The sequence below is a fragment of the Azospirillum rugosum genome (assembly GCF_017876155.1).
GTDB classification, from domain to species: domain Bacteria; phylum Pseudomonadota; class Alphaproteobacteria; order Azospirillales; family Azospirillaceae; genus Azospirillum; species Azospirillum rugosum.
In genome coordinates this window covers 1-55,442 of record NZ_JAGINP010000005.1, presented here as the reverse complement: position 1 = coordinate 55,442, position 55,442 = coordinate 1, and the positions used below count along the sequence as shown (strand labels likewise).

Annotated in this window: 56 protein-coding genes, 1 tRNA gene, 1 other RNA gene and 1 pseudogene (1 of these 59 running past the window's edge); 35 read left to right on the top strand and 24 right to left on the bottom strand. The window is 69.6% G+C overall.

Annotated features, from left to right (window positions below):
• Window positions 1-1,172: the 3' portion of an aminomethyl-transferring glycine dehydrogenase subunit GcvPA gene (gene gcvPA / locus J2851_RS08390; protein ID WP_209765673.1), read on the top strand. Its footprint begins 172 nt before the window's first position; only the last 1,172 of its 1,344 coding nucleotides appear in the window; the start codon falls outside the window, past its left edge; it ends in the stop codon at window positions 1,170-1,172.
• A 2-nt stretch (window positions 1,173-1,174) separates the two neighbouring features.
• Window positions 1,175-2,737, top strand: coding sequence for an aminomethyl-transferring glycine dehydrogenase subunit GcvPB (gene gcvPB, locus J2851_RS08385; RefSeq protein WP_370881311.1), 1,563 nt, complete (start codon window positions 1,175-1,177; stop codon window positions 2,735-2,737).
• 82 nt (window positions 2,738-2,819) lie between these two features.
• Here gcvPB and J2851_RS08380 read toward each other — a convergent pair whose 3' ends face one another.
• The 5 genes from J2851_RS08380 to efp all read right to left on the bottom strand — a co-directional run bounded on the left by J2851_RS08380 (window position 2,820) and on the right by efp (window position 8,118).
• Window positions 2,820-4,223, bottom strand: a complete 1,404-nt coding sequence (locus J2851_RS08380; protein WP_209765669.1) for a peptidoglycan -binding protein — start codon at window positions 4,221-4,223, stop codon at window positions 2,820-2,822.
• A 142-nt stretch (window positions 4,224-4,365) separates the two neighbouring features.
• Window positions 4,366-5,568 (bottom strand): DNA repair protein RecN, encoded by a 1,203-nt coding sequence (locus tag J2851_RS08375; RefSeq protein WP_209765667.1) that lies wholly within the window; start codon window positions 5,566-5,568, stop codon window positions 4,366-4,368.
• Window positions 5,569-5,604: 36 nt separating this feature from the next.
• Complete coding sequence (locus tag J2851_RS08370; protein ID WP_246500513.1) at window positions 5,605-6,369, bottom strand: OmpA family protein; 765 nt, start codon at window positions 6,367-6,369, stop codon at window positions 5,605-5,607.
• A 234-nt stretch (window positions 6,370-6,603) separates the two neighbouring features.
• Window positions 6,604-7,461, bottom strand: coding sequence for an inositol monophosphatase family protein (locus J2851_RS08365; protein ID WP_209765665.1), 858 nt, complete (start codon window positions 7,459-7,461; stop codon window positions 6,604-6,606).
• Window positions 7,462-7,551: 90 nt separating this feature from the next.
• Entirely contained in the window at window positions 7,552-8,118 is a 567-nt protein-coding gene (gene efp, locus J2851_RS08360; protein WP_209765663.1) for an elongation factor P, read from the bottom strand.
• 210 nt (window positions 8,119-8,328) lie between these two features.
• On the opposite strand from efp, the gene epmA reads away from it, so the two are divergent.
• Window positions 8,329-9,378, top strand: coding sequence for an EF-P lysine aminoacylase EpmA (gene epmA, locus J2851_RS08355; RefSeq protein WP_209765661.1), 1,050 nt, complete (start codon window positions 8,329-8,331; stop codon window positions 9,376-9,378).
• 102 nt (window positions 9,379-9,480) lie between these two features.
• Here the strand turns inward: epmA and J2851_RS08350 are convergent, their stop codons facing one another.
• Window positions 9,481-10,827 (bottom strand): OmpP1/FadL family transporter, encoded by a 1,347-nt coding sequence (locus J2851_RS08350; protein ID WP_246500512.1) that lies wholly within the window; start codon window positions 10,825-10,827, stop codon window positions 9,481-9,483.
• A gap of 257 nt (window positions 10,828-11,084) precedes the next feature.
• On the opposite strand from J2851_RS08350, the gene J2851_RS08345 reads away from it, so the two are divergent.
• Window positions 11,085-12,089, top strand: coding sequence for a hypothetical protein (locus J2851_RS08345; RefSeq protein WP_209765660.1), 1,005 nt, complete (start codon window positions 11,085-11,087; stop codon window positions 12,087-12,089).
• Between the two features lie 10 nt (window positions 12,090-12,099).
• Here J2851_RS08345 and J2851_RS08340 read toward each other — a convergent pair whose 3' ends face one another.
• The 5 genes from J2851_RS08340 to J2851_RS08320 all read right to left on the bottom strand — a co-directional run bounded on the left by J2851_RS08340 (window position 12,100) and on the right by J2851_RS08320 (window position 15,609).
• Window positions 12,100-12,921 (bottom strand): TSUP family transporter, encoded by an 822-nt coding sequence (locus tag J2851_RS08340; RefSeq protein WP_209765658.1) that lies wholly within the window; start codon window positions 12,919-12,921, stop codon window positions 12,100-12,102.
• Window positions 12,922-12,931: 10 nt separating this feature from the next.
• A complete protein-coding gene (gene thiE / locus J2851_RS08335; RefSeq protein ID WP_209765656.1) occupies window positions 12,932-13,582 on the bottom strand; it encodes a thiamine phosphate synthase in 651 nt (216 codons plus the stop codon).
• A 3-nt stretch (window positions 13,583-13,585) separates the two neighbouring features.
• Window positions 13,586-14,515 (bottom strand): class I fructose-bisphosphate aldolase, encoded by a 930-nt coding sequence (locus tag J2851_RS08330; RefSeq protein ID WP_209765654.1) that lies wholly within the window; start codon window positions 14,513-14,515, stop codon window positions 13,586-13,588.
• Window positions 14,516-14,855: 340 nt separating this feature from the next.
• Window positions 14,856-15,083 carry a hypothetical protein gene (locus tag J2851_RS08325; protein ID WP_209765652.1) on the bottom strand — a complete coding sequence of 76 codons (228 nt, stop codon included), beginning with the start codon at window positions 15,081-15,083 and terminating at the stop codon, window positions 14,856-14,858.
• 115 nt (window positions 15,084-15,198) lie between these two features.
• Window positions 15,199-15,609, bottom strand: coding sequence for a hypothetical protein (locus J2851_RS08320; protein ID WP_209765650.1), 411 nt, complete (start codon window positions 15,607-15,609; stop codon window positions 15,199-15,201).
• 157 nt (window positions 15,610-15,766) lie between these two features.
• On the opposite strand from J2851_RS08320, the gene J2851_RS08315 reads away from it, so the two are divergent.
• Window positions 15,767-16,126, top strand: a complete 360-nt coding sequence (locus J2851_RS08315) for a type II toxin-antitoxin system HicB family antitoxin (RefSeq protein WP_209765648.1) — start codon at window positions 15,767-15,769, stop codon at window positions 16,124-16,126.
• Here the strand turns inward: J2851_RS08315 and J2851_RS08310 are convergent.
• The 3 genes from J2851_RS08310 to tkt all read right to left on the bottom strand — a co-directional run bounded on the left by J2851_RS08310 (window position 16,119) and on the right by tkt (window position 20,381).
• Window positions 16,119-17,129 (bottom strand): glycosyltransferase, encoded by a 1,011-nt coding sequence (locus tag J2851_RS08310; protein ID WP_209765646.1) that lies wholly within the window; start codon window positions 17,127-17,129, stop codon window positions 16,119-16,121. The two genes, J2851_RS08315 and J2851_RS08310, sit on opposite strands and share 8 nt — an antisense overlap.
• A gap of 117 nt (window positions 17,130-17,246) precedes the next feature.
• Window positions 17,247-18,254, bottom strand: coding sequence for a type I glyceraldehyde-3-phosphate dehydrogenase (gene gap / locus J2851_RS08305; RefSeq protein WP_209765644.1), 1,008 nt, complete (start codon window positions 18,252-18,254; stop codon window positions 17,247-17,249).
• A 111-nt stretch (window positions 18,255-18,365) separates the two neighbouring features.
• Window positions 18,366-20,381 carry a transketolase gene (gene tkt / locus J2851_RS08300; protein WP_209765642.1) on the bottom strand — a complete coding sequence of 672 codons (2,016 nt, stop codon included), beginning with the start codon at window positions 20,379-20,381 and terminating at the stop codon, window positions 18,366-18,368.
• A 297-nt stretch (window positions 20,382-20,678) separates the two neighbouring features.
• Between tkt and J2851_RS08295 the strand changes: the two genes are divergently transcribed.
• The 21 genes and pseudogenes from J2851_RS08295 (at window position 20,679) to ftsH (ending at window position 36,887) form a co-directional block, all read left to right on the top strand.
• A complete protein-coding gene (locus J2851_RS08295; protein WP_209765640.1) occupies window positions 20,679-20,903 on the top strand; it encodes a hypothetical protein in 225 nt (74 codons plus the stop codon).
• Window positions 20,904-20,907: 4 nt separating this feature from the next.
• Window positions 20,908-21,222, top strand: coding sequence for a cell division protein ZapA (locus J2851_RS08290; protein WP_209765638.1), 315 nt, complete (start codon window positions 20,908-20,910; stop codon window positions 21,220-21,222).
• A gap of 13 nt (window positions 21,223-21,235) precedes the next feature.
• Window positions 21,236-21,395: non-coding RNA, 6S RNA (gene ssrS / locus J2851_RS08285), on the top strand.
• 34 nt (window positions 21,396-21,429) lie between these two features.
• Window positions 21,430-22,005: a 5-formyltetrahydrofolate cyclo-ligase gene (locus tag J2851_RS08280; RefSeq protein ID WP_209765636.1), complete on the top strand. Its 576-nt coding sequence runs from the start codon at window positions 21,430-21,432 to the stop codon at window positions 22,003-22,005.
• Between the two features lie 48 nt (window positions 22,006-22,053).
• Window positions 22,054-22,875: a TIGR00282 family metallophosphoesterase gene (locus J2851_RS08275; protein WP_209765634.1), complete on the top strand. Its 822-nt coding sequence runs from the start codon at window positions 22,054-22,056 to the stop codon at window positions 22,873-22,875.
• A 230-nt stretch (window positions 22,876-23,105) separates the two neighbouring features.
• The gene (locus J2851_RS08270; protein WP_209765632.1) at window positions 23,106-23,858 is read left to right on the top strand and encodes a YebC/PmpR family DNA-binding transcriptional regulator; all 753 of its coding nucleotides are present in this window, start codon (window positions 23,106-23,108) and stop codon (window positions 23,856-23,858) included.
• A 31-nt stretch (window positions 23,859-23,889) separates the two neighbouring features.
• Window positions 23,890-24,429, top strand: a pseudogene (gene ruvC, locus J2851_RS08265) (crossover junction endodeoxyribonuclease RuvC); the annotation flags it as partial.
• 327 nt (window positions 24,430-24,756) lie between these two features.
• The gene (locus J2851_RS36520; protein ID WP_209766034.1) at window positions 24,757-25,176 is read left to right on the top strand and encodes an endonuclease domain-containing protein; all 420 of its coding nucleotides are present in this window, start codon (window positions 24,757-24,759) and stop codon (window positions 25,174-25,176) included.
• Window positions 25,173-25,805, top strand: a complete 633-nt coding sequence (gene ruvA / locus J2851_RS08255; protein ID WP_209765630.1) for a Holliday junction branch migration protein RuvA — start codon at window positions 25,173-25,175, stop codon at window positions 25,803-25,805. The genes J2851_RS36520 and ruvA overlap by 4 nt, the downstream gene beginning before the upstream one ends.
• Entirely contained in the window at window positions 25,802-26,908 is a 1,107-nt protein-coding gene (gene ruvB / locus J2851_RS08250) for a Holliday junction branch migration DNA helicase RuvB (protein WP_209765628.1), read from the top strand. Before ruvA ends, ruvB begins: the two co-directional genes overlap by 4 nt.
• Window positions 26,901-27,374, top strand: coding sequence for a tol-pal system-associated acyl-CoA thioesterase (ybgC, locus tag J2851_RS08245; RefSeq protein WP_209765626.1), 474 nt, complete (start codon window positions 26,901-26,903; stop codon window positions 27,372-27,374). The genes ruvB and ybgC overlap by 8 nt, the downstream gene beginning before the upstream one ends.
• Before the next feature lie 5 nt (window positions 27,375-27,379).
• Entirely contained in the window at window positions 27,380-28,102 is a 723-nt protein-coding gene (gene tolQ, locus J2851_RS08240) for a protein TolQ (RefSeq protein WP_209765624.1), read from the top strand.
• 1 nt (window position 28,103) lies between these two features.
• The gene (tolR, locus tag J2851_RS08235) at window positions 28,104-28,583 is read left to right on the top strand and encodes a protein TolR (protein WP_209765622.1); all 480 of its coding nucleotides are present in this window, start codon (window positions 28,104-28,106) and stop codon (window positions 28,581-28,583) included.
• Window positions 28,584-28,599: 16 nt separating this feature from the next.
• The gene (locus tag J2851_RS08230; protein ID WP_209765620.1) at window positions 28,600-29,676 is read left to right on the top strand and encodes a TonB C-terminal domain-containing protein; all 1,077 of its coding nucleotides are present in this window, start codon (window positions 28,600-28,602) and stop codon (window positions 29,674-29,676) included.
• A gap of 2 nt (window positions 29,677-29,678) precedes the next feature.
• Entirely contained in the window at window positions 29,679-31,031 is a 1,353-nt protein-coding gene (gene tolB, locus J2851_RS08225) for a Tol-Pal system beta propeller repeat protein TolB (protein WP_209765618.1), read from the top strand.
• A gap of 148 nt (window positions 31,032-31,179) precedes the next feature.
• Window positions 31,180-31,656, top strand: a complete 477-nt coding sequence (pal, locus tag J2851_RS08220) for a peptidoglycan-associated lipoprotein Pal (RefSeq protein WP_209765616.1) — start codon at window positions 31,180-31,182, stop codon at window positions 31,654-31,656.
• Window positions 31,657-31,810: 154 nt separating this feature from the next.
• Window positions 31,811-32,086, top strand: a complete 276-nt coding sequence (locus J2851_RS08215) for a type II toxin-antitoxin system CcdA family antitoxin (RefSeq protein WP_209765614.1) — start codon at window positions 31,811-31,813, stop codon at window positions 32,084-32,086.
• A gap of 52 nt (window positions 32,087-32,138) precedes the next feature.
• The gene (locus tag J2851_RS08210) at window positions 32,139-32,387 is read left to right on the top strand and encodes a CcdB family protein (protein ID WP_307421019.1); all 249 of its coding nucleotides are present in this window, start codon (window positions 32,139-32,141) and stop codon (window positions 32,385-32,387) included.
• A 188-nt stretch (window positions 32,388-32,575) separates the two neighbouring features.
• Window positions 32,576-33,499, top strand: a complete 924-nt coding sequence (gene ybgF / locus J2851_RS08205) for a tol-pal system protein YbgF (protein ID WP_209765610.1) — start codon at window positions 32,576-32,578, stop codon at window positions 33,497-33,499.
• 21 nt (window positions 33,500-33,520) lie between these two features.
• The gene (gene tilS / locus J2851_RS08200; RefSeq protein WP_246500510.1) at window positions 33,521-34,867 is read left to right on the top strand and encodes a tRNA lysidine(34) synthetase TilS; all 1,347 of its coding nucleotides are present in this window, start codon (window positions 33,521-33,523) and stop codon (window positions 34,865-34,867) included.
• Between the two features lie 82 nt (window positions 34,868-34,949).
• Window positions 34,950-36,887 (top strand): ATP-dependent zinc metalloprotease FtsH, encoded by a 1,938-nt coding sequence (gene ftsH, locus J2851_RS08195; protein WP_307421008.1) that lies wholly within the window; start codon window positions 34,950-34,952, stop codon window positions 36,885-36,887.
• 112 nt (window positions 36,888-36,999) lie between these two features.
• Here ftsH and J2851_RS08190 read toward each other — a convergent pair whose 3' ends face one another.
• The 7 genes from J2851_RS08190 to J2851_RS08160 all read right to left on the bottom strand — a co-directional run bounded on the left by J2851_RS08190 (window position 37,000) and on the right by J2851_RS08160 (window position 45,653).
• Complete coding sequence (locus J2851_RS08190; protein ID WP_209765606.1) at window positions 37,000-39,114, bottom strand: response regulator; 2,115 nt, start codon at window positions 39,112-39,114, stop codon at window positions 37,000-37,002.
• Between the two features lie 172 nt (window positions 39,115-39,286).
• Window positions 39,287-39,361: transfer RNA gene (locus J2851_RS08185), tRNA-Thr, on the bottom strand.
• Between the two features lie 116 nt (window positions 39,362-39,477).
• Entirely contained in the window at window positions 39,478-41,442 is a 1,965-nt protein-coding gene (locus tag J2851_RS08180; protein ID WP_209765605.1) for a polysaccharide biosynthesis protein, read from the bottom strand.
• A gap of 63 nt (window positions 41,443-41,505) precedes the next feature.
• The gene (locus J2851_RS08175; protein WP_209765603.1) at window positions 41,506-42,474 is read right to left on the bottom strand and encodes a UDP-glucose 4-epimerase family protein; all 969 of its coding nucleotides are present in this window, start codon (window positions 42,472-42,474) and stop codon (window positions 41,506-41,508) included.
• Window positions 42,474-43,487, bottom strand: coding sequence for an MraY family glycosyltransferase (locus J2851_RS08170; protein ID WP_246500509.1), 1,014 nt, complete (start codon window positions 43,485-43,487; stop codon window positions 42,474-42,476). The genes J2851_RS08175 and J2851_RS08170 overlap by 1 nt, the downstream gene beginning before the upstream one ends.
• On the bottom strand, window positions 43,484-44,659 hold the full coding sequence (locus tag J2851_RS08165; protein WP_307421011.1) for a glycosyltransferase family 4 protein: 1,176 nt from the start codon (window positions 44,657-44,659) through the stop codon (window positions 43,484-43,486). The genes J2851_RS08170 and J2851_RS08165 overlap by 4 nt, the downstream gene beginning before the upstream one ends.
• A 10-nt stretch (window positions 44,660-44,669) precedes the next feature.
• On the bottom strand, window positions 44,670-45,653 hold the full coding sequence (locus J2851_RS08160) for an SDR family NAD(P)-dependent oxidoreductase (RefSeq protein WP_209765599.1): 984 nt from the start codon (window positions 45,651-45,653) through the stop codon (window positions 44,670-44,672).
• A gap of 175 nt (window positions 45,654-45,828) precedes the next feature.
• Here J2851_RS08160 and J2851_RS08155 point away from each other — a divergent pair, with 175 nt between their 5' ends.
• The 4 genes from J2851_RS08155 to J2851_RS08140 all read left to right on the top strand — a co-directional run bounded on the left by J2851_RS08155 (window position 45,829) and on the right by J2851_RS08140 (window position 49,471).
• Window positions 45,829-46,167, top strand: coding sequence for a hypothetical protein (locus J2851_RS08155; RefSeq protein ID WP_209765597.1), 339 nt, complete (start codon window positions 45,829-45,831; stop codon window positions 46,165-46,167).
• Window positions 46,168-46,325: 158 nt separating this feature from the next.
• On the top strand, window positions 46,326-48,317 hold the full coding sequence (gene asnB / locus J2851_RS08150; protein WP_209765595.1) for an asparagine synthase (glutamine-hydrolyzing): 1,992 nt from the start codon (window positions 46,326-46,328) through the stop codon (window positions 48,315-48,317).
• Window positions 48,314-48,463 (top strand): hypothetical protein, encoded by a 150-nt coding sequence (locus tag J2851_RS08145; protein ID WP_209765593.1) that lies wholly within the window; start codon window positions 48,314-48,316, stop codon window positions 48,461-48,463. Before asnB ends, J2851_RS08145 begins: the two co-directional genes overlap by 4 nt.
• A gap of 84 nt (window positions 48,464-48,547) precedes the next feature.
• Window positions 48,548-49,471 carry an EamA family transporter gene (locus J2851_RS08140; RefSeq protein ID WP_209765591.1) on the top strand — a complete coding sequence of 308 codons (924 nt, stop codon included), beginning with the start codon at window positions 48,548-48,550 and terminating at the stop codon, window positions 49,469-49,471.
• A 141-nt stretch (window positions 49,472-49,612) separates the two neighbouring features.
• Here J2851_RS08140 and J2851_RS08135 read toward each other — a convergent pair whose 3' ends face one another.
• Complete coding sequence (locus J2851_RS08135; protein ID WP_209765589.1) at window positions 49,613-50,056, bottom strand: GNAT family N-acetyltransferase; 444 nt, start codon at window positions 50,054-50,056, stop codon at window positions 49,613-49,615.
• 128 nt (window positions 50,057-50,184) lie between these two features.
• On the opposite strand from J2851_RS08135, the gene dcd reads away from it, so the two are divergent.
• From dcd to J2851_RS08110, 5 genes are all read left to right on the top strand, one after another.
• A complete protein-coding gene (gene dcd, locus J2851_RS08130; protein WP_209765588.1) occupies window positions 50,185-50,739 on the top strand; it encodes a dCTP deaminase in 555 nt (184 codons plus the stop codon).
• A 51-nt stretch (window positions 50,740-50,790) separates the two neighbouring features.
• Window positions 50,791-52,083 (top strand): UDP-N-acetylglucosamine 1-carboxyvinyltransferase, encoded by a 1,293-nt coding sequence (murA, locus tag J2851_RS08125; protein ID WP_209765586.1) that lies wholly within the window; start codon window positions 50,791-50,793, stop codon window positions 52,081-52,083.
• A 35-nt stretch (window positions 52,084-52,118) separates the two neighbouring features.
• Window positions 52,119-52,577 (top strand): DUF2948 family protein, encoded by a 459-nt coding sequence (locus J2851_RS08120; RefSeq protein WP_209765583.1) that lies wholly within the window; start codon window positions 52,119-52,121, stop codon window positions 52,575-52,577.
• A 192-nt stretch (window positions 52,578-52,769) separates the two neighbouring features.
• Window positions 52,770-53,189 carry an OsmC family protein gene (locus tag J2851_RS08115; RefSeq protein WP_209765581.1) on the top strand — a complete coding sequence of 140 codons (420 nt, stop codon included), beginning with the start codon at window positions 52,770-52,772 and terminating at the stop codon, window positions 53,187-53,189.
• A 96-nt stretch (window positions 53,190-53,285) separates the two neighbouring features.
• On the top strand, window positions 53,286-54,311 hold the full coding sequence (locus J2851_RS08110; protein ID WP_209765579.1) for an SDR family oxidoreductase: 1,026 nt from the start codon (window positions 53,286-53,288) through the stop codon (window positions 54,309-54,311).
• Here J2851_RS08110 and sugE read toward each other — a convergent pair.
• A complete protein-coding gene (sugE, locus tag J2851_RS08105; RefSeq protein WP_209765577.1) occupies window positions 54,301-54,618 on the bottom strand; it encodes a quaternary ammonium compound efflux SMR transporter SugE in 318 nt (105 codons plus the stop codon). The genes J2851_RS08110 and sugE overlap by 11 nt on opposite strands.
• 155 nt (window positions 54,619-54,773) lie before the next feature.
• Complete coding sequence (locus J2851_RS08100; protein ID WP_209765575.1) at window positions 54,774-55,007, bottom strand: hypothetical protein; 234 nt, start codon at window positions 55,005-55,007, stop codon at window positions 54,774-54,776.
• Between the last annotated feature and the right edge of the window lie 435 nt (window positions 55,008-55,442).

Genomic DNA, 55,442 nt, shown 5'->3' with positions numbered 1-55,442 from the left:
CCATGGCGGGCAAGAACCTGCCGGCCGGCAGCGTGCCGAGCTTCCTCGGCGCCGGGTCCTATCGCCACCACATCCCGGCGACGGTGGACCATCTGGTCCAGCGCGGCGAGTTCCTGACCGCCTACACCCCCTACCAGCCGGAGGTGAGCCAGGGCACGCTGCAGGTCCTGTTCGAGTTCCAGACCCAGGTGTCGCTGCTGACCGGCATGGATGTCGCCAACGCCTCCATGTACGACGGCGCCACGGCCTGCGCGGAGGCCGTCATGATGGCCAACCGCGTCACCCGCCGGAAGAAGGCCATCCTGTCGGGCGGCCTGCACCCGCACTACCGCGACACAACCACCACCGACGCCCGCTTCATCGGCTTCGAGACGGTCGTGATGCCCGCGGCGCCGACGGGCGGCGAGGATCTGCTGTCGCAGATCGACGGCGACACCTCCTGCGTCGTCGTGCAGAACCCGGACGTCTTCGGCCATGTCCGCGACTACACCGACCTCGGCAAGGCCTGCCAGGCCAAGGGGGTGCTGCTGATCGTCGTGGTGACGGAGGCGATGTCGCTCGGCCTGCTGACCCCGCCGGGTGAGATGGGCGCCGACATCGTCGCGGCCGAAGGCCAGTCGCTGGGCAACGCGCTGAACTTCGGCGGCCCCTACGTCGGCCTGTTCGCCGTGAAGGAGAAGCTGGTCCGCCAGATGCCCGGCCGCCTGTGCGGCCAGACGGTGGACGCCGACGGGCGCCGCGGCTTCGTGCTGACTCTGTCCACGCGCGAGCAGCACATCCGCCGCGAGAAGGCGACGTCGAACATTTGCACCAACTCCGGCCTGTGCGCGCTGGCCTTCTCCATCCACCTCAGCCTGCTGGGGGAGGAGGGCTTCACCCAACTCGCCCGCCTGAACCACGCCAAGGCCGTTCAGCTGGCCGACAAGCTGGCCGCGGTGAAGGGTGTGGAGATCGTCAACGACAGCTTCTTCAACGAGTTCACGGTGAAGCTGCCGAAGCCCGCCGCCGCGGTCGTGGAGCAGCTGGCCGAGCGCCGCATCCTGGCCGGCGTCCCGGCCTCCCGCCTGTTTGCGGGCGAGCTTGAGGAGCTGCTGATCGTCGCCGCCACCGAGACCAACACCGAGTCCGACATGGACGCCTTCGCCAAGGCGCTCGCCGAGGTTCTGTCATGAGCATGAACAACCAGGGTCGCCCGACCGACATCCGGAGCACGACCAACAGCGCCGTTCCGGACACCGTGACCGGCAACCGCGGCCTGCAGATCGAAGAGCCGCTGATCTTCGAACAGGACGCGTCCGGCCGCTGCGGCGTTGACCTGCCGGAGGTGCCGGCCGTGGCCTCGCGCCTGGGTGCGGTGAAGCCGCGCGCCAAGGTCGGCCTGCCGGGCCTCGCCGAGCCGCAGGTGGTCCGCCACTACACGCGCCTGTCGCAGAAGAACTACGCCATCGACAGCGGGCTCTACCCGCTGGGCTCCTGCACGATGAAGCACAACCCGCGCCTGAACGAGAAGATGGCGCGGCTGCCCGGCTTCTCCGACGTGCACCCGCTCCAGCCCGAGAGCACGGTGCAGGGGGCGCTGGAGCTGATGGCCGAACTCGGCCGCTGGCTGACCACGCTGACCGGCATGGCGGCGGTGACACTGGCCCCGGCCGCCGGCGCGCATGGCGAGATGTGCGGCATCATGGCGATCCGTGCCGCTCACGAGGCAAAAGGCGACACCGGCCGCACCAAGATCCTGGTGCCGGAGAGCGCCCACGGCACCAACCCGGCGACCGCCGCCGCCTGCGGATATGCGGTCGAAGCCATCCCGGCCACCGAGGACGGGCGCGTCGACCTGGAGGCGCTGAAGGCGAAGCTCGGCCCCGACGTGGCCGGCCTGATGCTGACCAACCCGAACACCTGCGGCCTGTTCGAGCGGGACATCATCACCATCGCCGAGGCCGTGCACGCGGCCGGCGCCTACTTCTACTGCGACGGCGCCAACTTCAACGCCATCGTCGGTCGGGTGCGCCCGGCGGACCTCGGCATCGACGTCATGCACATCAACCTGCACAAGACCTTCTCCACGCCGCACGGCGGCGGCGGCCCGGGCTCCGGCCCGGTGGTCTTTGCGGAGTCGCTGGCGCCCTTCGTGCCGGTGCCCTACGTCGTGCAGGACAAGGACGGTTCGTTCCGTCTGGTGGAGCAGGCCGGCGACGGGCCGGCCTTCGGCCGCATGAAGGCATTCCACGGCCAGATGGGCATGTTCGTCCGCGCCCTGTCCTACATGATGAGCCACGGCGCCGACGGGCTGCGGCAGGTCGCCAACGATGCGGTGCTGAACGCCAACTACGTGCTGGCCAGCCTGAAGGACGTCATGACCCCGTCCTTCGACGGCCCGTGCATGCACGAGTGCCTGTTCGACGACCGCTTCCTGAAGGGCACGGGGGTAACCACGCTCGACATCGCCAAGGCGCTGATCGACGAGGGCTTCCACCCGATGACCATGTACTTCCCGCTGGTCGTCCACGGGGCGCTGCTGATCGAGCCGACCGAGACCGAATCGAAGGCCGGCCTCGACCAGTTCATCACCGCGCTGCGCGCGTTGGCCGAGCGTGCCAAGTCCGGCGACGCGGAGTATTTCCAGGCCGCCCCGCGCCTGACCCCGCGCCGCCGCCTGGACGAAACCGCCGCCGCCCGCAAGCCGATCCTGCGCTGGACGCCGGAAGCGGCCGCGGAGAAGGTCGCGGCGGAGTAAGGTTTTGCCCCCACCCTAACCCTCCCCCGCTACGCAGGGGAGGGAAGGGGCCCACGAAGTGGGAAGGGTGGGGGCAATCCCCTCACCGCTGATCCAGCTTCACCTCGATGCGCCGGTTGCGCGCCAGGGCTTCGTCGCTGCTGCCGGGGTCGAGCGGCTGGTACTCGCCGAAGCCGGTGGCGGCGAGCCGTTCCGGCGGGATGCCCTGGTCGATCAGGTACTTCACCACCGAGATGGCGCGCGCCGACGACAGCTCCCAGTTCGACGCGAACTGGAAGCGGACCGGGCGGTTGTCCGTGTGGCCGTCGATGCGCAGGACCCAGTTGATGTCCGGCGGGATCTGCTTGCCGATCTCCATCAGCGTGCGGGCCAGCTCGGCCAGACGCAGCTTGCCGGCCTCCTCCAGCGTCGCGGAGCCGGACGGGAACAGCAGCTCCGACTGGAAGACGAAGCGGTCGCCGACGATGCGCACGTCGGGCCGGTTGCCCAGCGTCTCGCGCACGCGGCCGAAGAATTCCGACCGGTAGCGGGCGAGGTCCTGCACCTTGGCGGCCAACGCCTGGTTCAGGCGGGATCCCAGTTCGGCGATCTGGACCTTCTGCTCCTCCGCCTTCTTCTCCGACACCTCCAGCACCGCGCCGATCTTGGCGAGCTGTTCGCGCAGCGCCGCGATCTGCTGGTTCAGCATGTCCACCTGCTGGCGGGCCTTGCCGGTTTCGCCCTGTTCGCTGGCCAGGGACGCCATCAGCTCGTTGATGCGGATGTCGCGTTTTTCGATGTCCTTCTGGGCGAGCATTGTCTTCTCACCGGCGTCGGCGAGCTGCGATTGCAGCGCCTTGGACCGGTCGCGCTCGCTGCCCAGCTGGGCCAGCAACGCTTGGCGCTGCTCTTCCGACAGGCGGAGGCCGGTGGAGGTCTCGGCCAGCTGGCCTTCCAGCGTCTTCCGGGCCTCGCCCAGCGCCTGCCGCTGCTCGTCGGACAGACGCAGGGCGGCCGCGGCCTCGGCCAGCTCGCCCTCCAGCTTCTGGCGGGCATCGCGCAGCGCCTTCAGGTCGGCCTGGAGGCTGGCGGCCTCGCGCAGCTTCAGCTCGATGGTGTCCTTGTCGGCGCGGACGGTGCGCTGCAACTCCTCGGCGGCACGGTTGGCCTTTTCGAGGTCGCCTTGCAGGGCACCCATTTTGGTCGTCATGTCGTCGCGCGCGGCGACCGAGCCCTGGAGTTCGGCGGACAGCTGGGCGACGCTCACCCGCAGGTCGGCGTTGGCGTCGCGCTCCAGCGCCAGCAGGTCGTTCAGCTCCGCGACCTTGCGGTTCAGGCTTGAGAGCTGCTCGTCCCGGCCAGTCAGGGCGGTCGCCATGTAGAACTGGGCGACGACGAAGACCATCAGCAGGAAGATGACCACCATGACGAGGGACGACAGCGCGTCCACCCACCCGGGCCAGGCGCTGACCTCGCGATGCCCGTTGCGGCGGCTGATGCTGGGCATGGCTTTCTATCCCTTCCCTTGAATCTCTCTCTCCCCTCTGGGGAGAGGGTCGGGGTGAGGGGGATGTCGGGGGACCGGAAGCGCAGGCATTGCGGGACCCCCTCACCCTAACCCTCTCCCCGGAGGGGAGAGGGAAACAACCTCACCGCTGTTCCGACTCCTCCGCCAGCGCGGCGATGGTGCGGGCGAGCAGCTTGATCTCGCTGCGGATTTCCTGCACGGCCTGGACCCGGCCGCTGGAGGACTCCTCGACCATGCGGGCGAGGTAGATGTCCATGTTGCGCAGGTGCTGGCGTGACGATTCGTCGAGCCCGCCGATCGCCGCGTCCGACAGCCGGTCGAGCAGGCTCTTCATCTCCAGCTGGCTCTCGCCGAGGCGGAGGAGCAGCTGCTGCTCCGCGCGCATCTGGTCGGTCAGCGTGCTCAGCCGCTCGGTCAGCGCCATCAGGTTGGCGTTGGCGGCGCGCCGGCCTTCCTCCGACGTGGCGACGGTGCGCTGGAGCGAGTCCAGGTTCTCCGCGGTCTGCTCCAGCAGGGCCTGCAGATAGGCGGGCACCGAATGGTCCCCGGTCTCCAGCCCGCCGGCCGCCCCGCTCGACAGGCGGGTGGCGCCGGACAGCCAGTCCTCCACGTCCTGGAAGAAGCGGTTGTGCGCCTGGCTGGCCTGAAGCTCCAGGAAGCCCAGGACCAGCGACCCGGCGAGGCCGAACAGGGAGGAGCTGAAGGCCGTGCCCATGCCGGTCAGTGGCGCTTCCAGCCCCTGCTGGAGGTTGGTGAACATGGAGCCGACATCGCCGCCCTGCACCGACAGCCCGCCGATGACCGAGCCGACCGACTGCACCGTGTGCAGCAGGCCCCAGAAGGTGCCGAGCAGGCCCAGGAAGATCAGAAGCCCGATCAGGTAGCGCGACAGCTCCCGCGATTCGTCCAGGCGCGAGGCGATGCCGTCGAGCAGGGACCGCATGGACAGGGCCGACAGGGTCAGCCGGCCACGCCGCTCGCCCAGCATGCGCGCCATCGGCGCCAGCAGCACGGGCTCCGGCCCGGCGCCGCCGGGACCATTGACCTGACCGCTGGTCTGGTAATGCTCCAGCCAGGCGACCTCGGGCCGCAGCATCAGCACCTGGCGGAAGATGAACAGGATGCCGGCCAGCAGCGTGCCCAGGATCAGGCCGTTCAGCGCCGGATTGTTCATGAAGGCCGCGCGCAGCGCCGGGAACAGCAAAGCGGCTACGCTCCCGACGACCACCAGGAAAAGGATCATCCGTGTCAGGAAGCGCTGCGGGCGCGTCATCGGCGAGGGCTCCTCCAGCGTTCGATACGGGGACGGGGCGATGGCGGCCATGGGCACACTCGTCCAGTGGGGGAGGCGGTCAGCACGTCACTCGTTCAGAAACTCGATGTCCACGCGGTCGGGCGTGCCGCCGGCGGCGTCGATGCCCAACGCACGGATGTCCACCCGCGTGCTGGCGACGCCCGCGGCACCCAGCCGTTCGCGCACGGCCAGCGCGCGGGCGAGCGACAGCTGCCGCGCCTCCCGGACCGTGTCCGGCGTTCCCTCGGCGTACGCGCGCAGCTGAAGCCGCAGCGTGGGGTTGCCACGCATGCGCTCGGCGATGCCCGACAGCGGCGCTTCCGCCGAATCGGGCAGGCTGCTGGCCGTCGGGTCGAAGGTGAGGCTCAGCGGCGCGGTCTTCGCCGCCGGGCGCGGCGCCTGGGAGGGCGGCTGGGCGGCCGGGGGCAGAGCGGCAGTCTGCGTGCGGGTCTGCGGCGGCGGGGCGGATTGCCCGGGAGTGGGGGCCGGAGCGGCGTTCGGCGCCGGGGACTTCGCGGCACTCTGCACCGGCGGCGCGCCGGCCGGCGGCGGAGGCGGCGCCGGAGTCGCTCCGACCTGGATCTGCGGCAGCTCCGGCGCGGTCAGCACGGTGGGCGCCTTGAAGCGCGCCGGGGCTGGCGGGGCCTTGCGGGCGCCGACGTCCGGCCGCGGCGGAACGGGCAGGGGCTGCGCGTTTTCCAGCGTCAGCTTCGCCGATTCGGACGGGGGCTGCGCCGCTTGCGCGGCGGCCGGGTTGATCTCGGCATCGGCGGGCGCCGACAGGGTCGCGCCAACGGTCGCCGCGAGCGCGGCGGTTGAAAGGACGCGCATCCATGCCGCCCGCCACAATGGCTGCCTTGATGGCCGCCGGAAAGGCGCATTCGGAGAACGGCTCATGCGTCCTGCAATCCCCATGATGACCAACGCAGAGTTTCCACTTACACGGAAAAGCGTTGGTACCATAGCCCTTCGATTGGCGTAGCGACAACGTCCTTTGGGCCGCGCGGCGGGTTTCCCCACCAAAGCGCGGCCTCAATACCCCTTTGGGCACAGGGGCTTATAGGATCAGACGCCCGTCGTACGCGTGGGGGCCGTACCCGTGGCGGTGGGGGCACCGGTGACCTTGCGGTCGGCAGCCCCGCGCAGGATCTTGGCGATCGGCAGGTGCAGGTGGGCGTTGGCCGCCAGGATGGAGCCGCCGAACACCGGGTTGCGCCCGCCGCCGATCTCCCCGACGAAGCCGCCGGCCTCGGTGACCAGAAGCTGGCCGGCCGCCGCGTCCCACGGGGCGAGCCCGCGCTCCCAATAGCCGTCATAGCGGCCCGCCGCGACGTAGGCGAGGTCGAGCGAGGCGGCGCCGAAGCGGCGGATGCCCGCGACCTCCTTCATCAGAGCCTCGGCCTCGACCAGGAAGCCCTGGTGGTCGCCGCGGCCCTTGAAGGGGATGCCGGTGGCGAGCAGCGCGTCGGCCATGTTGCGGCGTTCCGACACGCGCAGGCGCTGGTGGTTCAGGAAGGCGCCCTGGCCCTTCTCCGCCCAGAACATCTGGTCGTGCACGGGCTCGTAGACCACGCCGGCGACGATCTCGCCGTTCTTCTCCGCGGCGATGGAGATCGCCCAGTGCGGCAGGCCGTGCAGGAAGTTGGTGGTGCCGTCCAGCGGATCGACGATCCAGCGCGCGGTCGGGTCGCTGCCCTTGCTGCCGCCCGTCTCTTCCATCAGGAAGCCGAACTCGGGGCGGGCCCGCTGCAGCTCCTCGCGCAGCAGCTTTTCCGCCTTCAGGTCGGCTTGGGAGACGAAGTCCGCCGGTCCCTTGCGCGACACCTGGAGGTGCTCGACTTCGCCGAAGTCGCGGACAAGGCCGCGGGCGGCCTTTTCGGCGGCGCGGACCATCACGTTGATAAGGGCGGAGCGGGTGGCCATGGGCGGTGCTTTATCTCGTGCGAAACCGGAAAAAGAATACACCGGCCCACGCCCGAGGCGAGAGCCGGTGCGCAAAATCGTGCAGGACGATCAGTCCTTGGCGCGCTCGACGTACTCGCCGGTCTGGGTGTCGACGACGACGCGGGTGCCGGTGTCGATGTGCGGCGGCACCAGGATCGACACGCCGTTCTCCAGCTTCGCCGGCTTGTAGGAGGAGGAGGCCGTCTGGCCCTTCACCACCGGGTCGGCCTCGACGATCTGCAGCGTCACCTTGCCGGGGATCTCCACGCCGAGCGGCGCGCCCTCGAAGGACTGCACGGTGACTTCCATGCCGTCCTGCAGGAACACCTTCTGCTCGCCGACGATCTCGCCGGGAATGGCGATCTGCTCGTAGCTTTCCTTGTCCATGAAGGTGTAGCTGTCGCCCTCGGCGAACAGGAAGGTCATCTCGTGCTCGTCCAGGCGGGCGCGCTCGACCGTCTCCTGGGTGCGGAAGCGCTCGATCGACTTCGTGCCGGTGCGCACGTCCTTCATTTCGAGCTGGATGAAGGCTCCACCCTTGCCGGGCTGGACGATGGCGGTCTTGGTGATGACCCAGAGCTTCCCGTTGTGCTCAAGCACATGGCCGGGACGCATCGTGTTGGCGTTGACCTTCATGACGTACTCGTGATTTCCAAGAGACAGGCGGCGCGGAACCTAGCAGCTTGCCGGCCCCGAGGCAACGCCGGGTGGAGGCAAATTCGGCGCGATGCGCCTTCTTTGTGCGGCTTTACCCCTCCGGCACGCCCGCGCGGCGCCAGATTGTCCGTTTTCTCTCGAACCCGTCCCTGGTAAGCAGCGGCATTCCTTCTCACCCGGATCCGCGCCATGCCCGCCACCCCGCCACCCTGGCATCCCGAAGCCTTCGCCCGCCGCCGCCCGCATCTGGCGGTGCGCGGCCGCGTGTTGGGCGCGCTGCGCCGCGTCTTCAAGGAGAACGCCTTCGTGGAGGTGGACACGCCGGCGCTCCAGGTCTCCCCGGGCATGGAGCCGCACCTCCAGGCCTTCGCGACCGACCTCCAGGGGCCGCACCCGGACGACCGCCGCCGCCTTTACCTGCACACCAGCCCCGAATTCGCCATGAAGAAGCTGCTGGTGGCCGGGGTGCCGCGGCTGTACCAGATCGCCCACGTCTACCGGAACGGGGAGCGGTCGGGGACCCACTCGCCGGAATTCTCCATGCTCGAATGGTACCGGGCGGGGGAGGGCTACAAGACGCTGATCCAGGACTGCGAGGATCTGGTGCGCGCCGCCGCCGTCGCCGCCGGGCGGAGCCGGTTCGACTTCCGCGGCATGACCTGCGACCCCTTCAAGGCGTGGCGCGTGCTGACGGTGCAGGACGCGTTCCTGGACTATGCGGGGATCGACCTGCTGGCGACCTTCGACGGCAGCCACGACCCGGACCCGACGGCCCTGGCGGCGGAGGCGGAGCGCATCGGTGTCCACCCCCACGCCGGCGACCGGTGGGAGGACATCGTCTTCCGCATCATGTTCGACCGGATCGAGCCGCATCTGGGCGAGGGCGTGCCCTGCGTCCTGACCGATTATCCCGTCTGCATGGCCGCCCTGTCGCGCCCCAAGCCCGAGGACCCGCGCCTGGCCGAACGGTTCGAGCTGTACGCCTGCGGGCTGGAACTGGCGAACGCCTTTGGCGAGCTGACCGACGCCGCCGCCCAGCGCGCCCGTTTCGAGGCCGACATGGACCTTAAGCAGCGCCTCTATGGGGAGCGCTTCCCGGTGGACGAGGATTTCCTGGCGGCGCTGGAGCACGGCATGCCGGAAAGCAGCGGCATCGCGCTCGGCTTCGACCGCCTTGTGATGCTGTGCAGCGGGGCGGAGAGCATCGACGACGTGCTCTGGCTGCCGGTGGCCCGGTGAGACACCCGTAGGTCGGGTGGAGCAACGCGCAACCCGACAGCCCAGGCGAAGCGAAGGCTGTCGGGTTGCGCTGCGCTTCACCCGACCTACGGTTCTAAGCGATCAGAACGAAATCTTCGTCTGCAGGGCGATGATGTCCACGCTCGCCTTGTACTCGGCGCTCAGGTTGCCGCGGAAGGCGTCGGCGCCGGTCAGGTTGTCGCTCAGGTTCACCTTGGTCGTGTTGGCGAACACGTGGGTGTAGCCGATGTCCGTCCGGATGTTGTCGGTCAGCTGGTACCCGGCGCCGACCGACAGCCAGTAGCGGTCGCCGTCGGGGATGCGCGGCGTGCGGTACTGGTCCTGGACCGGGGTCTGGTCATAGGCCACGCCGGCGCGCAGCGTCAGCTTCTCGTTCACCTTGTAGGCGGCGCCGAGCGCGAAGAACCACGCGTCGTCCCATTGCTCCTCGGTCAGCGAATCGGTGCGCAGCGGGTTGCTGTAGCGGATCCGCAGCTCCTTGAAGCGCGACCAGTTAGTCCACTGGACGTCGGCCATGACCGCGAAGTCGCTGGTGACCTCGTGGTAGGCGCCGAATCCGATGATGTCCGGGGTCGTCACCTTCGCCTTCACGAAGGAATTGGCGAAGCTGGCGCGCATCGCCGGAACGGCCGGCACGCCTTCGAACTTCGCGTCGCCTTCCAGCTCGTGCGAGATCGAGGAGCGGTAGGACAGGCCGAAGCGGGTGCCCTTGGCCGGCTCGTACAGAAGGCCGGCGGTGGCGCCGAAGCCCCAGTCGCTTCCCTTCACCTCACCCATGCCGTCGCGCGATCCCGGCAGGACCGCAGCACCGGTCGAGGCGAGGATCGAGCCGAAGTCCACGGCCTGGCTGAGGCGCGCCTTTGCGTACTGGAACTGGATGCCGCCGGCGACGGTCAGGTCGGGCAGCAGCTTGTAGGAGACGGTCGGCGTGATGTTCAGCGTCTGGAGGCTGGAATGTATGCCGTGGTAGCGGCCGACCCAGTTCTCCGGATAATCCGTGGACAGGCCCCAGGGGGCGGTGACGGCCAGCCCGACCTTCACGTCCGGCGACACGGTGTAGGCGAAATAGGCCGACGGCAGCGCCGCGTCCACGCCGATGTCGTCCGAATTGGACGTCCCGCTGATGCGCCCGCCGCCCAGCCGTGCCGCGCGCGTGCCCACGGCGTTGGTCGTCTTGGCCGACGGGAAGATCCCCGACAGGACACCGACCGCCTCGTTCCCGTTCACGGCGCCCAGGGCGGCCGGGTTGAAGAAGAGGGCGGTCGCGTCGCCCATGGCGTTCGCGGTCACACCGGCGAAGGAGGTTCCCTGGCCGGACGCGCTCTGCTCCTTGAGCAGGTAACCGGAGGCCATACCCGGCAGCGGGGCCGAGACGACGGCGGCGGCCGCGGCGGCCAGCAGATACGCCTTTGGAGTATTCTTGGGCAATTGTTTCTCCCCCGAATTGTTGTTAACGCAATGATACACAAATTGACGTTAACGTAAAGCCCCGGCGCTGTCTGGCGATCGGCGAACGATGTATGCCACCGACGGTTTATGGATTCCAAGCGAAAGCCCTCGCCGTGCGACATAAGCCGTAAGATGATCCGGGGAGGGGAATAAGATTACCCGCCCGTCGTCCGGAACGACCGTGACACCCGGGCTCGCCCGGTGTTTGCGTGGGCATGCAGGGAACGGCAGCGTTGGTGCTTTGGTTCGCCCTCATCCTCGTCGGGATCGGGGCGATGCAATGGGGATCGCAGCGGGTCTGCGCCCTGCTTGGCGAGTTGCGCAAGCATTGGGGAATCGCGGAAACCGGCGGGGGCGCGCTCCTCGGCCTGGCGACCGCCAGCCCGGAGATTTCGGTCAACATCGCCAGCGTGGCGCTGGGCTGGCCGGACATTGGGCTGGGCACGGCGCTCGGCTCGAACGTGCCGGCGCTGCCGCTGATCTTCGTCATCTCCTACGTCTCGACCCGCTGGCACCGCCGCCGCGCGGTGGCGGAGCACCGTCAGAACCCCGACTCGGCGCCGCCGCCCCCCATGCCCCAGGTGAAGGAGCAGGCGGTGTGGCTCCAGATGCTGCCCTACCTGTTCGTGGTGGCGCTCCTGGCGGCGCTGACGCTGACGCCGGGATGGGAGGGGTTGCAGCCGCTGGACGGCCTCATCCTGGCGCTCGTCTGCGCCGCCTACATGGTGCGGGCGCTCCGGGCGCCGGGGGAGCGGGTGCCCTGCCAGTCGCCGGGGCGCAAGACGCTGGCGGCGCTGCCGGGCTTCGCGGCGATCGCGGCGGGCGCGCTGGTCGCGGTCCTGGCCTCCCGCCAGCTCAACCAGGCGCTGGGCATCTCGGACCTCGTCGGCGGCCTGTTCATCACCGGCTTCCTGTGCGCCCTGCCGGAAAGCTTCAGCGCGTGGCGGCTGTCGCGGTCGGGCCGGGCGACGTCCGCGGTGTCGGCGGCGGTGGCCGACGGCATCTATTCCCTGACGCTCGCCATGCTGCCGCTGGCGATCGTCGGCGCCGCCGTGGGGAACGTGGGGCTCTACGCCCTGAACCTGGGGTTCCTCGGCGCCGTGCTTCTCGGCTACATGGCGCTGAACCGGCGCGTCGTGGTGGGGGAGGCGCGGAGCAGCCTGCTGACCCCGGCGCGGGTCGGCGTCTTCGCGGCCGGTTACTGCGCCTATGTGGTGGTGGCCGTGCGGCTGATCGCCTGACGCTGACCGGTCAGGCGAACCAAGCGACCAAGGCGCCGATGGCGGCGCGGATGTAGCCCTGCTCGTCGGTCCAGACCAGCTTCGCCGTGATGGCGAGGGAAGCGACGACCAGCATCGGCCGCACGATGGCCGCGCCGTTGCGGATGACCATCTGCGCGCCGAGCTGTGCGCCCAGCGACTGCCCCACGCCCATCAGCAGGCCGGCGGCCCAGACGATGTGCCCGCCCATCAGGAAGAACAGCAGCGCCGCGATGTTGCTGGTGAAGTTCAGCACCTTCGTGTGCGCCGTCGCCTTGCGCAGGTTGAAGCCCAGCAGCGAGACGAAGGCGATGGCGAAGAAGGTGCCGGTGCCCGGCCCGAAGAAGCCGTCGTAGAAGCCGATCCCCGTCCCGGCGAGCAGGGCGAAGGCGCGCTCCCCGATGCGCTGCTGCGCGTCGATGTCGCCGGCCTTGGGCGTGACCATCAGCCAGATGGCGATGCCGACCAGCAGGACCGGGATGACGTTGCGCAGGAAGCCGGGGTCGAGCATCTGCACGACGATGGCGCCGAGCGCCGATCCCGCGAAGGTGCAGGCGATCATCCACACCATCTCGCGCGGCTTCACCGCGCCGCCGCGCGTGAACTTCAGCGCCGCTGAGAAGGACCCGAAGCTCGACTGGACCTTGTTGGTGGCCAGCGACTCGGCGGGCGACAGCCCCGCCCACAGCAAGGCGGGCAGGGTCAGCAGGCCGCCGCCGCCGGCGATGGCGTCCACGAAGCCGGCGAGCAGGCCGACGCCGAACAGCAGGCCCAGCGTGTCGAAGGCCAGGCCATGGAAGGAGAGCAGGTCCATATCGTCGCGTTCAGTCGGCCGAGGCCTCGGCGATGGCCGTGTTGAAGGCCTTCACGCCCGCGCCGGGGCCGCCCGGGTGATGCCACACGGCGCTGACCACCGCCAGGAAATCCGCCCCCGCCTTGACCAGCGGGCCGCAATTCTCCGGCGTGATGCCGCCGATGGCGACGCAGGGGACCTCCATCAGCTCCGACCACCAGCGCAGCAGCTCCGGCTCGGCCTTGTACTCGGCCTCCTTGGTGGAGGTCGGGAAGAAGGCGCCGAAGGCGACGTAGTCCGCCCCGGCCTCGCCGGCTTCCATGGCCAGGTGGCGGCTGTCGTGGCAGGTCACGCCAACGATGGCGTCCCGACCGAGGATCTTGCGCGCCTGATCGTAGGGCGTGTCCTTCTGCCCCACATGCACGCCGTCGCAGCCGGTCTCGCGCGCCAGCTGGGGATGGTCGTTCAGGATGAAGGCGACCCCGCGGTCCTGGGCGATGGGACGCAGCGCGTCGCAGGCCCGGCGGATGGCGTCGTCGGAACAGTCCTTCAGGCGCAGTTGCACGCAGGCGACGTCGCCGGCGTCCAGCGCCTCCGCCAGCAACGGCGCGAACGCCGCCGGCTCCAGGGCCGGCGGCGTCACGAGGTAGAGCCGACAGGTCGGTTCGTTACCTTGGGGCAACCTTTACTCCTTGCCCTGGTAGATCTTCATGATCCGGTCCAGCAGCTTCAGGGCCTCCTCGCGCGGACGCTGGAAGGCGTTGCGGCCGATGATCGAGCCGTTGCCGCCGCCGTCGCGGATGGCGCGGGCGTCCTCGAACACCGCATCCTCACCCTTGGTGGCGCCGCCCGAGAAGACCACGATGCGGCGGCCGTTGAAGGCGCACTGCATGATGTGGCGGACGCGGTCGGCCTGGGTGGCGATCTGGATGCCCTTGGACTCGTAGATCTTCTTGGCTTCCGCCTGCTCCAGATGGGCCGACGGCAGCTTGACCTTGATGATGTGGGCGCCGAGCAGGGCGGCCATGTGGGCGGCGTAGCCGATCACGTCCATGGCCAGCTCGCCGTCCTTGGACACGTTGCCGCCGCGCGGGTAGGACCACAGCACGGTCGGAAGGCCGACCGACTTGGCCTCCTTCGACAGCTCGCGGATCTCCTCGTACTGGTTGTACATGGAGTCGGAGCCCGGGTAGATCGTGAAGCCGATGGCCGACGCGCCGATGCGCAGGGCGTCCTGGACCGAGGCGGTCACGGCCTGGTCGGCGTCTTCCTTCTGGCGCGACAGGCTGTTGGCGCTGTTCATCTTCAGGATCAGCGGGATCGAGCCGGCGAAGGTCGACGCGCCGGCCTCCAGCGAACCGAGCGGAGCGGCGTAGGCGTTGCAGCCCGCGTCGATGGCCAGCTGGTAATGGTAATGCGGGTCGTAGCCCGGCTCGTTCGGCGCAAAGCTGCGCGCCGGGCCGTGCTCGAAGCCCTGGTCCACCGGAAGGATCACCAGCTTACCGGTGCCGCCCAGCTTGCCTTCCATGAGAATGCGGGCGAGGTTGGCCTTCACGCCCGGATTGTCGCTCTCGTAGTTCGCAAGAATTTCTTTAACGCGGCGAGTGAGCTTCATGTGGCTCTTCCCCTTGGGGCTTTGTTCGGAAATGCGGCCCTAATAGCCCAGCGCAGCCCCATTTGCAACGTCGGGAGGGGTGTAATGCGGCGTTTCGCGGCAGCAAACGGGCTTATTCGGTCTGTCTAGCCGCTTCGGCCAGGGGCTCGCCGATGTCACGTTCATATGAAGTATACAAACGAAATTCATATCAAACAGTGAAGGTACTCAAGAATAGGCCGTTCGATCTCCGCGACGCTCGGGCGGCGTCACGCGCCGGTGTCTTGCGGGTCCTGCGAAAAGCCGTGCAAAGGCGCGCCGGCGTCCCGGCGCACCTTTGGCCGCGGCAAGCAACCGCCGCTTAGAGGACGGTTTGCACCACGACGTAGAGGCCGTAGCCGACGCCCGCGGCGATGCACCACGCCCCGGCGGCGAGGCCGAACCAAAGGGCGATCAGCTTCACGCCGCGGATCTTTTCGACGTGCGGCTCGGGGAAGGGGATGGCGCGGCTCAACCCGTCCGGGCGCTCGTGGCGCGGGGGATGCTCGTCGAAGCCGGTCTCGGGGCGCAGGGGGGTCGTTGTGGTCATCGGGGTGAGTACCGCTTCATGTCCGTTGGTGTAACAGTACACCACCTTTGATCGGGTTGATTTGGGGAAAAAGCGGTATCCTTTGGTGATAGACAATGGCGCCGAGGGGCGCCGATCACCCCGCGGACGTTTGGCCGGGGCTCCATTTCGCCAGATAGTCCCGGCAGGCCGCGACCGGATCGCGGACCCCGCGAAGGTCGAGCGCCGGGAGCGGTCCGGTGAGCACGGTCGCCCCCGTCCGTCCAGCGATGTCAGCCAGCTTCGCCGCGACCGGCGCCGGGCCGGTGAACAGGATCACGCCGATCCCGGCGGCAAGCGCGCCCTGCGCGTCGCCGGCCCGGTCGGAACAGTCGAGCACGGCGGTGGGCGCTGCCGACGGCCACTCCGCCGCCGCCCGCGCGACCAACTCGCGGAACCACAGGGCCCCGCCATGCGCCGCTCCCGCCGGGGCGCTGACCAGCCGCACCGTCACGCCGAGGTCGGCCGCTGCCGCGCAGGCGGCCCGGGCGTCGTCGAGGCTGTGCACGCGAATCGCGGGCGCCGTCGTTGGGGGCGCCGTCGTTGGGGGCGTTGTCATCCGGGCCATGGTCCTGTTGCGCGTGCGTGAATTGAGGCAGGTCAAACCCCTGCGTCACCGGCGAGGCTATCCTCCCCGCCGAACGCATCCCCTGGGGTCGCCGCCGATGATGGACTATAAGGGCTACAAGGCCCAGATCGACTTCGACAACGACGCCGGCATCTTCGTCGGGGAAGTCATCAACACGCGCGACGGGATCACCTTCACCGGCCGTTCGGTGGACGAGTTGAGGACCGCGTTCCGCAAGGCGGTGGACGACTATCTGGAGATGGCCTGCGACATCGCCGGCAACACCGACCAGCCGCTGTCGGGCAAGCTCGCCATCCGCGTCAACCCGACGCTCCACCGCGCCATCGCCACCTGCGCGGAGCGCGAAGGGAAGAGCGTCGCCGCCTGGGTCGCCGACCGGCTGAGCGAGGCGACCGGCGTGAACGCGGTCAAGGTCGGGGCCGCCAAGATCAGGTAGCGCGGGTTCCCATCACATCCCGATAGAAGGCCTCGATCTCGGCGAGGCGGCCATCCTGGTCGAAGCGGCTGAGATCCGCGTCGTAGCGCGGCCGACGCTGAGCGTGGGCGCCCCGCAGCGCCGCGGCGAGCGCGTCCACATCCTCCAGCGCCACAAGCTCCGCCGGATAGCCGGGCAGCAGCGCCATCGCCCCCTGCGACCGCGTCGCCACGATGGGCGCCCCGGCGTCCAGCGCCTCCAGGAACACCAACCCGAAGGGCTCGTCCCGCGACGGCGAGACGAACAGGTCGAAGGCCTGGAAGAGGTCACGCGCGTCGCCGCGGAACCCGGTGAAGTGGACGTTGGCCGGCGCCATGCTTTCCAGGGCCGCGCGCTCCGGCCCGTCGCCGACGACCACCAGCCGGGCGTCGGGCAGGGCGGCGCGCCGGAAGGCCTCGATCAGCAGGTCGCAGCCCTTGGCCCGGATCAGGTGGCCGACGAATCCGATCAGGAAGGCGGTGCCGCCGCCCAGCGCCTGCCGCTCCCGCGCGACGTCGTCCGGGGCGAGGCGCGGCTGCGGCCGGTACCACAGGTCGATGCGCGCCGTGTGCCCGCGGTAGTCGGCGGAGACGCCCGTCCGCTGCCAGTCCGTCGTGCAGATCAGCCCGTCCACGCGCCTGTAGCTGTCGTGGCGGTAGTCGAGGTGGATGGTGGAGACCACCGGCACCCGGCCGGCGACCCGCGGCAGCAGGCGGCTGGCCCGCCCGCCATGCGCGTGGACGACGTCGGGGCGGAAGCGCCGGACCGTGCTCCAGGCCTGCCAAGTCCAGAAGGGTCGCCGCAGGGTCGCGACGCGGACGGCCGGGTCCAGCCAGTCCCGGATGGACACGCCGTTCCCGTCGGCGCAGTCCCGGCGCAGGAGCAGAAGCACCTCGTGCCGCCGCGCCTGGGCGTTCGCCAGTTCCGCCACATGCCGCTCAGCGCCGCGAAAGCCCTTGGACAGGATGGTTTGCAGGATTCTCATGAAGCTCCGCCGCGCCCGTGCCGCCATTCCCAGCGGTTGTAATCCGTTCGTGTGCGACAACAAAGAAAAAGGCGCCCCGTTTCCGGAGCGCCTTTTCCGTGACCGAAGCGGTGTGGCTTACTTCGCGTTCGCCATGGCGACGGCGGTGTCGCTCATGCGGTTGGAGAAGCCCCACTCGTTGTCGTACCAGGTCATGATGCGGACGAAGTTGCCGTCGATGACCTTGGTCTCGTTCAGCGCGAAGATCGAGCTGTGCGGGTCGTGGTTGAAGTCGGTGGAGACCAGATCCTCGGTGTAGGCGCCGAGGATGCCCTTCAGCGGGCCGTTGGCGGCGTCGCTGATGGCCTTGGTGATCTCCTCGACGGAGGTCGCGCGCTTGGCGGTGAACTTGAAGTCCACGACCGAGACGTTCGGGGTCGGCACGCGCATGGCGGTGCCGTCCAGCTTGCCCTTCAGCTCCGGCAGCACCTTGCCGACGGCCTTGGCGGCGCCGGTGGAGGTCGGGATCATGTTCAGGGCCGCGGCGCGGGCGCGGTGCAGGTCCTTGTGGTTGGTGTCCACGATCCGCTGGTCACCCGTGTAGGAGTGGATCGTGGTCATGAAGCCCTTCTCGATGCCGATCAGGTTGTGCAGCACGAAGGCCACCGGGGCGAGGCAGTTCGTGGTGCACGACGCGTTCGACACGATGCGGTGCTCGGCCTTCAGCTGGTCGTGGTTGACCCCATAGACGACGGTGATGTCCTCGTCGGTCGCCGGGGCGGAGATCAGAACCTTCTCGGCACCCGCCTCCAGGTGCTTGGCGGCGTCGGCGCGCTTGGTGAAGATGCCCGAGCATTCCATGGCGATCTGGACGCCCAGATCCTTCCACGGCAGCTTGGCCGGGTCACGCTCCTGCACGACCTTGATCGAGTGGCCGTTCACGATCAGCTCACCCTCGCGGGTCTCGATGGTGCCGGGGAAGCGGCCGTGGACGCTGTCGTACTTCAGCAGGTGGGCGTTGGCCTTGAGATCGGCGAGGTCGTTGATCGCCACGACCTCGACGTCCTTGCGGCCGCTCTCGTAAATGGCCCGCAGGACCAGACGGCCAATGCGGCCAAACCCGTTGATCGCAACCCGAACAGCCATTGTATTCCTCCAGTCTGGCTTTCCCCGACCCCGGGCGTTCGGCCCGGGGCGGCAACTCTCCGCCCCCGGGCCAGCGGCCCCGGGGCGCTGATCCGATAACGGTCGGTCTTTTTACAGGCGCGCCTTCGCGGCGGCGACCACAGCCTCGGCGGTAATGCCGAAGTGCTTGTAAAGCTCCTGATAGGGTGCCGACTCGCCGAAGCCCGTCATGCCGACGAAGGCCGTGCCCGTGGCGCCCGGATAGCCGAGCCAGCGGTCCCAGCCCTGGCGGACGGCCGCCTCGACCGCGACGCGCACGCCGCTGCCCAGCACCGACGCCTTGTAGCCGTCGTCCTGCGCCTCGAACAGCTCGAAGCTCGGCAGCGACACGACGGCGGTGCCGACGCCCTCGGCCTGGAGCGCCTTGCGGGCCTCCATCGCCAGCGACACCTCCGACCCGGTGGCGAGCAGCGTCACCTTGCGCTCACCCTCGGCCTCGGCCATCACATAGCCGCCGCGGGCGGAGCGGTTCTCCTCCGTGTGCGCGGTGCGCAGCGTCGGCACGTTCTGGCGGGTCAGCGCCAGGACCGACGGGCCGTTCACCCGCTCCAGCGCGATCTGCCAGCACTCCGCGGTCTCCACGGCGTCGGCCGGGCGCAGGGTCAGCAGGTTCGGGATGGCGCGCAGGGCGGCCAGATGCTCCACCGGCTGGTGGGTCGGGCCGTCCTCGCCGAGGCCGATCGAGTCGTGGGTCATCACGAAGATCGAGCGCTGCTTCATCAGCGCGGCCAGGCGGATCGACGGGCGGCAGTAGTCGGCGAACTGCATGAAGGTGCCGCCGTAGGGGATGACGCCGCCGTGCAGCGCCATGCCGTTCATGACGGTCGCCATGCCGTGCTCGCGCACGCCGTAGCGGACGTAGCGGCCGTGGAAGTCGCCGCGGCCCTTCACGTCGGCCGTGTTCTTGGCCTTCGTGTTGTTGGACGGGGTCAGGTCGGCGGAGCCGCCGATCATCTCCGGCACGCCCGGAACCAGCACATCGAGCGCGTTGCCCGATGCGACGCGGGTCGCCCAGCTCGGCTTCTCCTCCGACACCTTCTTCTTGAAGGCGGAGACCAGCTCGCTGAGGCCGGCCGGCACGCCGCGGCCGACGGCGGCCTCGAAGGCCTTGCGGGCCGAGTCGTCGAGGCTGGCGAGGCGCTTCTCCCAGGCGGCGAAGGCGGCGTCGGCGCGGGAACCCGCGGCGCGCCAGGCGTCCAGCACGTCGGTCGGGACGACGAAGGGCTCATGCGGCCAGCCAAGGTTCTCGCGGGTCGCGGCGACCTCGTCGGCGCCCAGCGGCGAGCCGTGGCAGCCGTGGGTGTTCGCCTTGTTCGGGGCGCCCTTGCCGATGATGGTGCGGCAGGCGATCAGCGTCGGCTTGTCGGTGCTGGCCCGCGCGGTCTCGATCGCCTTGGCCACCGCCTCCGGATCGTGGCCGTCCACGGAGATCGTGTTCCAGCCGTAGGAGCGGAAACGGGCCGGCGTGTCGTCGGTGAAGCTGAGGTCGGTCGAGCCGTCGATGGAGATGTGGTTGTCGTCCCACAGCACGATCAGGCGGTTCAGCCCCAGGTGGCCGGCCAGCGAGCAGGCCTCGTGGCTGACGCCCTCCATCAGGTCGCCGTCCGACGCGATGACGTAGGTGTAGTGGTCGACCAGGTCGTCGCCGAAGCGGGCGTTGGTGATGCGCTCCGCCAGCGCGAAGCCGACGGCGGTGGACACGCCCTGGCCCAGCGGGCCGGTGGTCATCTCGATGCCCAGCGTCGGGTCGACCTCCGGGTGGCCCGGCGTCAGGCTGCCCAGCTGGCGGAAGCGCTTCAGCTCGTCGATGGTCATCCGCTCATAGCCGGTCAGGTAGGCCAGCGAGTAGATGAGCATGGAGCCGTGGCCGGCCGACAGGATGAAGCGGTCGCGGTCGGCCCAGGTCGGGTGCTTCGGGTCGAACTTCAGGAACCGGGTGAACAGGACGGTGGCGACATCGGCCATGCCCATCGGCATGCCGGGGTGGCCGGACTTCGCGGCCTCGACCGCGTCCATGGCGAGCGCGCGGATGGCGTTGGCCATGGTCTGGATGGGGGCGGGCGGGGTGGCGGCGGAAGCAGCGGACATCGGGCAATGTTCCTGAAGACGGGCGCGCGAGCCAGTGGGATTGACGCAAGCGGGGTGGAAGCAACACCGATCGGGCGGGAAACCAGGGTTTCCCGCAGAACGCGCGCACCATGCAGAAGCCTTCCGCCGAGGTCAACATGGGAATGGAGATGGCCCTTTGCCCGGGGCGCATTTCAGGTTGACGGCGCGGTGCAAGCGGCCCAACTCTAATGCACAAGATTTTATGCATGTGCGAAGCAATCGACCGGCCGCCCGCCAGACTTTTGCCCATCGGACTTTCGCCAAGGTTATCCGCCCATGGATTCTCTGAAAGACGCGCTCGCCCGACTTTCCAAGGCCGTCGACCGGCTGGAGCACGCCGCGGCCGCCCGGGAGGAGCGGGTGGCCCGGCGCGAGCAGGACATGGCCGAGGCCCTGCGCGAGGCCCGCACCGAGCAGGCGCGCGCCCAGGAAACGGCGGACAGCGTGTCAAAACGGCTGGAGGCGGCCATCGGCCGGCTCGAAGCGGTGCTGGAGAACTGATCCCATGGCCCAGGTCGATATCGAGGTGAACGGTCGCGCCTACCGCGTCTTCTGCGAGGACGGGCAGGAGGCGCGCCTGCGCGAGCTGGCCGCCTATGTGGACATGCGGCTGAAGCAGGTGACCGGCGGCGGCAAATCCGGGTCGGAAGCGCAGATGCTGCTGCTGACCGCGGTCGTGCTGGCCGACGAGATGCAGGACGTCATGGCCGGGCGCGGCATCGCGCCTGTGACCTCGATCGACGAGGCGGAAGTGGCCGCCGCCGTCGATTGTGTCGCCCAACGCATCGAAGAGGTTGCCGCGCGGCTCGAGCGCGCCTAAGTTAGTGCACGGAAGGTCGCTGCCTGGCTCGTCAGGTCGCAATAATCCCCAGGGCCGATAATCTTAGACTCTCGGGAGCTGTCCCTGTCCGGACCCTGGTCCGGGTACACGGCGCCCACCTGCTCTGCAGGTCATGGAGGATAAGCAATGCCAACGGCCGAGGCGGCACCTTCCACCCTCCCATTTCCCACCGCATTCCCGGCCACGATGACCGACACGCGCGCGATCAAGGACGCCGCCCGAGCCAAGGCGCGCGCCGTGCGCGACGCCATCGCGGACGATCCTCTGCGTCAATCGGCCGCGGCCGTCATCCGGGACCGTGTGCTGGCCGACGTCGACCTCCCCGACGGTCCGGTCGCCGGCTACTGGCCGTTGGGATCGGAACTCGACGTCCGGCCCTTGCTCCTCCATCTTCATGGTCTCGGCCGGCCCATTGCGCTGCCCGTGTCGGGGCCGCGCGGGCAGGCGCTGACCTTCCGCGCCTGGGACCCGGCGCTGCCGCTGGCGGCCGGGCGCTACGGGATCCACGAGCCCGGCGCCGACCGGCCGGAGCTGGTGCCGGCGGTGCTGCTGGTGCCGATGCTGGCCTTCGACCGCACCGGGCACCGGCTCGGCTACGGGGCCGGCTATTACGACCGGACGCTGGACGCCCTGCGGGCGGTCCGCCCGGTCCTGGCCGTCGGGGTGGCCTTCGCCGCGCAGGAGGTGGAGGCGGTGCCCTGCGCCGACCACGACGAGCGGCTGGATTGGATCGTTACGGAGCGCTTCGCGCTCAAGCTTTAAGATTTGGGGCGCGACACGCTCCGCATTTCGCACTGAAGGTTTGGGACGATGCGGCTTTTGTTTCTGGGTGACGTGGTGGGTCGGTCGGGGCGCGACGCGGTGATCGCGCACATGCCGGCCTTGCGGGAGCGTCTGGACCCCGACCTGACGGTGGTCAACGGCGAGAACGCGGCCGGCGGCTTCGGCATCACGGTCAAGATCGCCCAGGACTTCTTCGAGGCCGGTGTGGACGTGGTGACGCTCGGCAACCACAGCTGGGACCAGAAGGAGCTGGTCGCGGCCATCGACCAGCAGCCGCGCATCGTCCGCCCGCTGAACTACCCGGAGGGCACGCCGGGCCGCGGCTTCGTGCTGTTGCAGGCGCGCGGCGGGCGCAAGGTGCTGGTGATGAACGTCATGCTGCGCCTGTTCATGGACGCGCTCGACGATCCCTTCGCCGCGGTCGACCGGGTGCTGCGCGCCCACCGGCTGGGGGCGGGCGGGGTCGACACCATCCTCGTGGACATGCACGGCGAGGCGACCAGCGAGAAGATGATCATGGGCCACTTCTGCGACGGCCGCGCCTCGCTGGTGGTCGGCACCCACAGCCACGTGCCCACGGCCGACCACATGATCCTGCGCGGCGGCACGGCCTACCAGAGCGACGCCGGCATGTGCGGCGACTACGACAGCGCCATCGGAATGAAGAAGGAAGTCGCCATGGCGAAGCTGATCCGCAAGCTTCCCACCGAGCGGCTGAGCCCCGCGGAAGGGGAGGCGACCGTCTGCGGCTGCTACGTCGAAACCGACGACCGCACGGGCCTTGCCACCCGCATGGAACCGTTGCGGCTGGGCGGGCGCCTGAGCCAATCCATGCCGACGCGGAGTTGAGCGCGGGCGCCGTATCGGCTTGTGTCCGCGGCGCAACGGTGGGGCGAGTGCCTTGGGAACGCCGGGGAGGTGCCCCAATCTCGCCATATTGACTTTCTAAATGGGTAGGTGTCGTCTCCGCCGCTCAAGGCGTGCGGTGGCGCACAAGAACTGGTACATGTGTCCCACCGCTTTCCAAGCTGTTTCACTAGACCTTGTATCTTTGATTCCATCTGGGGCTCGTTCGACGCATGGCCGGTCATAGCCAATTCAAGAACATCATGCACCGCAAGGGCGCGCAGGACGCCAAGCGGTCGAAGATCTTCAACAAGCTCGCCCGAGAGATCACCGTGGCGGCCAAGGGCGGCCTGCCCGACCCGGCGGCCAACCCGCGCCTGCGCGCGGCCATCCTCGCGGCCCGCGCGCAGAACATGCCGCGCGACCGCATCGACCGCGCGATCAAGCAGGGCACGCCGGGCGGCGGCGACGACGCGAACTACGAAGAGGTGCGGTACGAGGGCTACGGCCCCGGCGGCGTCGCGCTGATCGTGGAGGCGCTGACCGACAACCGCAACCGCACCGCCTCGGAAGTGCGCTCCGCCTTCACGAAGTACGGCGGCTCGCTGGGTGAGACGAACTCGGTCAGCTTCATGTTCAGCCGCGTCGGCGCGATCTACTACCCGGCCTCGGCCGCGGCGGCCGACGCCGTGTTCGAGGAGGCGCTGGAGGCCGGCGCGGAGGACGTCGCGTCCGACGAGAACGGCCACGAGGTCACCACCACGGTGGAGAACTTCGCCGTCGTGCGCGACGCGCTGGAGGCCAAGTTCGGCGGTGCGGAGAGCGCGCGCCTGACCTGGAAGCCGCTGAACACCGTCGCCCCGTCGGAGGACGCCGCCGCCAGCCTGCTGAAGCTGCTGGACGTGCTGGAGGACAACGACGACGTCCAGACCGTCGAAGGCAACTTCGACATCTCCGACGAGCTGATGCAGAAGCTGACGGCCTGATCGCCGGCTCGAAGAAGCGGAGGACTGTGGAGTGCTCGGCCAGGCCGGACGGACCGGGGCGGTTCAGCAGCCGCCCGTACGCCTCTTGGGGCTGGACCCCGGCCTGCGGCACACCGGCTGGGGCGTCATCGACGTGGCCGGCAACCGCCTGACGCATGTCGCGGACGGTGCCGTCCATTCCGACGACGGCTGCCCGCTGGCCGAGCGCCTGTGCCAACTCCACGACGCCCTGACCCAGGTGCTGGAGCGCTACCGCCCCGACGAGGCGGCGGTGGAGGAGACCTTCGTGAACACCAACGCGGTCTCCACGCTGAAGCTCGGCCAGGCGCGGGCGGTGGCGCTGCTGGTGCCGGCACAGGCCGGGCTGTCGGTGGCCGAATACGCCAACAACATGGTGAAGAAGGCCGTGGTCGGTCAGGGCCGCGCCGACAAGACGCAGGTCCAGGCCATGGTGCGCCTGCTCCTCCCCGGCTGCGCCATCACCACCCCCGACGCCGCGGACGCCCTGGCCGTGGCAATTTGCCACGCGCATCATCGCGCCAGCTGGCAGATGTGGCGGAAGGGCTCCGGGGTTCAGTCCCTCTCCCCTCTGGGGAGAGGGTGGCCCGAAGGGCCGGGTGAGGGGGCCCGGCACGGCGCGGCGTTCGGCATTCGCGGGGGGGGGGGGGGGGGGCCCCCCCCCCCCCCCCCCCCCGGGGGGGGGGGGGGGGGGGGGGGGGGGGGGGGGCGGCCCCGCGCCGCGCGCGGCGGCCGCCCCCGCGCCCGCCGCCCCCCCCCCCCCCCCCCCCCCCCGCCGCCCGGCCCCCCCCCCCCCCCCCCCCCCCCCCCCCGGCACGGCGCGGCGTTCGGCATTCGCGGGACCCCCTCACCCCAACCCTCTCCCCAGAGGGGAGAGGGAGTGTTTCCGGTCGGCGCTAAGGACAAACCGACACCGCTCCAAACCAACAGGGCTGTGCAGCTTCGACGCGACTCCACTGAGGTGGAGAAGATCATCTGGCAAAAGCTGCGCAACGCGCAGATGGGTGCGAAATTCCGCCGTCAGGAGCCCATTGTCGGGTTCATCGTGGATTTCGTCGCCCACGACCACCGACTGGTGATCGAACTGGACGGCGGGCAACACGCCGACCAGGCGCAATATGACGAGCGCCGCACACGGATGCTCGAACAGGCCGGATTTCGTGTGCTGCGTTTCTGGAACAACGACGTGAACGATAATCTCGAAGGCGTCCTGGAGACGATTCGCACGGCGCTCTCCACAACCTCCGTCCGGCGCCGCGACCCTCTCCAGCAACAGAGGGATAAGGAGAATTCCCCATGATCGCCAAGCTCACCGGCGTTGTGGATTCGGTCGGGACCGACTGGGTGGTCGTGGACGTCAATGGGGTCGGCTATCAGGCGGCCTGCTCCAACCGGACGCTGTCGCGCATGGCGGCGGGGGAGCGGGTGGCGCTGGTGGTGGAGACCTTCATCCGCGAGGATCGCATCACCCTCTACGGCTTCGCCGACGCGGCGGAGCGCGACTGGTTCCGCATGCTGACGACCATCCAGGGCGTCGGCTCGCGCCTCGCCCTGTCGATCCTCGGCGTGCTGGACCCGGACCAGCTGACGCGCGCCATCGCGTCCCAGGACAAGACGGCGCTGACCCGCGCCGACGGCGTGGGGCCGAAGGTCGCCGCGCGCATCATCAACGAGCTGAAGGACAAGGTCGGCAACCTCGCCCTCGGCGCCTCGGCCGCGACCGCTCCGGCGGGCGGCAAGGCGGCGCCGGCGGGCGCCGGAGCCTCCCCCGACAACATCATCATGGCGGACGCCGTCTCGGCCCTCGTCAACCTCGGCTACGGCCGGTCGGAAGCCTTCGGCGCCGTCGTGGCGGCCGGGCGGAAGCTGGGCGACGCGGCCAACGTGTCGGAGCTGATCCGCCATGGCCTTAAGGAACTGAGCCAATGACGGCCGATACCGAAGGACAGGGCCCCGACCGGCTGGTGCAGCCGGGGCCGGGCGCCGGCGATTCCACCGAATCCTCGATCCGTCCGCTGTCGCTTGCCGAGTTCATCGGGCAGCGGCAGGCGCGCGAGAACCTGTCGATCTTCATCCAGGCCGCGCGATCGCGCGGGGAGGCGCTGGACCATGTCCTGCTGTTCGGCCCGCCGGGCCTCGGCAAGACGACGCTGGCGCAGATCGTCTCGCGCGAGCTGGGCGTCGGCTTCCGCGCCACCTCCGGCCCGGTCATCGCGCGGGCGGGCGACCTCGCGGCTCTGTTGACCAACCTGCAGCCGCACGACGTCCTATTCATCGACGAGATTCACCGCCTCAATCCCGCCGTGGAAGAGGTGCTTTATCCGGCGATGGAGGATTTCCAGCTCGACCTCATCATCGGGGAGGGGCCGTCGGCGCGGTCGATCCGCATCGACCTGCCGCCCTTCACGCTGGTGGGCGCCACCACGCGTTCCGGCCTGATCACGCGCCCCTTGCGCGAGCGCTTCGGCATTCCCGTGCGCCTGCAATTCTACGAACCGGACGAGTTGGAGCTGATCGTGCGCCGCGCCGCCGGCGTGCTGGGCATGGCCATCACGCCGGAAGGCGCGCGGGAGATCGCCAACCGGTCCCGCGGGACGCCGCGCGTGTCCGGCCGGCTGCTGCGCCGCGTGCGCGACTTCGCCGCGGTGGCCGGCGTGCCGGAGGTGGACGCCCGCATCGCCGACGCCGCCCTGACCCGGCTGGAGGTCGACCGGCTGGGCCTGGACAGCATGGACCGGCGCTACCTCGGCATCATCGCCGGCAACTACAACGGCGGCCCGGTCGGCGTGGAGACGCTGGGCGCCGCGCTCGGCGAGCAGCGCGACGTGCTGGAGGAGGTGGTGGAGCCCTACCTGATCCAGCAAGGCTTCCTGCAGCGCACCCCGCGCGGACGCATGCTGACCGACCAGGGCTTCCGCTACCTGGGGCTCAACCCGCCGTCCGCGCCGACGCGGCAGTTCGACCTGCTCGACCGGCTTTCCGATTCTGGGGCCGGTTCCGGGGCCGATCCGGAGGATGACGACGATGTCTGATTCCCTGGATAAGGAGTCCGCAAATCTGTCGGGCTGGTTTGACGAGAACGCGCAGCACCGCCTTCCCCTGCGGGTCTACTACGAGGACACGGACGCTGGCGGACTGGTGTATCACGCCAACTACCTCCGCTTCTTCGAACGGGCGCGGACCGAGATGCTGCGCCTGACGGGATTCACCAACGCCGGACTGACCGCCAGCGACGGTGTGTCATTTGCGGTACGACGGGTGGAGATCGATTTTGTCGCTCCCGCCAAGCTCGAGGATACGCTTGAAGTGGTGACGCGAATCACCGATACCGGCGGGGCTTCCTTCGCAGTTGCACAAATCGCCCGCCGCGACGGCCGCGACCTCGCGCGGGCGCAGGTGCAATTGGCGACGATCAACCGGGCCGGACGACCCGCGCGCCTACCGGCGCCGGTCCGCGAGGCGCTCATTAATTTGTGCACAAGGCAGAAGCGAGACTGACAGCGATGGATCTTAACTCCGCCCAGGTGGTCGGGGCCGCGGCGAAGGCCCACGACATCACGATGTGGGGCCTGTTCTGGCAGGCCGACCTGATCGTCAAGTCCGTGATGCTCATGCTGTTGGTCGCCTCGGTGTGGTGCTGGGCCATCATCATCGAGAAGCTGATGCGCATCCGCCGGCTGAACGCCCAGGCGGACGCCTTCGAGGAGAGCTTCTGGTCCGGCGGCTCGCTGGACGCGCTGTACGACCGCATCGGCCAGTCGCCGTCCGACCCGATGTCGGCGACCTTCGCCGCCGGCATGCGCGAATGGCGGCACGCCGCCGACCGCGGCATCGGCAGCATGAAGGGCTCGCTCCAGCAGCGGGTGGAGCGCGTGATGTCGGTGACCATCGGCCGCGAGATGATGCGCGCCGAACGCTACATGACCTTCCTCGCCTCGGTGGGCTCGACGGCCCCCTTCATCGGCCTGTTCGGCACGGTGTGGGGCATCATGAACTCCTTCACCTCGATCGCCTCCTCGGGCAACACCAGCCTCGCCGTCGTGGCGCCGGGCATCGCGGAGGCGCTGTTCGCCACCGCCATGGGCCTGCTGGCCGCCATCCCCGCCGTCATCTCCTACAACAAGTTCACCACCGACCTCGGCCGCTATGCCGACCGGCTGGAGACCTTCTCGGGCGAGTTCTCGGCGATCCTGTCGCGGCACCTCGAGGAGCGGGGGGCCGCCTGAGATGGGAGCCCAGCTCGCAGGCAAGGGCGGTCACGGGCGCGGCAAGCGCCGCGGCTACCGCGCGATGGCCGAAATCAACATGACGCCCTTCATCGACGTCATGCTGGTGCTGCTGATCGTCTTCATGGTGGCAGCACCGCTGCTGACCGTCGGCGTGCCCGTCGACCTGCCGAAGACCAACGCGGCGCCGCTGGAGGCGCAGAAGGATCCGCTGTTCGTCACCGTGCAGTCGGACGGCCGCGTCTACGTCCAGGAAACGGCGGTGGAGATGGGCAACATGGTCGCCCTGCTGATCGCCGTCACCAACAACAACCCCGAAGCCCGCATCCTGGTGCGCGGCGACGCCAAGATCGCCTACGGCAAGATGCTGGAGGTGATGGGCACCATGAGCGCCGCCGGCTTCAAGAAGGTCGGCCTGGTCGCAGAGATGCCCAACGGCCCGACCGCGGCCGGTCCGCGCGTCGGCGGGGCGAAGCGCTGAGTCCAAGGCGAAACCCATGCGCAAATTCCTGATCGCCTCGGCAACGCTGCACGTCGCGCTGATCGCGCTGATCGTGCTCGGCATGCCGCCCAGCGATCGCAAGCTGGAGATCCCGGAGTCCATCCCGATCGAGATCGTGGACATGGGCGAGGTGACTCAGGCCGCGCGCGTCGACAAGGGCGAGCCCAAGCCGCAGGCGCCGAAGCCGCCGGTGCCGGAGGCGAAGCCGACTCCGCCGGCCCCGCCGCCGCCGGAAGCCGCGTCGGAACCGCCGCCCCCGCCGCCCAAGCCCGAACCGAAGGTCCCGGAGCCGCCGAAGGTCGCTCAGGTGCCGCCGCCCCCGCGCGAGCCGACGCCGCCGCCCAAGCCGACTCCGCCCCCGCCGCCGCCCGATCCGGAACCGACTCCGACCCCGAAGCCGCCCGAGCCGCCGAAGCCGGAACCCAAGCCGGAGCCGCCCAAGCCGCAGCCTCCGAAACCGGAACCGCCCAAGCCCGAGCCGCCCAAGCCGGAACCGCCGAAGCCTGAGCCGGCCAAGCCCGAAACGCCCAAGGCCGAGCCGAAGAAGCCGCAGAAGGCGCCGGAGAAGGAAACCGCGAAGGCCGACCCGCTGCAGGACCTGCTGAAGAACGTTCAGAAGAACGCTCCGAAGGCGGCGCCGTCCGACAGCAAGGCCGACGCCAAGCCGACCCAGCACGCCGCCGCTCCGTCGGCGCCGGCCGGGGCCGCCAAGGCGGTGAACGGACCCGACAAGCCGTTCAAGCCGTCGGGCCGCGCCATCGACGGCATCCGCGGTGCGGTGAGCAAGAACTGGAACTTCGATCCGGGCCGCAAGGACGCCGGAAACATGCAGGTGGAGATCATCGTCGAGCTGGGCCGCGACGGCAGCGTGCTGAACGCCACGATCAACGAGAAGTACCGGTCCCGCTACATGTCGGACGCCGCCTTCCGTGCATCGGCCGACGCGGCGCTGCGCGCGGTGAAGCGGGCCAGCCCGCTGCCGATCAACGAGTTCTCCGGCGACTTCACGCCCGCCAAGTACGAAGAGTGGCGTTACTTCGTGTTCAATTTCGACCCGAGGGATATGTTCTGACCATGACGATGAAGACGAGGCTACTGCTGAAGGTTGCCGGCTGCACCGGCGCCCTGCTGCTCGCCCTCGGCGTCGCGGGGCCTGCCCCGGCGCTCGCCGAGGTGCGGATCGACATCACCAAGGGCGTGGTCGAGCCGTTGCCGATCGCCATCACCAGCTTCGCCGGCTCCGGCGGACGCGAGGCGCAGATGGGTTCGGACATCTCCAAGGTGGTCTCGGCCGACCTGGAGCGGTCGGGCCTGTTCCGGCCGCTCGACCCCAAGGGCTTCCTGCAGACGCCCGACCAGCTCCGCTCCGGCGAGCCGCGCTACCAGGATTGGCGCGCCGTCGGCGCCCAGGCGCTGGTCGCCGGCAACACCACCGCCATGGGCGACGGCCGCATGAAGGTGGACTTCCGCCTGTGGGACGTGGCCGGCGGCCAGTACATGCAGGGCCTCAGCTACACCGCCACGGCGGACAGCTGGCGCCGCATCGCCCACATCGTCGCCGACGCCATCTACAAGCGTCTGACCGGCGAGGAGGGCTATTTCGACACGCGCATCGTCTATGTGGCCGAATCCGGCCCGGCGAACGCGCGCAAGAAGCAGCTGGCGATCATGGACCAGGACGGTGAGAACCATCAGTTCCTGACCGACGGCCAGACGCTGGTGCTGACCCCGCGCTTCTCGCCGACGGCGCAGGAAATCACGTACATGTCGTACTTCAACAAGAAGCCGCGCGTGTACCTGTTCAACATCGACACCGGCCGCCAGGAGGTCCTCGGCGACTTCCCCGGCATGACCTTCGCCCCGCGCTTCTCGCCGGACGGCAACAAGGTCATCATGAGCATGGCGCAGAACGGCAACACCGACATCTACGCCCTGGACCTGCGCACCCGCCGCCAGACCCAGCTGACCGATTCGCCGGGCATCGACACCGGCCCCAGCTTCTCGCCGGACGGCCAGCGCGTCGTCTTCGAGTCGGACCGCGGCGGCAGCCAGCAGCTCTACGTCATGAACGCGGACGGCTCGGGCACGAAGCGCCTGACCTTCGGCGAGGGCCGCTACGGCACGCCGGTGTGGTCGCCGCGCGGTGACCTGATCGCGTTCACGCGCCAGCGCGGGGGCAGCTTTGCCCTGGGCGTGGTCCGCCCCGACGGCACGGGCGAGCGCATCCTGACCGAGTCGTTCCACGTGGAAGGCCCGACCTGGGCGCCGAACGGCCGCGTGATCAGCTTCTTCCGCGACGTGCCCTCGGGCGACGGCCGCGGGCGCAGCGCGAAGCTCTACACCATCGACGTGACCGGCGCGAACGAGCGGCGTGTGATCACTCCGCTGGATGGCTCCGACCCCGCATGGTCGCCCTTGATTCCCTAGTGGGTTAGCCCTATTTTGCGCGCGCAAGATCGACGCTTAAGACGAAGGTCGGCAGTTTGACGTTTGTCGGGGTCTGGCAAACGTCGGCGTCGCTCGCTCACCACCAGTCCGGCCAAAACATCGAGTGTCGCTTAGGGGGTCATTAGACATGCGTATCAAGTATCTGAGCCTCATCGCCGCCGTCGCGCTGGTCGCCGCTTGCGAATCCGCTCCGAAGGACGCGAACACCGGCGCCAACACCGGCGCCAACCAGACCAGCTCGATCCGTCCGGGCTCGCAGGAAGACCTGGTCGTCAACGTCGGCGACCGCGTCTTCTTCGGCTTCGACCGTTACGACCTCGCTCCGGAGGCTCGCGCCACCCTGGACCGCCAGGCTTCGTGGCTGAAGCAGTACCCGAACGTCACCGTGACCATCGAGGGTCATGCTGACGAGCGCGGCACCCGCGAGTACAACCTCGCCCTGGGTGAGCGTCGCGCCAACTCCGTGAAGAACTACCTGGTCGCCGGCGGCATCAACCCGTCGCGCGTCAAGGTCATCTCCTACGGCAAGGAGAAGCCGGCCGTCCTCGGTTCGAACGAGGCCGCCTGGGCCCAGAACCGCCGTGGCGTGACCGTCGTCGACTAACGACGGCGCCCGTCCGGGTTCCTGAGAACGCCGCTCCGGAGCGATCCGGGGCGGCGTTTTCGTTTTCCGGAACATATATGCAGACAAGTCGATTTGACCCGTGCCCTGCACCCATGTAGTTTACACGGGCTCCATGGATGGATGGGAGAGCGTGATGCGTGCCGTCTATGATGCCACCGCTCGAAAGCAGACTGTCAGCGTAACATTGAACAGCGATCTTTACGCCAAGGCTAAAGAGGCTGGAGTCAACGTATCCCGAGCGGTTGAAACAGCTCTGGCCGCTGAATTGGAACGACGGATCAAAGAGAAAATTCGCGCGGAGATTGCGCAGGATATCAAGGCGCTGGACGATTTTTCGGCGATTCACGGCTCCTTTGCCGACATGACTCGGGAGTATCTCAGCACTCTGGACGGCGATGAGACAGTTTAGCGTTTTCGCGAACCCGATCCCGCAGGCTCGCCGGGCTTTTCCCTTGGTCGCCGTGCTTCAGGCGGACATCGCCGACACGGGTGCCGAACGCATGATCGCACCCCTGGCGCGGGCGCAGGAGGTTCCGGGAATTGCCGGCCGCTTGGCACCTGTTCTCCGGGTTGGTGATACGGATTACGTGCTGGCCGTCCCGAGGATGACCACCATTCCCACCCGTTTGTTGGGGGAGCCCGTCGCCAGCATCGCGGCCCACCGCGACACGATCACGGCGGCGCTCGATTACCTGTTCCAAGGGATCTGAAACGCGCCCATTGTAAATTGCGCAGCACACGCGGGTGATGCCCAAAATCACCACCGTGCATGGCGTGCCGAGTTCTGGTACACAGCCGCCTTAGTTTCGCCCGCTTGCCCCGGCACGATTTTTCCCGCCACCAGCCCCACGCCAATCGCCCAACGACGGCCCGCGCCGCCCGGACAGGACCTTTCCGCATGACCAAGACCTCCTCCTTCGCCGCGCTGCTGCTTGGCGGCCTGCTGTGCAGCGGCTCCGTGTACGCCCAGACCGCTTCGATGCAGGACCGCCTCGAACGGCTGGAGTCGGGCGTGGCGGCGCTCGGGCAGCAGGGCGGCCGGGTCGAGGTGGCGCAGGCCTACCCGCGGACCAACAGCTGGAACCAGACGGCCCAGTCCGCGGAGATGTCGCCGTCGCTGGCCGCCGACTTCGAGGTCCGTCTCCAGAAGCTGGAGCGCGCCATGTCGGAGCTGACCGGCCGCTATGAGGAGGCGACCTACCAGGTCTCGCAGCTCAAGGACCGGCTGGAACGTATCAACAGCGACATCGACTTCCGTCTGAAGGATCTGGAGACGAAGGGCTCCGGCGGGGCCAGCGACCCGTTCGGCGGGCCGAAGCCCAGCGCCGCCGCCCCCGCCGGCAAGGGGCCGGAGAAGGTCGTGGACAAGGCGCCGGAGAAGCCGGCCGACAAGCCGACGCAGACCGCCTCGGTCGCCCCGCTGCCGGCCAACGCCAGCCCGGACAAGCAGTACGAGCACGCCTTCGAGCTGCTGCGCCAGTCCGACTACGACAAGGCGGAGAAGGCCTTCAGCGACTTCCTGGCGAAGAACAAGGGCCACCAGCTGGCCGGCAACGCCCAGTATTGGCTGGGCGAGACCTACTACGTCCGCAACAAGTTCCAGGACGCCGCCGTGGCCTTCGCCGAGGGCGTGCAGAAATACCCGAAGAACTCCAAGGCGGCGGACAACCTGCTGAAGCTCGGCATGTCGCTGGAGCAGCTGAACCAAAAGAAGGACGCCTGCACGGCCTTCAACCAGCTGATCAACAAGTTCCCCGAGGCCTCGGCCAGCGTGAAGCGCCGCGCCGACACGGAACGCCGCCGCATCAACTGCCCCAGCTGATCCAGTTCAAGACCTGACCCTTTGCCCGCCGCGAGAGACCCTTCCCCCGTAACCCTGGACGAGTTCGCCGCCCGCATGGCGCGGCTCGGCGGGTTCGAGTCGGCCCCGCGGCTGGCGGTCGGCGTGTCGGGCGGGGCGGACAGCCTGGCGCTCGCGCTTCTCGCCCACGACTGGGCGCGTGGGCAGGGCGGGTCCGTCCTTGGCCTGACCGTGGACCACGGGCTCCGCCCGGAGTCGGCGGATGAGGCCGCACGGGTCGGTCACTGGCTCGCGTCCCGTGGCATCGCCCACGCCGTGCTCCGCTGGGAGGGCGACAAGCCCAAGACCGGCATCCAGGCCGCCGCGCGCGCCGCGCGCCACCAGCTGCTCGCCGAACGCTGCCGCGCCGAGGGCATCCTGCATCTGGCGCTCGCCCACCATCGCGACGACCAGGCGGAAACGGTGCTGCTGCGCCTCGCCCGTGGGTCCGGGGTCGACGGGCTGGCCGGCATGGCGCCGGTCCGCGCCGCGGGTCCCGTCCGGGTGATCCGGCCTCTGCTCGATCTGCCGCACGACCGACTGGTCGCCACCTGCCGCGCCCAGGGGCAGGACTGGATCGAGGACCCGTCCAACCGCAACCCGGCCTTCGCCCGCGCCCGCCTGCGCGCCGCCACGGATGCGCTGTCGGCCGAGGGGCTGGACGCGGAGCGGCTGGCCGACACCGCCCGCCGCGCCGCCCGCGCCCGCGCGGCGCTGGAGGCGGGCGCCGCGTCCCTGCTGGCCGGCGCTGCGGCGATCTATCCGGAGGGCTGGATCCGGCTCGATCCCCGGCCGCTGCTGGAGGCGCCGGAGGAGCTTGGCCTGCGCGCGCTCGTCCGCTGCCTGCTGGTGGTCGGCGGCGCCCCTTATCCGCCCAAGGCTGAGGCGGTCGAGCGTCTGTTCGCCGAGGTGATGCGCGGGCTGGAGGTCGGGCGGACGCTCGGCGGCTGCCGCATCCTTCCCCGGCGCGAGCAGTTGGTGATCGCGCGCGAGCCCGCCGCGGCGACGGAGCGGTCGGCGATCCGGCCGGGTGAAACCCTCTGGTGGGACCGGCGCTTCACCGTCCGGCTGAGGCCGGAAGGGGAGGGGGCTTTCACCGTCGCGCGCCTCGGCGACGAGGGGTGGGCGCTCGCCCTGGCGCTGGACCCCGAGTCGGACGCATTCGGGCTTCCCCAACCGGCGCGCGCGTCCTTGCCCGCGCTGTGGGACGCACACGGCCTTGCCGCCGTGCCCGGTCTTGGAATTTTCCGTAAGGAATCAAGCGTTTCGGCGGAGGTGTTCTTCACCCCGCCCGTGCCGTTGGCGGGGCCAGCTTTTCCGGTTGTTTCGGCGGGGGGCGGCATTATTTAATCTGGGAACGTGCCCGTAAGACCGGGGAATGCGTCCGCCACGGCGCAGGCTCCGGCGCTGGGTTCGCAGAAAGGCTTTCGACGTGAACAATTTCGGCAAGAATCTCGCGCTCTGGATCATCATCGGGCTGCTTCTTGTGGCCCTGTTCAACCTGTTCCAGAGCTCCTCCACGCGCAGCCCGCAGACGACGGTTCCGTTCAGCGAGCTTCTCGCCGAAGTGGACCGCGGCCAGGTGGCCGACGTCACCATCAAAGGAAACCAGGTCTCCGGCCACTTCACCGACGGCCGGTCCTTCAGCACCTACGTCCCGCCCGAAGCCGGGCTGGTCGAGCGGCTGACGCAGAAGAACGTGCGCATCAGCGCCGTGCCCGACGACAGCAACGTGCCGTCGCTGTTCTCGGTCCTGCTGTCCTGGTTCCCGATGCTGCTGCTGATCGGCGTCTGGATCTTCTTCATGCGTCAGATGCAGTCGGGCGGCGGCAAGGCGATGGGCTTCGGCAAGTCGCGGGCGCGCCTGCTGACGGAGAAGGTCGGCCGGGTCACCTTCGACGACGTCGCCGGCATCGACGAGGCCAAGCAGGAACTGGCGGAGATCGTCGAGTTCCTGAAGGACCCGCAGAAGTTCCAGCGTCTGGGCGGCAAGATCCCGAAGGGCGTGCTGCTCGTCGGCCCCCCGGGCACGGGTAAGACCCTGACCGCGCGCGCCGTGGCGGGCGAGGCCAACGTGCCCTTCTTCACCATCTCCGGCTCCGACTTCGTGGAAATGTTCGTCGGCGTGGGCGCGTCGCGCGTCCGCGACATGTTCGAGCAGGGCAAGAAGAACGCTCCCTGTATCATCTTCATCGACGAGATCGACGCGGTCGGCCGCCATCGCGGCGCCGGCCTGGGCGGCGGCAACGACGAGCGCGAGCAGACCCTGAACCAGCTGCTGGTCGAGATGGACGGCTTCGAGGCGAACGAGGGCGTCATCCTCATCGCCGCGACCAACCGTCCGGACGTGCTCGACCCCGCGCTGCTGCGTCCGGGCCGCTTCGACCGTCAGGTTGTCGTGCCGAACCCCGACGTTCTGGGCCGCGAGAAGATCCTGAAGGTCCACATGCGCAAGGTGCCGCTGGCGCCGGACGTGGACGCCAAGGTCATCGCGCGCGGCACCCCGGGCTTCTCGGGCGCCGACCTCGCCAACCTGGTGAACGAGGCAGCACTCCTGGCCGCGCGCATCGGCAAGCGCGTCGTCGGCATGGCCGAGTTCGAGGCCGCCAAGGACAAGGTCATGATGGGCGCGGAGCGCCGCTCCATGGTCATGACCGAGGAAGAGAAGAAGCTGACCGCCTACCACGAGGCCGGCCACGCCATCGTCGCCATCCACCAGCCGGACAGCGACCCGGTGCACAAGGCCACCATCATCCCCCGCGGCCGCGCGCTGGGCATGGTGATGCGCCTGCCGGAAGGCGACCGCATCTCGCTGTCCCAGGCCAAGCTGCACGCCGACCTGCGCGTCGCCATGGGTGGCCGCATCGCGGAAGAGCTGATCTTCGGCAAGGAGCGTGTGACGACGGGTGCCTCGGGCGACATCAAGATGGCGACGGACATGTCCCGCCGCATGGTCACCGAGTGGGGCATGAGCGAAAAGCTCGGCCCGCTGCTGTACGGCGAGCCGACGCAGGAGGTCTTCCTCGGCCACTCCGTCACCCAGCACAAGAACATGTCCGACGCCACCGCCCGCACGGTGGACGAGGAAATCCGCCGCATCGTCGACGAGGCCTACGCCGAGGCGCGGCGCATCCTGACGGAAAACATCGACCAGCTGCACACGCTGGCCAAGGGCCTGCTGGAGTACGAGACGCTGAGCGGCGAGGACATCTCCCGCCTGCTGCGCGGCGAGCCGCTGATCCGCGGCGACGAGCGCGAGAGCAGCTTCGCCCCGCCGAAGCAGCCGACCTCGACCGGCCGCCGCGCGTCGGTGCCGACCACCGGCACCAAGGAAAGCGGCGGCATGGATCCGGAGCCCCAGGGCACCTGATCCACCGGCACCGGAGCCAATCCAGCGAACTTACGGCCAGGGAACTTACGGACAGCCGGCGCCCTTCGGGGCGCCGGTTTTCTTTTGGCCGACTTTTCTTTTGCCCGGCAGGTCATTCCACAGGCTCGTGCCGCGCCCGTTCCAGCGCGTCCGACAGCTCCAGCGGGCCGTAGGGCTTGGGCAGCAACACCACGCCCACGTCATCCATCCGCAGGGCCTCGTCCTCACAGCCGGTGGCGAGCACGACCAGCAGACCGGTGCGGCGGCGCGCCTCTTGGGCGAGCGACAGTCCATCCCGTCCGGGCAGGCGCAAGTCCGTCAGCAGCACATCCACGGCGTCCAGCCGGTCCAGCATGGTCAGCGCCTCCTCGGCGCTCCCCGCTTCGCCGACGACCTCCGCGCCGATCTCGTCCAGCATCTGCACGGTGGACATGCGGACCAGAAGATCGTCTTCCACCACCAGCACGCGGAGCGCCGTGCGCCCCGCCGCAGGAGCGGGCGCAAGCGCGGCCCGTATGGCGCGGGCCAGCGCGTCGCTCCGGTACGGCTTGGGCAGGAGCGGGTAGGGAAGCGACTCCGGCGGATCCGCGTCCGGCGGGCGGGCCGGATAGCCCGAGGTCAGGAGCACGCGCAGTCCCGGCACGAGGCCGCGCGCGGCGTGGGCGAGGCCGACGCCGCCGAGCCCCTTCGGCATCACCACGTCGGTGAACAGCAGGTCCACCCGCGCCGCCGCCGCCAACATCGCGAGCGCCGCCAACCCGTCGCCGGCGACCAGCACCTGGTAGCCCAGCCCCTCCAGCGTCTCCACGGCCATGGCGCGGACGTCGGCGTCGTCCTCGACCACCAGGATCGTTTCGCCGCGTCCCCGCAGGCCGGCGGCGGCGTCCGCCGGATTGGTCCCGGCGGGGGCGCCGACGTCACCGGTGCAGGGGCCGGTGCAGGGAAGCCACAGCTCCACGGCCGTGCCTCGCCCGACGGCACTGTCCACCCGCACCTGCCCGCCGGACTGGCGGACGAATCCGTAGACCTGGCTCAGCCCCAGGCCCGATCCCTTGCCGACGTCCTTGGTGGTGAAGAAGGGATCGAACACGCTGGGCAGAACGTCCGGCGGGATCCCGGTTCCGGTGTCGCGCACGCTCACCACCGCGTAGCGGCCCGGTGGCAAGTCGGCCGGTGCGCTCTGGGGCGCGCCCGGATCGCGCAAGGATTGGCCCCATGTCGTGCCCCAGGTGGCGATGGTGATGCTGCCGCCGGCCGGCGTGGCGTCCCGGGCGTTGACGACAAGGTTCAGCAGGGCGGCTTCGAACTGCGTCGCGTCGATGCGGCAGTGGTCATGGCCGGCGCCCAATGAGAAGCGCACCTCGACGGCCTCGCCGACCGCCCGCCGGATGAGTGACTCCTCCTCGCGGACCAGCCGGTCGATGTCGACCACCTCCGGCCGCAGGGGCTGCCGGCGCGCGAAGGCCAGCAGCTGCCGGGTCAGGCGTTCGCCGCGCTCCGCGGCGGCCAGGGCGGCGGCGCTGAGATTGCGGACGCGGTCCGGCGCGCCCTCGGTGCGGGCGATCATGTCCAGGTTGCCGACGATGACGGTCAGCAGGTTGTTGAAATCGTGGGCGACGCCGCCGGTCAGCTGCCCCACGGCTTCCAGGCGCTGCATCCGCGCCAGGGCGCCCTCCGCCCGCTCCCGCTCGCCGATTTCCGCCAGCAGGCGGCGGTTGGAGTCCTCCAGCGCCCGGGTGCCTTCGCCGACCAGGCGTTCCAGCTCGACCGTCGTCCGCCTCCGCTCCGCCGCATCGGCCTCGGCGCGGGCGCGCAGGGCTTCCTCGTCGTCGCGCAGGCGCGCGAAGGCGACGCGCAGCCGGTGCGCGACGAGCACCATCAACAGGCAGGACAGGCTGAACAGGGCGAGGTTCGCGGCGTCCGGTGCGCCGGGCGCCGGGCCGTCCACCGGGGGCGTCGACATCACCGTTGCGGGCAGCAGATAGGTCCAGGCGAGCAGCGCGCTGGCCGCCCAGGCGGTCAGGCCGGCGGCCCCACCCCCGACCAAAGCCGCGACCAGCACCGCGGGAAACAGCGTCACGAAGGGGACGATGCCGGTGACGAAGGGCTCCAGCGCCAGGCGCGCCCCGGCGGCAAGGGCGACGAGGCCGAGCGCAATCCCGTGTGCGGCCGCCGGTGCGAGGCGAAGCGTGATCAGCCGGTCGAGCCATCGCGCCTGCACGTCCATGGCCAGCGCTCCATCCAGCAGCGAGTCCCAGGCGGCGTATCCGGGGCGGCGAGCATGCTAGCGGGATTGCGGCGGCGCAGCCAACGCTTCGGAAAGCGATCCACCATCGGACGTGCGCCTTTCGGCGAGTCGGCCGTGATGTCCGCGAAGCAACGATGAGGAGGAGGGAGGATGGTGCTGCCAGAGAGGATTGAACTCTCGACCTCTCCCTTACCAAGGGAGTGCTCTACCACTGAGCTACGGCAGCGCCGGGACGGTGTCAGGGGCCGCCGTCACTGTGCGGCCCGCCGTCGAAGTGGCGCGGGTTATGCCACAGCCTTCCGGCCGATGCAAGCGGCGATGAACCTACGGCATGAGAAAAAATCAGGCCTTTGCCCCGGCCGGATTTTGGCTGGCCGGATGGACATCGCCGACCGGCGGCAGCACCGCCTCGGCGCGGAAGTCGGGCACGATGTTGGACAGGATGGTCAGCACCCGCTCCGCGTCGCCGCCGCGCGCGGCCGTTTCCAGCTCGCCCAGCGCCCGGTTGATCAGCGCGTAGTCGATCACGCGGGGGGAGGCGAGGAAGACGCCGTCGGCCTCCGTGCGCGTCGGGGCCTCGGCCGCGGTCAGGATCTCTTCGAACAGCTTCTCGCCGGGGCGCAGGCCGGTGAACTCGATGCGGATGTCCACGCCCGGCCGGTAGCCGGCCAGCCGGATCATCTGGCGGGCGAGGTCGACGATCTTCACCGGCTCACCCATGTCCAGCACCAGCAGCTTGCCGCGGTCCTGGCCGCGCGCCACACCATGGGCAGAGGCCTGGAGCACCAGCTCCACCGCCTCGCGCACGGTCATGAAATAGCGGCGCATGTCCGGGTGCGTGACGGTCAGCGGGCCGCCCTTGGCCAGCTGGCGGGTGAACAGCGGCACCACCGACCCGCTCGACCCCAGCACGTTGCCGAAGCGCACGGTCATGTAGCGGGTCGCCGTCTCCGTCCCGTCGCGCGGCGGCAGGACGTCCAGCGCCTGGCAATAGCATTCGGCGAAGCGCTTGGTGGCGCCCATGATGCTGGTCGGGCGGATCGCCTTGTCGGTGGAGATCAGCACCATCGCCTGACAGCCGCTGGTACGCGCCGCGTCGGCCACGTTGCGCGTGCCGATCACGTTGGTCAGCGCGCCCTCGCACGGGTTGGCCTCCACCAGCGGGACGTGCTTCAGGGCGGCGGCGTGGAACACCATGGCCGGGCGCCGGGACTGGAACAGGCGGAAAATGCGGTCGCGGTCGCGCACGTCGGCGATCACCGCGTGCAGGTCCAGGCCGGGGAAGCGCTCCCGCACCTCCATCTCGATGGCGTAGAGGTTGAACTCGCCGGCATCGACGAGGATCAGCGACTCCGGCTGGAGCGCGGCGATCTGCCGCACCAGCTCGCTGCCGATGGTGCCGCCGGCCCCGGTCACCACCACCCGGCGGCCGGTGACGAGGCTGGCGATCGCGCCGCGGTCCAGCACGGCCTGCGGGCGGCCGAGCAGATCCTCCAGCGCGATCGGGCGCACCTCGATCTTGCCCTCGCCCAGCGCCGACTTGAACTCGGTCAGGCTCGGCAGGCGCGACAGGGCGAGGCCCAGGGCCTCCGCCTGGTCCAGCAACTCGCGCAGGACGGCGCCGGAGATCTCGGTCTGGCCCTTGGTGACGATCAGCCGCTGCGGGCGGTCGCCGCGCCGGTCCAGATCCTCCACCACGCGGGGCAGGTCGTCGGGACCGCCCAGCACCGGCACGCCGCGCACGGCGTGGCCGACGCGCCGGCCCTTGTCGTCCAGCATGCCGACGACCCGGTAGGAAGCACCGGCGTTCTGGTCGAGCGAGCGGATGAACAGCTCCGCCGCGTCGCCGACGCCCAGCAGCAGCACCGGAATGCGCGGCACGCCCGCCACATGGTCGCGCAGGCCCAACCGGCGGTCCTTCAGCAGGCGGTAGGCGAAGCGCGGGCCGCCCAGCAGCACGATCTGCACAAACCACAGGATCACCGGGAGGGAGCGCGGCAGCGCCTCCAGCCGGGTCAGCAGGAACATGACGGCGACGAAGCTCAGCACCACCACCGACACGGCGCGGATCAGCTGCAACAGGTCCGGCACGGATGCGTACCGCCAGATGCCCCGGTACAGGCCGGACAGGCGGAACACCACGGCGGCGATCAGCACCAGGATCGGCAGCCCGTTGATCAGCGCGTCCTGGTAATAATCGAACGCCAGCCCGCCGACGCGGAGGTACAAGGCCACCACCAGGGCGATGGCGGTCATGACCAGATCGTGCAGGTAGATGATCAACGCCCGCGGGGACGGAATGCGCATTCTCGAAACCTTGACTTTCGTACGCTGAACGGCGGCGACGATAATGCCGGTGTTTTTAGCCGATCAGCCGCGCAAAGCTTTGAACCATTCGGCGGTCAGGCGCAAGCCGTACGCCGGATAATAGGGCGGGCGCCAGTTCAGTGCGCGCCGGATGGCGCCGTCGTCGACCACCAGCGTGCCGGCGATGCGGTCCAGCACCGCGTCCTTGCGGGCCAGCCGCGCCCCGCGCTCCAGCCAGGACGGCGGGACGGGCAGCAGCCTTGCCGGCTTGCCCAGCGCGTCGGCGATGGCGCGCACCAGCTCCGGCGTGGACATCGGCCGCCCGTCATGCACCAGGAAGCGCCCGCCCGCGGCCTGGGTGTTGGTCAGGCATTCCAGGATCGCGTCGGCGAGGTTGCCGACGAAGATCAGGCTGCGCCGGTTCTCCAGCCCGCCCAGCGGCAGCGGGATGCCCAGGTTCACGGCCTGGAGCAGCCGGCGGAAGTTGCCGCCCACGCCCGGCCCGTAGACCAGCGGCGGGCGGATCACCACCACCTCCAGCCCGGTGCGGGTGGAGATCTCGGCCAGCGCGCGCTCCGCCTCCAGCTTGGAGATGCCATAGGGGGAATGCGGGTCGGGCGTGGTCTCCTCGCTCAGCGGCTCCGGCCGGCTCTCGTCGGCCAGCGCCTTGACGCTGCTGAGGTAGACGAGGCGCTTCACCCCGGCAACCGCCGCCGCCTCGGCCAGCACGCGCGTGCCCGCCGTGTTCACCTTGCGGAAGGCGGCCAGCGGGTCGGTCGCCCTGTCGCGCATGACGTGGACGCGGGCGGCCAGATGCACGACGGCGTCCATGCCCTCCAGCGCGCCGCCCCAGGCGGTCGCCGGCCCGATCTCCCCGACCGCGACGACGTCCTCCACACCGGGAACGACGGCGCCCGGCACGACGGCGCCCGGCGTGCGCACCACGGCGCGGACGCTGTGGCCGCGGTCCAGCAGCAGCGGGATCAGCGTCTGCGCGACGAAGCCCGTGGCTCCCGTGACGAGGATCCGCATCAGGCGGCCGCCCGCATGGGGCGCGCCAGCAGCGCCAGCAGCAGCACGATGGCCGCCGCCCCCGCCGGAAGCACCGTCCAGCCGCTCGCCGGGCCCAGCAGCACCGACACGACCGCCAGCGTCAGCAGCGCCGCGTTCAGCGCCAGCACCAGCCGCACGACCTGGGCGTGGCTGCGCCCGCGCTGCGTGGCCTTCTGGTAGAAATGCTCGCGGTGCGCCTGCCACACCTTCTTGCCCTCCACCAGCCGCCGCAGCAGCGTGACGGTCGCGTCGGCCAGGAAATAGGCCGGCACCAGCAGCGCCGCCGCCCACAGGCCCGACGCCGCCACGGCCAGCAGCAGCCAGCCGAGCGTGAAGCCCAGCGGCACGCTGCCCACGTCGCCCATGAAGAGCTTGGCCGGATGCCAGTTCCACACCAGGAAACCCATCGCCGCCCCCGCCGCCGCCAGACCGTACAGCCCGTAGGCCGGGTCGAGCCCGCCGACCGCGCCGACCAGCGCCAGCCCGGCGCCGATGGTCGCGGCCTCGCTGCCGGCCAGCCCGTCGATGCCGTCCATGAAGTTGAAGAGGTTGACGAACCACAGCCAGCCCACGGCGGCGACCAGCCGGTCGGCCCACAGCGGCAACAGCCCCTGGAAGACCAGCCCGTCGGCGGGCAGGGCGGTCAGCCCGGCGGCCACGGCGGCGATCTGCGCCAGGAAGCGTGGCGCCGGCCCCAGGCCGCGCCGGTCGTCCATCCAGGACACCGCCATCAGCGCCGCCGCCCCGATCAGGATCGGCAGGACCCGCAGGCCGCCGTCGGTGGTCAGCGCGACCAGCGCCCAGGCCGGCAGCAGGGTCAGCATCACGCCCCAGCCGCCGCCACGCGGCGTCGGGATGGAGTGGCTGGAGCGGTCGTTGGGGTGATCCAGGATCGCACGCCGCCGCAGATAGGCGAGCACCCGCCCGGTCAGCAGCCAGGAGGCGACGAACGTGCCGAGGATGGCCAAAAGGAGCATGGGCAGGCTGCTCATGATACCTCGGCGACCGGGTTGGTCATCGGGAACGCGGCACCCATCAGGCGCCGGTACAGCTCCACCGTCTTCGCGCCGACGCGGTCCGACGCCATGTCGGATTCGACCATGCGCCGGCTGGCCGCGCCGAAGCGCGCGCGCATCGCGGCGTCGCGGACCAGCACCTCCAGCGCGTCGGCCAGCGCCGCCGGGTCGTCGGGCGGGACCAGCAGCGCGTTCTCCCCGGCGTGGGCGACCTCGCGGCAGCCCGGCACGTCGGTGGCGACGATGGCGCGGCCGCAGGCGGCGGCCTCCAGCAGGCTCTTCGGCAGGCCCTCGCGGCGCGAGGCGAGCACGGCGACGTGGCAGCGCGCCCAGACCTCCCGCACGTCCGTGATGTGGCCCGGCAGTTCGACGCCGGGCAGGGCGGACCATCGCTCAAGCTCGGCCTGCGTCACCGACGTCGGGTTCTCCGGGTCGGGCGTCCCGGCCAGGATCAGGTTCACATCCAGCCCCTTGGCCCGCAGCCGCTGCTGCGCCTCCACCAGCGGGCCGACGCCCTTGTCGGCGAGCAGCCGGGCGACGCAGCCGACGGTCACCGGCGGGGCCGGCGGCTCGGGCAGCACTTGGTAATGCATGGTGTCGACGCCGGAACCGCGGATGATGCGCGCCCGTTCGTCCGGCAGAAGGCCGGCGGCGACCAGCATCTTGCGGTCGTCCTCATTCTGCAGCACGGTCACGCTGTTGGGCCGCTTCAGCACGGTGCGCAGCAGCGGCCGCGCCACCGCGCCGGCCACGCGGGATTTCAGCCCGCCCGTGCCGAGGAAGGCGGAGCCCAGGCCGGTCAGCGCGTTCACCACCGCCGGCACGCCGGCCAGCCCGGCGGCGAGCCCGCCCAGCAGAACCGGCTTCATGGCGACGTGGTGCACGATGTCCGGCGCCTCCCGCCGGTACAGCGCGGCGATCTCCGCCACGGCCGACAGGGTGCCGGCCGGGTTGATGCTGCGCCGGCTCCAGGACAGGGGCAGCACGCGGAAGCCCTCGCCAGCGATGCGGTCCCGGTGCTTGTCCACGCGGGTGGCGACGGCGATCTCGAACCCGGCGTCGCGCGCCGCGCGGGCCATGGGCAGCCGGTGGGACCAGAAGTACCAGTCCTCGGTGACCAGGTAGATCAGCTTGGGTTTTGCAGACACGGTACGGTTCTCAGGCAAGGCCGTGATAGCTCTTGTACCAGGCGATGAAGCGCGGCAGGCCCACGTCGATGGCCGTGGTCGGCTCATAGCCCAGGTCGCGGCGGCTCGCCTCGATGTCGGCGGTGGTCTCCGGCACGTCGCCGGCCTGGATCGGCTCCATCGTCTTGACCGCCTTGCGGCCCAGCGATTCCTCGATGATGCCGATGAAGCGCATCAGGTCCTCGGTCCGGTTGTTGCCGAGGTTGTAGACCGCGTGCGGCGCCCCGTTCACGTCCGGCTTGGCCGGCCGGTCCAGCGCGGCCAGCACGCCGGCCGCGATGTCCTCCACGAAGGTGAAGTCGCGCTTCATCCGCCCCTCGTTGAAGACGCGGATCGGCCGGCCCGCCATGATGGCGTCGGCGAACAGGTAGGCGGCCATGTCCGGCCGGCCCCAGGGGCCGTAGACCGTGAAGAAGCGCAGGCCCGTCGCCGGCATCTTGTACAGATGGCAGTAGGCGTAGGTCATCATCTCCGCCGCCTTCTTCGTGGCGGCGTAGATGGACATCGGCGAATCCACCCGGTCTTCGACCGAAAACGGCATCTTCTTGTTGGCGCCATAGACGGAGGAGGTGGAGGCGTAGACGAAATGCCTCAGCTTCGGCATGCGCCGCGCCGCCTCCAGCATCGCGACCTGGCCCGTGACGTTGGCGTCGACGTAGGCGTAGGGGTTCTCCAGCGAATAGCGCACGCCGGCCTGGGCGGCCAGATGCACGACGCCGGTCGCCTCCGCGAAGTCCGGCGCCAGCGCCTCGACGGCGGCGCGGTCGGACACGTCGGCCTTGACGAAGCGGAAGCCGGGCTTGGCCATCAGACGGGCCAGCCGCGCCTCCTTCAGCGCCACCGAATAGTAGTCGTTGAGGTTGTCGAGCCCCAGGACCGTCTCGCCGCGCTCCAGCAGGGCCGCCGCCACGTGCGAGCCGATGAAACCGGCCGCGCCGGTGACCACGATCGTCATATCCACCATCCTTAAACGACGCGCGCGAACATGTGAAAGCGCGCGCCTGTCCATCCGTCTTATGCCCGAGGCCGCGCCACGATGCCAGTCCACAAAAAGGCGCCGCCCGCTTGACAGGGGCTGCGATCACCCGATCTACTGCCGCGATCTTTCACCGTTGCCAGTCTGGACCTCCATGCCGCCCAAGAAGAATCCCGCGAACCTCAACCCGCTTCAGCTCAAGACGCTGACTCTGCTTCAGGAAATCGCCCGCCTGGAGAACACGCCGGCCGAAGGCGAAGAGGGTGCGTTCGTCATCACCGCCCTGCCGCACGCCCACGGCAACCATTTCCACCTGGGCAGCGCGGTGGTCAGCGGCAGCGATGCGACGGGCCTGAACAACGGCGCCGTCTGGACCGCACTGCAGCGTAAGAAGATGCTGGTTCAGGAGCCCGGCCGCGCCATCATCACCGCGGAGGGCATGGCCTACGACACCGGCCTGCGCGACAGCATCCTGCACCGCTCCGACCACTAACAACGAAATAGCCCTTCTCCCCTTGTGGGAGAAGGGTTGGGATGAGGGGGCGTTACCGCCGATAGGCGGGAAAACAGTTTCCGGCCGGCAAAGCCGGCGCCACCCTCACCCCAACCCCTCTCCCATCAAGGGAGAGGGGCTTTGAGATAGAGACGCGCATGTGCGGCATCTGCGGCTTCCTGGCCCTGTCGGAACAGCGGGCCTATGCCGATCCTGAAGCGGCCGGCCTGGAGGCCGTGGCGCGGCGCATGGCCGACACCATCGCCCACCGCGGCCCGGACGGCGACGGCGTCTGGGCCGACGAGGCGGCGGGCATCGCCTTCGGCCACCGGCGCCTCGCCATCGTCGATCTGTCGCCGCTCGGCCGCCAGCCGATGGACTCCGCGGACGGGCGCTGGGTCATCGCCTACAATGGCGAGATCTACAATTTCCAGGACCTCCGCGCCGAGCTGGAAGCCGCCGGCCACAGCTTCCGCGGCCATTCCGACACCGAGGTGCTGCTGGAAGGCTGCGCCGCCTGGGGTGTGGAGCGCACGGTCCGGCGCCTCGTCGGCATCTTCGCCTTCGCCCTGTGGGACCGGCGCGACCGCGTCCTGTACCTCGTCCGCGACCATCTCGGCGTGAAGCCACTCTACTGGGCGCGGATGAACGGGACGCTGCTGTTCGGCTCCCAGCCCAAGGCCTTGCGCGCCCACCAGGCCTTCGCGGCGGAGATCGACCGCGACGCGCTCTCCGCCTACATGCGCTTCAGCTACGTCCCCGCGCCGCACAGCATCTATAGGGGTGTCGCGAAGCTGGAACCCGGCACGATCCTGACGATCCGGCCGGGGCGGGAGCCGGAGCGCACCGTCTATTGGGATGCCGCCGAGGCCGCGCGGGCGGGGATCGCCGACCGGTTGTCCTTGTCCGACAATGAAGCGACCGACGCGCTTGAAGCGCTGCTGAAGGACGCCGTTGGGCGGCAGATGATGGCCGACGTGCCGCTCGGCGCCTTCCTGTCCGGCGGCATCGACAGTTCCACGGTTGTCGCGCTGATGCAGGCGCAGAGCGACCGGCCGGTGCGCAGCTTCACCATCGGCTTCGGCGAGGGCGACTACGACGAGGCCGACCACGCCCGCGCCGTCGCCGCCCACCTCGGCACCGACCATACGGAGCTGCGGGTCGAACCCGCCCACGCGCTGGACATCATCCCCAAGCTGCCGGACTGGTACGACGAGCCCTTCGCCGACAGCTCCCAGATCCCGACGGTCCTGGTGTCGGAAATGACGCGCCGCTCCGTCACCGTGGCCCTGTCGGGCGACGGCGGGGACGAGCTGTTCGCCGGCTACAACCGCTATCTCCGCGCGCCCGCGGTATGGCGCCGCGTGGCTCCGCTGCCGGGCGCGTTGCGCCAGGGGGCGGCCGGGCTGATCCGCGCGGTGAAGCCGCAGGGGTGGGACGCGCTGTTCGGGCTGCTGCCCGCCGCGAACCGCATCCGCCAGCCCGGCGACAAGCTGCACAAGCTGGCCGGCGTGCTGGGCTCCGGCGATCCGGACGCGCTGTACCGGCGCTTGGTCAGCCAATGGGACGACCCCGACGCGCTGGTCCGCGGCGGGCGGGAGCCGCGCGGCCTGCTGTGGGACGACCGGGTGGCCCAGGCCATCCCGGACTTTGTCGAGCGCATGCAGTATCTCGACAGCGTCACCTACATGCCCGACGACATCCTGGCCAAGGTCGACCGCGCCAGCATGGGCGTGTCGCTGGAAGCCCGCGTGCCTCTGCTCGACCACCGAGTGGTGGAGTTCGCCTGGCGCGTGCCGCCGGCCCAGAAGATCCGGGACGGGCAGGGCAAGTGGCTGCTCCGCCAGGTTCTGCACCGCCACGTCCCGCGGGAGTTGGTGGAGCGCCCGAAGTCCGGCTTCGCCGTGCCCATCGACGCGTGGCTGCGCGGCCCCCTGCGCGACTGGGCCGAGGACCTGCTGGACGAGCGCCGCCTGCGCGCCGACGGCTTCTTCGACCCGGCCCCGATCCGCGCCCGCTGGGCCGAGCATCTGGCGGGCACCCGCAACCACCAGCACCCGCTGTGGAACGTCCTGATGTTCCAGGCCTGGCACCAGCGCTGGAGCGCCCCGACCCCCACCGCCGCCCCGCTTGCCGCGAGCGCCGCATGACCACGACCGAAAACGACATCAAGAAGCCCGCCGCCCCGCCGAAAAAGGACGACAAGCAGGAACGCCTCGCCGCTCGCCTGCGCGAGAACCTGCGCAAGCGCAAGGAACAGGCCCGGGGGCGGGAGAAGGACGAGCAGCAAGTCTGACCGCCGAAGCGGCGCATTTGCCGCACGGGTTCCCGCCCCGCTTTCCCGCTATGGTTGCCCCAGCCACAACAAGGGACAATGGCGATGGCGGACGTGACGGCGCAGGGTTCCCAGGCACGCCTGCTCGGCTATGCCTGCATCGTGTCGTCCGCGCTGCTGTTCGGCATCGCCGGGACGGTGGCGAAGATGCTGTTCGTCGCCTCCATGCCGCCGCTGGTCATGATCGCGCTGCGCGCCGTCGTGGCCTCGGCCACGCTGGCCCTGGTCATGCTGGCGCTGCGCAAGCCGATCCGGATCCGCCGGGCCGACGCGCCGTTCCTGCTGGAACTCGGCGTCTGGCTGACACTGGTCAACGTCACCTTCTTCTACGCCATCGCGCTGACCAACGTGGCGCTGGCGCTGATGCTGGAATACACGGCGCCGATGCTGATCGTGGCCGCCGGCGTGGTTCTCGGCACCCACAGGCTCAACCGGCCGGTGGTGCTGATCCTGGCTGGCAACGCGCTCGGCTGCTTCCTGCTGGTCGGCGGCTACGACCCGGCCTTGTGGAGCGGAAACGCGATGGGAGCTATCGTGGGGCTGCTCTGCGCCGTGTCCTTCGCCGCCTACAACGTCCGTTGCGCCGACGGGCACCGGCGGGGGCTGGACAGCTGGTCCATGACCTTCTGGCCCTTCTTCCTATCGGCGCTGTTCTGGCTGGTGGCGACGCCCGCGATCGACTATTCCGCCGTTGAAATGAGCTGGGGGCTGGCCGGCTTCACCCTGTTCGTCGGCGTCTTCGGCACCGTGATCCCCTATTGGTTGTACCTGGAAGGGCTGCGGACCATCGATCCGTTCCCGGCGACGGTGATCGGGATGCTCGACCCGGTCTTCGCTGGGCTAACGGCCTACGCCCTTCTCGGCGAACGCTTCGATCCGCCCCAGGTCGCCGGTATGGCCCTGGTCTGCGCCGTGATCCTGTACCTGAAACGGAACGAAGCCGCGGTTCAGCGGACGGAGCGGGTGTAGGGTAGGGGGGAGTGGCTGCGCTGGGCCCCCACCCAACCCTCCCCCACTTCGCGGGGGAGGGCTTTGAGGGACGCGCGGCGGCAGTCCCCTCCCTCGCCGAAGATGGGGGAGGGTTAGGGTGGGGGCCCGGTGCGACAATTTTTACCCCAGCGCCTTCCGCAGCCAAATCTGCGTGTGCCCCGGCGGGTACCCCTCCAGCTCCGCCCACACCTCGTAGCCGAGCTTCTTGTAGAACCCCGGCGCCTGGAAATCGTAGGTGTAGAGCCGCGACCAGCGGCAGTCACGCCGCACCGCCTCCTCCTCGGCCGCCGCCATCAGGCGGGAGCCCAGGCCGGTGCCGCGCTGGCTCTCGTGGACCCACAGGTAGTCCACATACAGCCACTCCCAGTTCGTGTGGCCGGTCAGGCCGCCCAGCAGCGTGCCCTCGGCGTCGCGCGCGGTCACGCTCAGGTCGCGGAGGTCGTAGGGCTTGGTGAACTGTTCGTTGAAGGCGCGCAGCTCCCCGTGGATGTGCTTCACCTCCGCCGGGTCGAGCCGGTCGGCGAGGGAAAGCGTGATGGGCGCTGCGGTGATGGCGTCGGTCATTCAACTTTGTCCTTTTGCGGGGGCTTCCATGCAAAAAGCCCCAATTCCTTCCCTTGAGGATGCCCGCATGCTCCGCTACAACGCCTTGTAGGTTCAACCCCCCTTAGAGACCCGAGGAGACCCCGACGATGGGCATCATGCCGGACACCTGGATCCGCGAGATGGCCGAGACCAAAGGCATGATCGAACCCTTCGTCGAGAAGCAGCAGCGTCAGGGCGTGATCTCCTACGGGCTGTCCTCCTACGGGTACGACGCGCGGGTTGCCGACGAATTCAAGATCTTCACCAACGTGGACAACGCCATCGTCGACCCGAAGGAGTTCGACGACAGCAGCTTCGTCGACCGCAAGGTGGATGTCTGCATCATCCCGCCGAACAGCTTCGCGCTGGCCCGGACGGTGGAGTATTTCCGCATTCCCCGCGACGTGCTGGTGATCTGCCTGGGCAAGAGCACCTACGCGCGCTGCGGCCTGATCGTCAACGTGACGCCGCTGGAGCCCGAATGGGAAGGCCACGTCACGCTGGAGATTTCAAACACGACGCCCCTGCCGGCGAAGGTGTACGCCAACGAAGGCCTCTGCCAGTTCCTGTTCCTCAAGGGGGACAGCGTCTGCGAGACCTCCTACGCGGACAAGTCCGGCAAGTACATGGGCCAAAAGGGAGTGACGCTGCCCCGGTTGTAACCCGCCGGGCCTCGGCCTCAACCACAGTCTCAGACCGGACAAGACAGCTTCATGGACAAGATCCGCATCCGCGGCGGCAAGCCCCTGCACGGTTCCATCACGGTGGGGGGAGCGAAGAACGCAGCCCTGCCGCTGATGACGGCGGCGCTCCTCACCGACGAGACGCTGACGCTCACCAACCTGCCGATCCTCGCGGACATTAACACGCTGTGCAACCTGCTGCTCCAGCACGGCGTGGGGATCCGCCTGGCCGGGGCCGGCGGGGAATGCGCGGGGCGCGAGCTTGAGCTGACCGCGCGCGACGTCACCAACACGACCGCCCCCTACGACCTGGTCCGCAAGATGCGGGCGAGCGTGCTGGTGCTCGGTCCCCTGCTGGCCCGCTGCGGGGAGGCGAAGGTGTCGCTGCCCGGCGGCTGCGCCATCGGCGCGCGTCCGGTGGACCTGCACATCAAGGGCCTGGAGGCCATGGGTGCGGAGATCCGCATCGAGGGCGGCTACATCGTCGCCAAGGCCCCCAAGGGCGGCCTGCGCGGCGCGGAGTACGTCTTCCCCAAGGTCTCCGTCGGCGCGACCGAGAACCTGCTGATGGCCGCCACCCTGGCCCGCGGCACCACGGTCCTGGTCAACGCCGCGCGCGAGCCGGAGGTGACCGACCTCGCCGAATGCCTGGTCGCCATGGGTGCGAAGATCACCGGCCTCGGCACCGACCGCCTGACCATCGAGGGCGTGGACCGGCTGCACGGTGCCCGTCACATGGTCGTGCCCGACCGCATCGAGACCGGCACCTACGCCATGGCCGCGGCCATGACCGGCGGCACGCTGGACATCCTGAACACCCGCCTGGACCTGATCAAGGCGGCGGTGACCGCGCTGGTCCCGGCCGGCGTGGAGTTCACGCCCATCGATAACGGTGTGCGTGTGTCGCGCGCCAACGGCGAGCTGGTCGGCGTCGACGTGATGACCGAACCCTTCCCCGGCTTCCCGACCGATCTCCAGGCCCAGATGATGGCCCTGATGTGCACGGCCAGGGGTGCAGGCATGATCACCGAGACCATATTTGAGAATCGGTTCATGCACGCGCCCGAGCTGACCCGCATGGGAGCCCGCATCACGGTGCACGGTTCGTCCGCCCTCGTCCGGGGTGTGGAGCGTTTGACCGGCGCGCCCGTTATGGCGACGGATCTCCGCGCGTCGGTGTCGCTGGTCCTTGCCGGTCTCGCGGCCGAGGGGGAGACGACGGTCAACCGCGTCTACCACCTCGACCGCGGCTACGAGCGGCTGGAGGAGAAGCTGGCGGCCTGCGGCGCGGACATCGAACGCATCCGGGCGGAAGACGACTGACGCCCTAAACCCGTCGCTGCAACCAAGGGAAGCCCATGACCGCCACGCCGATTAGACTGCGCGCCCAGGACCAGGACGACCTGAAGGTCGTGTCCGCCTGCCTCCAGGACGCCATCGTCCCCATCGGCGACATGTGCTTCCTGCCGGAGGAGCGGCGGTTCGTGCTGGTGGTCAACCGCTTCAAGTGGGAGACCGCCGACCAGCCGCGCCCCGGCCCGGCGGCCGACGACGACGTCCTGATCCCCTTCGAGCGCACCCACTGCGGCGTGCGGGTTGAAGGGGTGACGGGCGTGAAGGTCAAGGACATCGACCTGAAGGACCGCCGCCAGATCCTGGAACTGCTCGCCATCGAGGCGGTGGAGGGCGGCGTGGTGCTGGACTTCGCCGGCGGCGGCTGCATCCGGCTGGACGCGACCAACTGGACCTGCTTCGTGGAAGACCTGGGCGAACCCTGGCCGACCACCTGCAAGCCCTGCCATCCGCTGGAAGAGTAGGCCTGTTGTCCCCTCTCCCCTCTGGGGAGAGGGTTAGGGTGAGGGGGCCCCGCGACTCTGGTACGTCCGGCAAAAGCGCAACCCCCTCACCCCGACCCTCTCCCCAGAGGGGAGAGGGGGATTGGGTTGTAGGTTGGGTGGAGCGTCAGCGAAACCCAACGTCTTGCGCATTGCACAATCGGAGAAACCGCCATGAAGGCGCGCGTTGCGTGGGTTGACGGGAAGATGTTCGTCGGCGAGTCCGGCAGCGGACACGCCGTGGTGATGGACGGCGCGCCGGAGGCGGGCGGGCGCAACCTGGGCATCCGGCCCATGGAGATGCTGCTGATCGGCATGGGCGGCTGCACCAGCTTCGACGTCGTCATGATCCTGGAGAAGGGCCGCCAAGCCATCACCGACTGCGTGGCGGAGATCGAGGCGGAGCGGGCCGAGACCGACCCGAAGGTCTTCACCAAGATCCACGTGCACTTCATCGTCACCGGCCGCGGGCTCGACGCCGGCAAGGTGGAGCGCGCCATCGCCCTGTCAGCGGAGAAATACTGCTCCGCCTCCATCATGCTGGGCGCCACGGCCACCATCACCCACGACTTCGAAATCCGCGAAGCGCCCTAAACGGAACCAGACCGCAACGGAACCAGACCGCAACGGAACCAGAGGGCGGGTCGCGGGTTGGCACAGCACAGGCTGCACAACCCGGGAGACCCGCTCATGGCCCAGCATCGCCCCGTCGTCGTCGTCACCGGAGCGTCGGCCGGGGTCGGGCGGGCGACCGCGCTGGCCTTCGCCCGCGACTGGGGCGCCTCGCTCGGCCTGATCGCCCGCTCGGCCGAGGCGCTGGAGGAGGTGAAGGCGGAGGTGGAACGGCTCGGCGGGCGGGCGCTGGCCATCCCCGCCGACGTGGCCGACGCCGACGCCATGTTCGCCGCCGCCGACGCGGTGGAGCGGACGCTGGGGCCCATCGAGGTGTGGGTCAACAACGCCATGGTCACGGTGTTCGGGCGCGTGCGCGACCTGTCGCCGGAGGAGCTGCGGCGGGTGACGGAGGTGACCTACCTCGGCTCCGCGCACGGCGCCATGGCGGCGCTGCACCACATGCAGAACCGCGATCGCGGGGTGATCGTCCAGGTCGGCTCGGCGCTGGCCTACCGGTCCATCCCGCTCCAGGCCGCCTATTGCGGCGCCAAGAGCGCCATCCGCGGCTTCATCGACAGCCTGCGGACGGAGCTGATCCACGACGGCAGCAACGTGCAGCTGACCATGGTTCAGCTTCCCGCGGTCAACACGCCGCAGTTCGACTGGGCGCGCAGCCACATGCCGCGCCGGGCCAAGCCGGTCGGCACCATCTACGACCCCGACGACATCGGCCGGGCCATCGTGCAGGCCGCGGAGAACCCGAAGCGGGAGCACTGGTTGGGCTTCTCGACGGTGGAGGCGATCCTGGGCACGCACGCCCTGCCGGCCTTCGCCGACCATCAGGTCGCGACCATGGCCTTCGAAGGGCAGGAGACGGACGAGCCGGAGCGGCCCGGCCGGCCGGACAATCTGTTCGATCCGGTGCGCCGCCTGCACCGCACGCACGGCCGTTTCCGCGACCAGGAGCAGCCGCTGGCGCTGACCACCACGGGCATGGCGGCGCGCGGCATCGCCTTGCTCGCCGGGCTGGCGGTGGTCGGCGGGATCGGCTACGCCGCGCGCGCGATGCTGGCTCGGGACCGGGAAGAGGTTACGGAGTGACCAGCTTCAGGCCGACGATGCCGGCCATGATCAGGGCGATGCAGCCCAGCCGGACGGCGTCCGCCGACTCGCCATAGAGCAGGATGCCCAGGATCACCGTGCCGACCGTGCCGACGCCGGTCCACACGGCGTAGGCGGTGCCGAGCGGCAGGCTTTTCAGCGCAAGGCCCAGCAGGCCGAGGCTGGCGGCCATCGCCGCGAGGGTGAGGAGTGTGGGCACAAGGCGGGTGAAGCCGTCGGTCTGCTTCAGGCCGATGGCCCAGCCGACCTCGAACAGGCCGGCGAGGAACAGGATGCCCCAGGCCACGGGGAAACCTCCGGTACCATGGAGGCAGGGTCGTCCCCGCCGGGCTTCCCGTGCCGAAGGGCGGCATCCGGGGGTGAGGTCGTCCTCACGGGAAGACGCCCGCCATATGGGCAGCGTCCGGCGGAGGTCAAGTCCATTCCCTCAGGCCCAATCCCTCAGGCCCATTCCCAGTGGAAGCCGCTGTCCACCTCGCCCAGCACGGCGACCTCGCGGCGCGGGCAGCTGCGGTCGTGCAGCGGCAGGGGCTTGGCGGGGTCGGCGGCCGGGGCTCGCGCCTCCGTCACCCGCGCGATTATCGGCTTTTCGCTCGCGGGGACGAGGACGATCGTTGCGGGCGGGCGGGTCGCGGTGTGGCGGGACATGGCGTGGACCGTGGCTGGGGTGGGCATGCCCCAACGCTACTCGCGCCGGAAACCCGCCGCTGTTGCGCATCCCACAGTTCCGGATGGTTGGCGACGCGGTGCTCCCGTCGCTCCGCGGGCACGCCGGACGGGGATGAGCGCGCGCCGGTGTCATTGTTTCGGCCGGAAAGCCTCAATTTTGAATTCCGAAAAATACATAGGCATGTCCAGTGACTGACTAGCCCGGCCATTTCGTCGCATGGACACAGAAAATGTCTGTAAATACGATACCATGAACGCAAGCATAAAGTGGGGCGATCATGGCTGGAAAGATTACGCCAATCTCCGGCTTTCCGGAACTGCTTCCAGCCGAACAGATCGTCATGCGTGCACAGTGCGCTCGAAACTGAACAGGACGACCGGAGGAAAGTGAACGGTCTGTACGGCAGCATGAACAGCGGAGCGGGTTGAGCAGCCGAGCGG

Coding starts and splice junctions, on each gene's coding strand:
- gcvPB (WP_370881311.1), top strand. CDS start 1,175: ATGAACAACCAGGGTCGCCCGACCGACATCCGGAGCACGACCAACAGC.
- J2851_RS08380 (WP_209765669.1), bottom strand. CDS start 4,223: ATGCCCAGCATCAGCCGCCGCAACGGGCATCGCGAGGTCAGCGCCTGG.
- J2851_RS08375 (WP_209765667.1), bottom strand. CDS start 5,568: ATGGCCGCCATCGCCCCGTCCCCGTATCGAACGCTGGAGGAGCCCTCG.
- J2851_RS08370 (WP_246500513.1), bottom strand. CDS start 6,369: ATGCGCGTCCTTTCAACCGCCGCGCTCGCGGCGACCGTTGGCGCGACC.
- J2851_RS08365 (WP_209765665.1), bottom strand. CDS start 7,461: ATGGCCACCCGCTCCGCCCTTATCAACGTGATGGTCCGCGCCGCCGAA.
- efp (WP_209765663.1), bottom strand. CDS start 8,118: ATGAAGGTCAACGCCAACACGATGCGTCCCGGCCATGTGCTTGAGCAC.
- epmA (WP_209765661.1), top strand. CDS start 8,329: ATGCCCGCCACCCCGCCACCCTGGCATCCCGAAGCCTTCGCCCGCCGC.
- J2851_RS08340 (WP_209765658.1), bottom strand. CDS start 12,921: ATGGACCTGCTCTCCTTCCATGGCCTGGCCTTCGACACGCTGGGCCTG.
- J2851_RS08330 (WP_209765654.1), bottom strand. CDS start 14,515: ATGAAGCTCACTCGCCGCGTTAAAGAAATTCTTGCGAACTACGAGAGC.
- J2851_RS08325 (WP_209765652.1), bottom strand. CDS start 15,083: ATGACCACAACGACCCCCCTGCGCCCCGAGACCGGCTTCGACGAGCAT.
- J2851_RS08315 (WP_209765648.1), top strand. CDS start 15,767: ATGATGGACTATAAGGGCTACAAGGCCCAGATCGACTTCGACAACGAC.
- J2851_RS08310 (WP_209765646.1), bottom strand. CDS start 17,129: ATGAGAATCCTGCAAACCATCCTGTCCAAGGGCTTTCGCGGCGCTGAG.
- gap (WP_209765644.1), bottom strand. CDS start 18,254: ATGGCTGTTCGGGTTGCGATCAACGGGTTTGGCCGCATTGGCCGTCTG.
- tkt (WP_209765642.1), bottom strand. CDS start 20,381: ATGTCCGCTGCTTCCGCCGCCACCCCGCCCGCCCCCATCCAGACCATG.
- J2851_RS08295 (WP_209765640.1), top strand. CDS start 20,679: ATGGATTCTCTGAAAGACGCGCTCGCCCGACTTTCCAAGGCCGTCGAC.
- J2851_RS08290 (WP_209765638.1), top strand. CDS start 20,908: ATGGCCCAGGTCGATATCGAGGTGAACGGTCGCGCCTACCGCGTCTTC.
- J2851_RS08280 (WP_209765636.1), top strand. CDS start 21,430: ATGACCGACACGCGCGCGATCAAGGACGCCGCCCGAGCCAAGGCGCGC.
- J2851_RS08275 (WP_209765634.1), top strand. CDS start 22,054: ATGCGGCTTTTGTTTCTGGGTGACGTGGTGGGTCGGTCGGGGCGCGAC.
- J2851_RS08270 (WP_209765632.1), top strand. CDS start 23,106: ATGGCCGGTCATAGCCAATTCAAGAACATCATGCACCGCAAGGGCGCG.
- ruvA (WP_209765630.1), top strand. CDS start 25,173: ATGATCGCCAAGCTCACCGGCGTTGTGGATTCGGTCGGGACCGACTGG.
- ruvB (WP_209765628.1), top strand. CDS start 25,802: ATGACGGCCGATACCGAAGGACAGGGCCCCGACCGGCTGGTGCAGCCG.
- ybgC (WP_209765626.1), top strand. CDS start 26,901: ATGTCTGATTCCCTGGATAAGGAGTCCGCAAATCTGTCGGGCTGGTTT.
- tolQ (WP_209765624.1), top strand. CDS start 27,380: ATGGATCTTAACTCCGCCCAGGTGGTCGGGGCCGCGGCGAAGGCCCAC.
- tolR (WP_209765622.1), top strand. CDS start 28,104: ATGGGAGCCCAGCTCGCAGGCAAGGGCGGTCACGGGCGCGGCAAGCGC.
- J2851_RS08230 (WP_209765620.1), top strand. CDS start 28,600: ATGCGCAAATTCCTGATCGCCTCGGCAACGCTGCACGTCGCGCTGATC.
- tolB (WP_209765618.1), top strand. CDS start 29,679: ATGACGATGAAGACGAGGCTACTGCTGAAGGTTGCCGGCTGCACCGGC.
- pal (WP_209765616.1), top strand. CDS start 31,180: ATGCGTATCAAGTATCTGAGCCTCATCGCCGCCGTCGCGCTGGTCGCC.
- J2851_RS08215 (WP_209765614.1), top strand. CDS start 31,811: ATGCGTGCCGTCTATGATGCCACCGCTCGAAAGCAGACTGTCAGCGTA.
- ybgF (WP_209765610.1), top strand. CDS start 32,576: ATGACCAAGACCTCCTCCTTCGCCGCGCTGCTGCTTGGCGGCCTGCTG.
- J2851_RS08190 (WP_209765606.1), bottom strand. CDS start 39,114: ATGGACGTGCAGGCGCGATGGCTCGACCGGCTGATCACGCTTCGCCTC.
- J2851_RS08180 (WP_209765605.1), bottom strand. CDS start 41,442: ATGCGCATTCCGTCCCCGCGGGCGTTGATCATCTACCTGCACGATCTG.
- J2851_RS08175 (WP_209765603.1), bottom strand. CDS start 42,474: ATGCGGATCCTCGTCACGGGAGCCACGGGCTTCGTCGCGCAGACGCTG.
- J2851_RS08170 (WP_246500509.1), bottom strand. CDS start 43,487: ATGAGCAGCCTGCCCATGCTCCTTTTGGCCATCCTCGGCACGTTCGTC.
- J2851_RS08160 (WP_209765599.1), bottom strand. CDS start 45,653: ATGACGATCGTGGTCACCGGCGCGGCCGGTTTCATCGGCTCGCACGTG.
- J2851_RS08155 (WP_209765597.1), top strand. CDS start 45,829: ATGCCGCCCAAGAAGAATCCCGCGAACCTCAACCCGCTTCAGCTCAAG.
- asnB (WP_209765595.1), top strand. CDS start 46,326: ATGTGCGGCATCTGCGGCTTCCTGGCCCTGTCGGAACAGCGGGCCTAT.
- J2851_RS08145 (WP_209765593.1), top strand. CDS start 48,314: ATGACCACGACCGAAAACGACATCAAGAAGCCCGCCGCCCCGCCGAAA.
- J2851_RS08140 (WP_209765591.1), top strand. CDS start 48,548: ATGGCGGACGTGACGGCGCAGGGTTCCCAGGCACGCCTGCTCGGCTAT.
- J2851_RS08135 (WP_209765589.1), bottom strand. CDS start 50,056: ATGACCGACGCCATCACCGCAGCGCCCATCACGCTTTCCCTCGCCGAC.
- dcd (WP_209765588.1), top strand. CDS start 50,185: ATGGGCATCATGCCGGACACCTGGATCCGCGAGATGGCCGAGACCAAA.
- murA (WP_209765586.1), top strand. CDS start 50,791: ATGGACAAGATCCGCATCCGCGGCGGCAAGCCCCTGCACGGTTCCATC.
- J2851_RS08120 (WP_209765583.1), top strand. CDS start 52,119: ATGACCGCCACGCCGATTAGACTGCGCGCCCAGGACCAGGACGACCTG.
- J2851_RS08115 (WP_209765581.1), top strand. CDS start 52,770: ATGAAGGCGCGCGTTGCGTGGGTTGACGGGAAGATGTTCGTCGGCGAG.
- J2851_RS08110 (WP_209765579.1), top strand. CDS start 53,286: ATGGCCCAGCATCGCCCCGTCGTCGTCGTCACCGGAGCGTCGGCCGGG.
- J2851_RS08100 (WP_209765575.1), bottom strand. CDS start 55,007: ATGCCCACCCCAGCCACGGTCCACGCCATGTCCCGCCACACCGCGACC.